The 54955-nt window shown below is 72.4% G+C and carries 58 protein-coding genes, 1 tRNA gene and 1 riboswitch (2 of these 60 cut by a window edge); of the genes, 42 read left to right on the top strand and 17 right to left on the bottom strand.

Annotated elements, in window-relative coordinates; all coding sequences use genetic code 11:
- Both J2X49_RS00805 and J2X49_RS00800 read right to left on the bottom strand, forming a co-directional pair.
- Positions 1 to 336: the 5' portion of a sigma-70 family RNA polymerase sigma factor gene (locus J2X49_RS00805; RefSeq protein ID WP_225792802.1), read on the bottom strand. The gene continues 192 nt to the left of window position 1, outside the view; only the first 336 of its 528 coding nucleotides appear in the window; its start codon is at positions 334 to 336; its stop codon lies off the left edge, out of view.
- 51 nt (positions 337 to 387) lie between these two features.
- Complete coding sequence (locus J2X49_RS00800; protein ID WP_310121331.1) at positions 388 to 1035, bottom strand: FMN-binding negative transcriptional regulator; 648 nt, start codon at positions 1033 to 1035, stop codon at positions 388 to 390.
- Positions 1036 to 1290: 255 nt separating this feature from the next.
- Here J2X49_RS00800 and J2X49_RS00795 point away from each other — a divergent pair, with 255 nt between their 5' ends.
- Positions 1291 to 2220, top strand: a complete 930-nt coding sequence (locus tag J2X49_RS00795; protein WP_310121328.1) for a hypothetical protein — start codon at positions 1291 to 1293, stop codon at positions 2218 to 2220.
- Between the two features lie 117 nt (positions 2221 to 2337).
- Here J2X49_RS00795 and J2X49_RS00790 read toward each other — a convergent pair whose 3' ends face one another.
- The gene (locus J2X49_RS00790; protein WP_310121325.1) at positions 2338 to 4227 is read right to left on the bottom strand and encodes a phosphoenolpyruvate carboxykinase (GTP); all 1890 of its coding nucleotides are present in this window, start codon (positions 4225 to 4227) and stop codon (positions 2338 to 2340) included.
- Between the two features lie 170 nt (positions 4228 to 4397).
- Between J2X49_RS00790 and J2X49_RS00785 the strand changes: the two genes are divergently transcribed.
- Positions 4398 to 5831 (top strand): helix-turn-helix domain-containing protein, encoded by a 1434-nt coding sequence (locus J2X49_RS00785; protein WP_146357209.1) that lies wholly within the window; start codon positions 4398 to 4400, stop codon positions 5829 to 5831.
- Positions 5832 to 5907: 76 nt separating this feature from the next.
- Complete coding sequence (locus tag J2X49_RS00780) at positions 5908 to 6540, top strand: low molecular weight phosphatase family protein (protein WP_128189002.1); 633 nt, start codon at positions 5908 to 5910, stop codon at positions 6538 to 6540.
- A 35-nt stretch (positions 6541 to 6575) separates the two neighbouring features.
- On the opposite strand, the gene J2X49_RS00775 is transcribed toward J2X49_RS00780, so the two are convergent.
- The 7 genes from J2X49_RS00775 to J2X49_RS00745 form a co-directional block, all read right to left on the bottom strand.
- Positions 6576 to 7412: an SGNH/GDSL hydrolase family protein gene (locus tag J2X49_RS00775; RefSeq protein WP_310121316.1), complete on the bottom strand. Its 837-nt coding sequence runs from the start codon at positions 7410 to 7412 to the stop codon at positions 6576 to 6578.
- Positions 7413 to 7583: 171 nt separating this feature from the next.
- Entirely contained in the window at positions 7584 to 7898 is a 315-nt protein-coding gene (locus J2X49_RS00770) for a heavy-metal-associated domain-containing protein (protein ID WP_146357215.1), read from the bottom strand.
- Positions 7899 to 7930: 32 nt separating this feature from the next.
- Positions 7931 to 8227, bottom strand: coding sequence for a metal-sensitive transcriptional regulator (locus J2X49_RS00765; RefSeq protein WP_310121311.1), 297 nt, complete (start codon positions 8225 to 8227; stop codon positions 7931 to 7933).
- Positions 8228 to 8269: 42 nt separating this feature from the next.
- Entirely contained in the window at positions 8270 to 8860 is a 591-nt protein-coding gene (locus J2X49_RS00760; RefSeq protein ID WP_128188996.1) for a TetR/AcrR family transcriptional regulator, read from the bottom strand.
- An 84-nt stretch (positions 8861 to 8944) separates the two neighbouring features.
- Positions 8945 to 9020, bottom strand: a tRNA-Arg gene (locus tag J2X49_RS00755).
- Positions 9021 to 9062: 42 nt separating this feature from the next.
- Positions 9063 to 9701, bottom strand: a complete 639-nt coding sequence (locus tag J2X49_RS00750; RefSeq protein WP_310121308.1) for a prepilin peptidase — start codon at positions 9699 to 9701, stop codon at positions 9063 to 9065.
- Positions 9702 to 9742: 41 nt separating this feature from the next.
- A complete protein-coding gene (locus J2X49_RS00745) occupies positions 9743 to 10366 on the bottom strand; it encodes a TetR/AcrR family transcriptional regulator (protein WP_310121306.1) in 624 nt (207 codons plus the stop codon).
- Positions 10367 to 10737: 371 nt separating this feature from the next.
- Here J2X49_RS00745 and J2X49_RS00740 point away from each other — a divergent pair, with 371 nt between their 5' ends.
- From J2X49_RS00740 to J2X49_RS00700, 9 genes are all read left to right on the top strand, one after another.
- Positions 10738 to 10932: a Flp family type IVb pilin gene (locus J2X49_RS00740; RefSeq protein WP_310121304.1), complete on the top strand. Its 195-nt coding sequence runs from the start codon at positions 10738 to 10740 to the stop codon at positions 10930 to 10932.
- Between the two features lie 77 nt (positions 10933 to 11009).
- Positions 11010 to 11393, top strand: a complete 384-nt coding sequence (locus J2X49_RS00735) for a pilus assembly protein (RefSeq protein ID WP_310121302.1) — start codon at positions 11010 to 11012, stop codon at positions 11391 to 11393.
- Positions 11381 to 12466, top strand: coding sequence for a pilus assembly protein TadG-related protein (locus J2X49_RS00730; protein WP_310121299.1), 1086 nt, complete (start codon positions 11381 to 11383; stop codon positions 12464 to 12466). The genes J2X49_RS00735 and J2X49_RS00730 overlap by 13 nt, the downstream gene beginning before the upstream one ends.
- A gap of 3 nt (positions 12467 to 12469) precedes the next feature.
- Positions 12470 to 13213, top strand: coding sequence for a Flp pilus assembly protein CpaB (cpaB, locus tag J2X49_RS00725; protein ID WP_310121297.1), 744 nt, complete (start codon positions 12470 to 12472; stop codon positions 13211 to 13213).
- A complete protein-coding gene (locus tag J2X49_RS00720; protein ID WP_310121294.1) occupies positions 13210 to 14379 on the top strand; it encodes a P-loop NTPase in 1170 nt (389 codons plus the stop codon). The genes cpaB and J2X49_RS00720 overlap by 4 nt, the downstream gene beginning before the upstream one ends.
- Positions 14376 to 15827, top strand: coding sequence for a CpaF family protein (locus J2X49_RS00715; RefSeq protein WP_146357235.1), 1452 nt, complete (start codon positions 14376 to 14378; stop codon positions 15825 to 15827). Before J2X49_RS00720 ends, J2X49_RS00715 begins: the two co-directional genes overlap by 4 nt.
- Positions 15824 to 16750 (top strand): type II secretion system F family protein, encoded by a 927-nt coding sequence (locus tag J2X49_RS00710; protein ID WP_310121290.1) that lies wholly within the window; start codon positions 15824 to 15826, stop codon positions 16748 to 16750. The genes J2X49_RS00715 and J2X49_RS00710 overlap by 4 nt, the downstream gene beginning before the upstream one ends.
- The gene (locus J2X49_RS00705; protein WP_310121286.1) at positions 16750 to 17634 is read left to right on the top strand and encodes a type II secretion system F family protein; all 885 of its coding nucleotides are present in this window, start codon (positions 16750 to 16752) and stop codon (positions 17632 to 17634) included. The genes J2X49_RS00710 and J2X49_RS00705 overlap by 1 nt, the downstream gene beginning before the upstream one ends.
- A 32-nt stretch (positions 17635 to 17666) precedes the next feature.
- Entirely contained in the window at positions 17667 to 18458 is a 792-nt protein-coding gene (locus J2X49_RS00700) for a transglutaminase family protein (RefSeq protein ID WP_310121284.1), read from the top strand.
- 99 nt (positions 18459 to 18557) lie between these two features.
- Here J2X49_RS00700 and J2X49_RS00695 read toward each other — a convergent pair whose 3' ends face one another.
- Entirely contained in the window at positions 18558 to 19169 is a 612-nt protein-coding gene (locus tag J2X49_RS00695; RefSeq protein WP_310121281.1) for a hypothetical protein, read from the bottom strand.
- A 62-nt stretch (positions 19170 to 19231) separates the two neighbouring features.
- Here J2X49_RS00695 and argS point away from each other — a divergent pair, with 62 nt between their 5' ends.
- The gene (gene argS / locus J2X49_RS00690; RefSeq protein ID WP_310121279.1) at positions 19232 to 20890 is read left to right on the top strand and encodes an arginine--tRNA ligase; all 1659 of its coding nucleotides are present in this window, start codon (positions 19232 to 19234) and stop codon (positions 20888 to 20890) included.
- A 216-nt stretch (positions 20891 to 21106) separates the two neighbouring features.
- On the opposite strand, the gene J2X49_RS00685 is transcribed toward argS, so the two are convergent.
- Positions 21107 to 21781: a DNA-3-methyladenine glycosylase gene (locus tag J2X49_RS00685; RefSeq protein WP_310121276.1), complete on the bottom strand. Its 675-nt coding sequence runs from the start codon at positions 21779 to 21781 to the stop codon at positions 21107 to 21109.
- 255 nt (positions 21782 to 22036) lie between these two features.
- Here J2X49_RS00685 and lysA point away from each other — a divergent pair, with 255 nt between their 5' ends.
- From lysA to J2X49_RS00625, 12 genes are all read left to right on the top strand, one after another.
- Positions 22037 to 23452 (top strand): diaminopimelate decarboxylase, encoded by a 1416-nt coding sequence (gene lysA / locus J2X49_RS00680; protein ID WP_310121273.1) that lies wholly within the window; start codon positions 22037 to 22039, stop codon positions 23450 to 23452.
- The gene (locus tag J2X49_RS00675) at positions 23449 to 24741 is read left to right on the top strand and encodes a homoserine dehydrogenase (protein ID WP_128188982.1); all 1293 of its coding nucleotides are present in this window, start codon (positions 23449 to 23451) and stop codon (positions 24739 to 24741) included. Before lysA ends, J2X49_RS00675 begins: the two co-directional genes overlap by 4 nt.
- A gap of 11 nt (positions 24742 to 24752) precedes the next feature.
- Positions 24753 to 25838 (top strand): threonine synthase, encoded by a 1086-nt coding sequence (thrC, locus tag J2X49_RS00670; RefSeq protein ID WP_310121267.1) that lies wholly within the window; start codon positions 24753 to 24755, stop codon positions 25836 to 25838.
- Positions 25835 to 26809 (top strand): homoserine kinase, encoded by a 975-nt coding sequence (gene thrB / locus J2X49_RS00665; RefSeq protein ID WP_310121265.1) that lies wholly within the window; start codon positions 25835 to 25837, stop codon positions 26807 to 26809. Before thrC ends, thrB begins: the two co-directional genes overlap by 4 nt.
- Before the next feature lie 140 nt (positions 26810 to 26949).
- Entirely contained in the window at positions 26950 to 29094 is a 2145-nt protein-coding gene (gene rho / locus J2X49_RS00660) for a transcription termination factor Rho (protein ID WP_310121263.1), read from the top strand.
- Between the two features lies 1 nt (position 29095).
- Positions 29096 to 30175 carry a peptide chain release factor 1 gene (gene prfA, locus J2X49_RS00655; RefSeq protein ID WP_310121260.1) on the top strand — a complete coding sequence of 360 codons (1080 nt, stop codon included), beginning with the start codon at positions 29096 to 29098 and terminating at the stop codon, positions 30173 to 30175.
- Between the two features lie 7 nt (positions 30176 to 30182).
- On the top strand, positions 30183 to 31469 hold the full coding sequence (locus J2X49_RS00650; protein ID WP_310121257.1) for an MFS transporter: 1287 nt from the start codon (positions 30183 to 30185) through the stop codon (positions 31467 to 31469).
- 117 nt (positions 31470 to 31586) lie between these two features.
- Positions 31587 to 32705, top strand: a complete 1119-nt coding sequence (locus tag J2X49_RS00645) for a ScyD/ScyE family protein (protein ID WP_310121255.1) — start codon at positions 31587 to 31589, stop codon at positions 32703 to 32705.
- Positions 32706 to 32759: 54 nt separating this feature from the next.
- Positions 32760 to 33221, top strand: coding sequence for an ATP-binding protein (locus J2X49_RS00640; protein WP_310121254.1), 462 nt, complete (start codon positions 32760 to 32762; stop codon positions 33219 to 33221).
- Positions 33222 to 33292: 71 nt separating this feature from the next.
- Complete coding sequence (locus J2X49_RS00635; RefSeq protein ID WP_310121251.1) at positions 33293 to 33664, top strand: hypothetical protein; 372 nt, start codon at positions 33293 to 33295, stop codon at positions 33662 to 33664.
- Between the two features lie 6 nt (positions 33665 to 33670).
- A riboswitch (guanidine-III (ykkC-III) riboswitch) is annotated at positions 33671 to 33734 on the top strand.
- Between the two features lie 11 nt (positions 33735 to 33745).
- Positions 33746 to 34060 carry an SMR family transporter gene (locus J2X49_RS00630; RefSeq protein ID WP_310121249.1) on the top strand — a complete coding sequence of 105 codons (315 nt, stop codon included), beginning with the start codon at positions 33746 to 33748 and terminating at the stop codon, positions 34058 to 34060.
- Between the two features lies 1 nt (position 34061).
- On the top strand, positions 34062 to 34442 hold the full coding sequence (locus tag J2X49_RS00625) for a multidrug efflux SMR transporter (protein ID WP_310121247.1): 381 nt from the start codon (positions 34062 to 34064) through the stop codon (positions 34440 to 34442).
- 33 nt (positions 34443 to 34475) lie between these two features.
- Here J2X49_RS00625 and epsC read toward each other — a convergent pair whose 3' ends face one another.
- Together epsC and cysK are read right to left on the bottom strand one after the other, a co-directional pair.
- Positions 34476 to 35030, bottom strand: a complete 555-nt coding sequence (epsC, locus tag J2X49_RS00620) for a serine O-acetyltransferase EpsC (RefSeq protein WP_310121245.1) — start codon at positions 35028 to 35030, stop codon at positions 34476 to 34478.
- Positions 35031 to 35041: 11 nt separating this feature from the next.
- Positions 35042 to 35971: a cysteine synthase A gene (gene cysK / locus J2X49_RS00615; protein ID WP_310121242.1), complete on the bottom strand. Its 930-nt coding sequence runs from the start codon at positions 35969 to 35971 to the stop codon at positions 35042 to 35044.
- A gap of 124 nt (positions 35972 to 36095) precedes the next feature.
- Between cysK and prmC the strand changes: the two genes are divergently transcribed.
- From prmC to J2X49_RS00530, 17 genes are all read left to right on the top strand, one after another.
- Positions 36096 to 36956, top strand: a complete 861-nt coding sequence (prmC, locus tag J2X49_RS00610; RefSeq protein WP_310121240.1) for a peptide chain release factor N(5)-glutamine methyltransferase — start codon at positions 36096 to 36098, stop codon at positions 36954 to 36956.
- Between the two features lie 41 nt (positions 36957 to 36997).
- Complete coding sequence (locus J2X49_RS00605; protein WP_310121237.1) at positions 36998 to 37669, top strand: L-threonylcarbamoyladenylate synthase; 672 nt, start codon at positions 36998 to 37000, stop codon at positions 37667 to 37669.
- 4 nt (positions 37670 to 37673) lie between these two features.
- On the top strand, positions 37674 to 38876 hold the full coding sequence (locus tag J2X49_RS00600; protein WP_310121234.1) for an MraY family glycosyltransferase: 1203 nt from the start codon (positions 37674 to 37676) through the stop codon (positions 38874 to 38876).
- Positions 38873 to 39334 (top strand): hypothetical protein, encoded by a 462-nt coding sequence (locus tag J2X49_RS00595; protein WP_310121231.1) that lies wholly within the window; start codon positions 38873 to 38875, stop codon positions 39332 to 39334. The genes J2X49_RS00600 and J2X49_RS00595 overlap by 4 nt, the downstream gene beginning before the upstream one ends.
- A 162-nt stretch (positions 39335 to 39496) precedes the next feature.
- The gene (gene atpB / locus J2X49_RS00590; RefSeq protein WP_396130679.1) at positions 39497 to 40324 is read left to right on the top strand and encodes a F0F1 ATP synthase subunit A; all 828 of its coding nucleotides are present in this window, start codon (positions 39497 to 39499) and stop codon (positions 40322 to 40324) included.
- Positions 40325 to 40360: 36 nt separating this feature from the next.
- Positions 40361 to 40597, top strand: a complete 237-nt coding sequence (gene atpE / locus J2X49_RS00585) for an ATP synthase F0 subunit C (RefSeq protein ID WP_281439987.1) — start codon at positions 40361 to 40363, stop codon at positions 40595 to 40597.
- 7 nt (positions 40598 to 40604) lie between these two features.
- Entirely contained in the window at positions 40605 to 41150 is a 546-nt protein-coding gene (locus J2X49_RS00580; protein ID WP_310121229.1) for a F0F1 ATP synthase subunit B, read from the top strand.
- Positions 41150 to 41932, top strand: a complete 783-nt coding sequence (locus tag J2X49_RS00575) for a F0F1 ATP synthase subunit delta (protein ID WP_310121225.1) — start codon at positions 41150 to 41152, stop codon at positions 41930 to 41932. The genes J2X49_RS00580 and J2X49_RS00575 overlap by 1 nt, the downstream gene beginning before the upstream one ends.
- 26 nt (positions 41933 to 41958) lie before the next feature.
- Positions 41959 to 43593 carry a F0F1 ATP synthase subunit alpha gene (gene atpA / locus J2X49_RS00570; RefSeq protein ID WP_246990669.1) on the top strand — a complete coding sequence of 545 codons (1635 nt, stop codon included), beginning with the start codon at positions 41959 to 41961 and terminating at the stop codon, positions 43591 to 43593.
- 23 nt (positions 43594 to 43616) lie between these two features.
- Positions 43617 to 44501 (top strand): F0F1 ATP synthase subunit gamma, encoded by an 885-nt coding sequence (locus J2X49_RS00565; protein ID WP_128190154.1) that lies wholly within the window; start codon positions 43617 to 43619, stop codon positions 44499 to 44501.
- Between the two features lie 18 nt (positions 44502 to 44519).
- Positions 44520 to 45983, top strand: coding sequence for a F0F1 ATP synthase subunit beta (gene atpD / locus J2X49_RS00560; protein WP_128190155.1), 1464 nt, complete (start codon positions 44520 to 44522; stop codon positions 45981 to 45983).
- Positions 45983 to 46240 (top strand): F0F1 ATP synthase subunit epsilon, encoded by a 258-nt coding sequence (locus J2X49_RS00555; protein WP_128190156.1) that lies wholly within the window; start codon positions 45983 to 45985, stop codon positions 46238 to 46240. The genes atpD and J2X49_RS00555 overlap by 1 nt, the downstream gene beginning before the upstream one ends.
- Positions 46237 to 46956: a peroxide stress protein YaaA gene (locus tag J2X49_RS00550; RefSeq protein ID WP_310121220.1), complete on the top strand. Its 720-nt coding sequence runs from the start codon at positions 46237 to 46239 to the stop codon at positions 46954 to 46956. Before J2X49_RS00555 ends, J2X49_RS00550 begins: the two co-directional genes overlap by 4 nt.
- 51 nt (positions 46957 to 47007) lie before the next feature.
- A complete protein-coding gene (locus tag J2X49_RS00545; protein ID WP_310121217.1) occupies positions 47008 to 48696 on the top strand; it encodes a RecQ family ATP-dependent DNA helicase in 1689 nt (562 codons plus the stop codon).
- 361 nt (positions 48697 to 49057) lie between these two features.
- Positions 49058 to 50623 carry a DUF222 domain-containing protein gene (locus J2X49_RS00540; RefSeq protein WP_310121214.1) on the top strand — a complete coding sequence of 522 codons (1566 nt, stop codon included), beginning with the start codon at positions 49058 to 49060 and terminating at the stop codon, positions 50621 to 50623.
- A 2-nt stretch (positions 50624 to 50625) separates the two neighbouring features.
- Complete coding sequence (locus J2X49_RS00535; protein ID WP_310121212.1) at positions 50626 to 50961, top strand: TfoX/Sxy family protein; 336 nt, start codon at positions 50626 to 50628, stop codon at positions 50959 to 50961.
- Between the two features lie 60 nt (positions 50962 to 51021).
- Positions 51022 to 51975 carry an aldo/keto reductase gene (locus J2X49_RS00530; protein ID WP_128190726.1) on the top strand — a complete coding sequence of 318 codons (954 nt, stop codon included), beginning with the start codon at positions 51022 to 51024 and terminating at the stop codon, positions 51973 to 51975.
- A 2-nt stretch (positions 51976 to 51977) separates the two neighbouring features.
- Here the strand turns inward: J2X49_RS00530 and J2X49_RS00525 are convergent, their stop codons facing one another.
- The 3 genes from J2X49_RS00525 to J2X49_RS00515 all read right to left on the bottom strand — a co-directional run.
- On the bottom strand, positions 51978 to 53018 hold the full coding sequence (locus J2X49_RS00525; protein WP_310121206.1) for an LCP family protein: 1041 nt from the start codon (positions 53016 to 53018) through the stop codon (positions 51978 to 51980).
- 66 nt (positions 53019 to 53084) lie between these two features.
- Positions 53085 to 54104, bottom strand: coding sequence for an LCP family protein (locus J2X49_RS00520; protein WP_310121204.1), 1020 nt, complete (start codon positions 54102 to 54104; stop codon positions 53085 to 53087).
- A gap of 47 nt (positions 54105 to 54151) precedes the next feature.
- Positions 54152 to 54955, bottom strand: the 3' end of a protein-coding gene (locus J2X49_RS00515) for a gamma-glutamyltransferase (protein WP_310121202.1). The gene runs 921 nt beyond the window's last position; the window shows 804 of its 1725 coding nt (coding positions 922-1725); the start codon falls outside the window, past its right edge — the gene reads right to left on this strand; the stop codon is at positions 54152 to 54154.

Raw genomic sequence — 54955 nt, 5'->3', positions numbered from 1 at the left:
CCGCTGCAGCCGGTGCGCCATGTCGAGCCGCTCTCCGGTGAGCGTCGAGCCCGAGTCGACCCGCTCGCGATCGACGACGAGCGGCGCGATCCGCCGCCACCGCTGGCCGCGCCGGGCGCGGTCGAGGAACCGGTTCGCGATCGCGCGCCGCACGTAGGCCTCGGCCTGCTCGACCTCGAAGCCGTTGCGCAGCCGGCCGAAGGTCGCCGTCAGGGCGTCCTGCACCATGTCGCGGGCCTCCTCCTCGTCACCGGTCAGGAGCATCGCGTAGCGCACGAGCGCCTCGCCGCGCTGGGCGACGAGCTCGGCGACGACCAGCTCCCAGCCGGCTGCCACGCGAGTCTCCCTCTGCTCTCTAGGACGAACGACGGCCGTCGACGGTTGGGGTCAGGCCTCGCGCGCCGGCGCGGCGTCGCGGTCGGCCACGCGCATGCGCTCGGCGAGGGCGGGGTGGGATGCGTCGAGGTGCGCGAGCACGGAGGCCCGGGTGTCGGCCGACTTGTTCTGGCTCATCTTCGACTTCGCGTCGAAGGAGCGCACGCGCAGCCGCAGCCCGACCGTCCCCATCGCCATGCCGCGATTGCCGTCGTCGTCGATGTCGAGCGCGACGCCGCCCTCGGGCGCGTACCGCGACTCGAAGTGCGCGACGAGCTTCCGGAGCGTGCGCATGTTCGCGTCCGCGTCGAGGACCTCCACGTCGCACGTCATGCTCGCCATCTCGAAGTTCCAGGTGGGGATCTGTCCCGCGTCGGCCCCGACGTACCACGACGGCGAGATGTACCCGTGCTCGCCCTGCGCGACCACGAGCATCCGGTGCTCGCCGGGCTCGAGCAGCCCGTGCAGGCGCGCGTCGGCGCGGCCGAGGTGCGTCACGAGCACGAGCCCGTCGCCCTCGTGCTCGTCGTCGAGCAGCACGGGGGAGGGGGATGCGACGGGTCCGGACGCGGGATGCGACACCAGCAGCATCCACGGCGCGCGCGCGACGAGGTCGCGCACCTCGGCCTCGCCGATGCGGTAGAGCGGATTCGGCTGCATGCGCCCCATCCTCCACCACCCATGCCCGCGTGCGCCGTCGCGCCGCGCCCGCCCTCTCTCCGCCCCTCCTCCGCCCATCCGCAGATATAGGGCCAACGGCTCGAATGCCGCCCCGATGAGCGCCACTGTCCCTGTATCTGCGCACGGTCTGCGCCGACGCAGGCATGCGCATCCGCCCGCGCCGCCGCGCGCGGCCGTCCACAGGTGCCGCCGCCCTCTGCTCGCGCTGCGCGGAGCGCGCGGCACCCTGCGCGGATGCGCCCCTCGACCCCGCTCCCCGAGCCGTTCGATCTCGGCGCGTTCCGCGTCGGCGACGCGCTCGCCGAGGGGCTCGGCCGCGGTCGGCTCCGCGGTGCCGATCTCGAGCAGCCGTTCCGCGGGGTGCGCTCGCGACCGATCACCGACGTCGCGGCGCTCGCGAGCGCGTACGCGACGATCATGCCTCCGCATCAGGTCTTCGGCGGCATCACCGCCGCCCGGCTCTGGGGCCTCCCCATCGCCGAGCGGTGGTCGCGCGGCGAGCCGCTCGTCGTCGCCCGACCGCACCGCACCGCGCCCAGCGTCGTGCCCGGCACGCGACACCTCGCGTTCGATCCGACGCGGCTGCGCACCACCGAGCTCGACGGGCTGCGGCTCCTGGGCCCGCTCGCGACCGCGCTGACGCTCGCGCGCGAGCTGTCGCACGAGGCGCTCGTGCAGGTCGCCGATGCGCTGCTCACGCCGTCGCGCTCCTTCCCGGGCCTGCGACTGGAGCGGAAGCCCGAGCGCGGCTATGCCACCCCACAGGAGCTCGACGACTTCATCGCTCGATGTGCGGGGCTGGCCGGGGTCGCGGCGCTGCGCGCTGCCGCGGCGGATGCGCGGGTCGGCGTCGACTCGAGGTTCGAGACGATCACGCGGCTCCTGATCGTCGAGGCGGGGCTGCCCGAGCCGGTCGTGCACCCGCCTGTCGTCGTCGACGGAGAGGAGTGGCACCCGGACCTCGGCTATCCGGAGCTGCGGATCGCGATCGAGTTCGAGGGCGACGGCCACCGCGACGAGCGGCAGTGGCACGTCGACATCGATCGCTACGCGCGCTTCGAGGCAGCCGGATGGACGACCGTGCGGGTCACGCGCAAGCACATGGCACGCCGTGGCGCGCACTTCGTGGAGCGCGTGCGCGCAGCGCGCGCCCGACGCGAGTGACGCATCCGCCCCCTCCGTGCTTCTCGGCCATCACAGATGTAGGGCCAGTGGCTCCGACCCTCGCGGGGTGGGAGCCACTGGCCCTACATCTGCAGCGGGCGGCGCGGCCCGCGCGGCTCAGACCGCGACGGGCTGCTGCTGCTGCGCGTGCTGCGCCTGCTGCACGTGCTCGAGGCGCCACCGCACGTGGTTCAGCTGGCGCACGAGGCCCGTGGGCAGCGCGCGGCCGAACTGGCCGAAGAAGGCCTCGACGTCGACGAGCTCCGACAGCCACGCCTTCGGGTCGATCTCGAAGAGCTCGTCCATCACGGCCTCGTCGATGTCGAGCCCGTCGAGGTTCAGCGCGCCCTCGGCGGGCAGCACGCCCACGGCGGTGTCGACGCCCGGCGCGGTGCCGGCCACGCGGCCCGCGATCCACTCGAGCACCCGCGCGTTCTCGCCGAAGCCCGGCCACAGGAATCCGCCGTCCTCGTCGCGACGGAACCAGTTGACCGAGAAGATCTTGGGCGCGTGGCGGCCGAGGCGGTGCCCCATGTCGATCCAGTGCGTGAAGTAGTCGCCCATGTTGTAGCCGCAGAAGGGCAGCATCGCGAACGGGTCGCGGCGGATCTCGCCCACCGGGCCCTCGGCGGCGGCCGTCTGCTGGCTCGAGACCGTCGCGCCGACGTAGACGCCGTGCTCCCAGTCGCGCGCCTGCAGCACGAGCGGCACCTGCGTGGGGCGGCGGCCGCCGAAGATGATCGCGTCGAGGGGCACGCCCGCGGGCGCGTCCCAATCGGGCGCGATCGACGGCGCCTGCTCGGCGCGCACGGTGAAGCGGGCGTTCGGGTGCGCCGCCGGGCCGTTGGCCGGGTCGTAGGGGCGGCCCTGCCAGTCGATGAGGCCCTCGGGGACCTCCTTCGTCATCCCCTCCCACCACACGTCGCCGTCGGGCGTCATCGCCACGTTGGTGAAGATCGTGTCGTGGTCCATCATCGCCATCGCGGTCGCGTTGGTGGCCTCGCTCGTGCCGGGGGCGACGCCGAAGAAGCCGTTCTCGGGGTTGATGGCCCACAGCCGCCCGTCGGGGCCAGGACGCATCCAGACGATGTCGTCGCCGAGCGTCTCGACGGTCCAACCGGGGATCGTCGGCTGCAGCATCGCGAGGTTGGTCTTGCCGCACGCGGAGGGGAAGGCGCCGGCCAGGTGGATCTGGCGGCCGTCGTCGTGCTTCATGCGCAGCAGCAGCATGTGCTCGGCGAGCCAGCCCTCGTCGCGCGCCTGCACCGACGCGATGCGCAGCGCGAAGCACTTCTTCGCGAGCAGCGCGTTGCCGCCGTAGGCCGAGCCGAACGACCAGATCTCGCGCGTCTCCGGGAAGTGCGAGATGTAGCGGGTCGGGTTGCACGGCCACGGCACGTCCTGCTGGCCGTCGGCGAGCGGCGCGCCGATCGAGTGCACCGCGGGCACCCAGTCGCTCGTGCCATGCATCGCCTCGAGCGCCGCCGTGCCGACGCGCGTCATGTAGTGCATGGATGCGACGACGTACGGCGAGTCGGTGATCTCGATGCCGAGCTTCGAGATGGGGCCGCCGACCGGGCCCATCGAGAACGGGATGACGTACATGGTGCGGCCGCGCATGGCGCCGTCGAAGAGGCCGCCGAGCACCTGCCGCATCGAGGTCGGGTCGCGCCAGTTGTTCGTGGGGCCGGCGTCCTCGGCATCGTCGGCGCAGATGAAGGTGCGGTCCTCCATGCGGGCGACGTCGTCGGGGTTCGAGCGGGCGAGGTAGCTGCCAGGCCGCTTCGGCACCGGCACGATCGTGCCCGCCTCGAGCATGGTGTCGATGAGGCGCTGCAGCTCCTCCTGCGAGCCGTCGCACCAGACGATGTCGCGGGGCTCGGTGAGCTCGGCGACGCTCGCGACCCACGAGACGACGCCCGGGTCGGCGCCCTCGGGCGCGCCGACGCGCTTGGGCTTCACGGGCTTGGCGGATGCGCGGGTCGGGGCGGCGGGGAGGATCGTCATGGTTCGAGTCTCACCCGCGCCCGACCGCCGAGGGCGAGCGAGAGCCAGAAGGAACCGCGCATTCTTCCTTTCGACGAAACTTGCGCCCCGAAGCGCCCCTCGCGGAGGCGATCGCGGCCGCGCGCGGCGCACATGGTGAAGATTCGCCAGAAGTTTCGTACACTGGTCGCATGGTCGACGCAGCAGTCCTTGGGCACCGCATCCGGCACTTCCGCACCGCCGCCGAGCTCACGCTCGACGCGCTGGGGGAGCGCATCGGGCTCGCGGGCAGCCAGCTCTCCCTCATCGAGAACGGGCACCGGGAGCCGAAGCTCAGCCACCTGCAGGCGATCGCCGAGGTGCTGCAGGTGCCCACCGCACAGCTGCTCGACCCCGAGCCGCCGAGCGAGCGCTCGCGGCTCGAGCTCGACCTGCAGCGGCTGCAGGAGGGCGCGAGCTACAAGCGGCTCGGCCTGCCGACCGTGCGCCCGACGCGCTCGATGGGCGACGACCAGCTGCGCGCGCTCGTCGGCCTGCACCGCGAGCTCGACCGCCGCGCCCGCGAGGCGATCGCCACCCCCGAGCAGGCACGGCGCGACGCGACCGCGCTGCGGCTGCGCATGCGCGAGCAGGCCAACTCGCTGCCGCACATCGACGAGCTCGCCGACGAGCAGCTGCGGGCCGTCGGCTACGAGGGCGGCAGCCTCACGCACCGCACGGTGAGCGAGATGGCGGCCCGCCTCGGCTTCGAGCTCGTCTACGTCACCGACCTGCCGCACTCGACGCGCTCGGTCACCGATCTCGAGAACGGCCGCATCTACCTGCCGCCGGCCTCGATCCCGGGTGGCCACGGGCTCCGCTCGATGGCGCTGCAGGCGCTCGCCCACCGGCTGCTCGGGCACCACGAGCCGCGCGACTACAGCGAGTTCCTGCAGCAGCGGCTCGAGATCAACTACTTCGCGGCCGCGACCCTCATGCCGCGCTCGCGCGCGATCGAGTACCTGCGCAAGGCGAAGAAGGAGCGGAACCTCGCGGTCGAGGACTTCCGCGACGCGTTCGGCGTCACGCACGAGACGGCGGCGATGCGCTTCACGAACCTCGCCACCACGCACCTCGACCTGCGCGTGCACTTCCTGCGCGTGGCCGAGGACGGCGCGCTCTCGCGCGTCTACGAGAACGACGGGATGCCCATCCCGGTCGACGCATCCGGCCACGCCGAGGGCCAGGTCGTGTGCCGCAAGTTCGCCGCCCGCAGCGCCTTCGAGCGCACGTCGCGGACGACGGAGTTCTACCAGTACACCGACACGCCCGCGGGCACCTTCTGGTGCTCGACGCAGATCGGCGCGGGCACCGACGGCGAGTTCTCGATCTCGTTCGGCGTGCGCTTCGACGACGCGAAGTACTTCCGCGGCGCCCAGACGGCGTTCCGCCAGACCTCGACCTGCCCCGACGAGCGGTGCTGCGCCCGCCCCGACGACGCGCTGCAGCGTCGCTGGCGCAACAACGCGTGGGCGTCGGCGCGCATGCACCAGCACACGCTCGCGCCGCTGCCGTCGGGCACCTACCCGGGCGTCGACGACGCGGAGCTCTACGAGTTCCTGGAGCGGCACGCACCGGTGCTCTGACCCGCGCCCCAGGCTCTTGGCACGGCATCCTGCCCGGCCGTAGCCTGGAGGCGCCACGTCGACCGGAGGAGCCGACATGACCCGCGAGCAGCACGGACTCGATTCGCCCGACGAGACGCTGCGCCGCGGCGCGGCCCACCTCGCGAAGCTCCATCCCGAGCTCGAGCCGACGCTCATCGAGCGCATCGTCTTCGAGTCGCACGCCACCCTCGCTCGCGGGGCGCGCGTGCGCACCCACCTGCCGGCGCTCGCGCTGAAGTTCGCTGCCGACCGCCTCAAGGCGCTCGAGGCGGGCGAGGGGCGGCGCGAGGCCGGCGCGCCGCTGCGCGTGCTCGTCGAGTCGATCCGCAACGACGGCATCTCGCAGATGGCCGCCGCCTACCTCAACGCGCTGAGCGACGGGCGCGTCGAGGCGCTCTCGGCTGCCCTCAACCCTGCCGACGAGGTGCTGCGCACGGTCGTCGGGGTGATGGAGGAGGATGGCGTGCCGCTCACCGAGAGCTACCCGAAGCCCGTCACCGACGACGTCGCGCGCGCGGCCGACGTCATCATCACGATGCTCATCGACCACCCGTTCGAGCTGCAGCCCGAGCAGCAGGTGCTCTCGTGGGACTTCGACGACCCGGCCGGGCTCTCGACCGACGAGGTGCGGCGCATCCGCGACCGCGTGCGGCGGCAGGTGCAGCAGTACCTCGACGCGCTGGACTGAGCGCGCCGCCCAGGGCGGGCGACGCGCTCGTGCGGCTACAGCGCCGCGACGATCGCCGCAGCGTACGCCCGCTGGCCCGGCCAGTTGAGGTGGAGGCTGCGATCGGACGTGCGCTGACCGTTGACGAGGCCGCTGACCCAGGGGCCGCTGGTGTCGCAGAGACCGTGCCCGTCGAACGCTGCGCCGATGTCGATGTAGGTGCCGCCGGCGGCCATCGCCCCTGCGCGGATCGCGAGGTTGATCTGCTCCACCCCGAGGTTGGCGAGCGCGGCCTGCGCCGGGCTCACGTCGATCGGCGTGCCCTGGAAGGAGCCGATCGAGCACGACGTCGCGAGGTCGCCGAAGAGCAACGGGTAGCCGCCGACCGCGATGCGCCCGTCGAAGCCTGGGACGGCCCGCACCGTCGCGACGATCGTGCCGATGCTCGTCGGCAGCGACTGCCCGAGGAGCATCGCCCGATCGAACGCCGTCTGGCATGCCGGCACGGTGCCCGAGCTGCTGCAGGCCAGCAGCACCGACTGCCATCCGACGTCGTTCATGCCGACGGTGATGGTCACGAGCTCCGTCGCGGCGCCGAGCCTGCCGGCGGCGATCGCCGTGCGCGCCTGCGTGAGCGCGTCGGCGCTGGTGGCACCGGCACAGGCGTGCGACGCGACGCCGCCGTAGGTCGGCGCGAGCACGATCGGGTAGGCCTTGATCGAGCGGAGGCAGTCCATCTGCACCGCCGGGAGCAGGCCCGTGCCTGCAGCCTCGGAGTCGCCGAGCGCCACGTATGCGTAGCCGCCGGGCGGAGGCGGCTCGGCTGCTGAGGCTGGCGCGGCTCCGAGCAGTGCGGTTGCGCCGAGCGCGACCGCGGCGGCGACTGCGAGCATGCGACGTTGCATGATGTCCTCTTTCGATCCGGCGATGGGAGATCGATTCCGTAACATCGTCGCGGAACGGTCTGCGGCTGATGCTAGACCCGCCGCCACGTCGCGGATAGCCCCCCATGTGATGCGAGAGCGCCGGCCCCGCAGGGCCGGCGCTCCCGGAGCGGATCGGGCTCAGACCAGCGAGTAGCCGGCCTCCGAGACCGCGGCGCGCACGTCCTCGACGCGCAGCGGGCTGTCGGATGCGACGGTGACGGTCGAGCGGCCGCCGGGCACGAGTGCCACGTCGACGCCCTCGACGCCGGCGAGGCCCGAGATCTCCTCGGTCACCGACGAGACGCAGTGGCCGCAGGTCATGCCCTCGACCTCGAAGGTCTGCGACGTCGCGGCCGACTGGGCCGACGCATCCGTCGTCGAGCAGGCGCCGCCGCCGCAGCAGCCGCCGGCCTGGGGCTCGGGGGTGGAGGTGATCTCGATGTCCTGCAGCATGGTGTCCTTCCGGTGGTGGATGCTTCGGGGTATCAGGAGCGCACGAGGCGCGCGATGGCGGCGCTCGCCTCGGCGAGCTTCGCCTCGGCGACCGGGCCGCCCGTGGAGGAGGCCTCGGCGACACAGTGCGCGAGGTGATCCTCGAGCAGCTGCAGCGCCACGGTCTCGAGCGCCTTCGTGGCGGCAGAGACCTGCGTGAGGATGTCGATGCAGTACTTGTCCTCGTCGACCATGCGGGCGACGCCGCGCACCTGGCCCTCGGCGCGACGGAGCCGCTTGAGGAGGGCGTCCTTGTCGGCCGTGTAGCCGTGGGTGGCGTGCGTGCTCATGATGGGACGATGATACCCCGGAGGGGTATCTCCCGGCAAGGGCTACGCGACGGCGCTGACGTGCTCGGGCGTGGCCCAGCTGCGCCAGATGGCCGCGAGCTGCGCGTCGAAGAGCGCGTCGGCCTGGTCAGCCGGGTAGAGGCCGAGCAGCTCGAGCGTGATGAAGCCGTGCACGCCGGCGAAGATGGTGCCGGTCGCGACGACCGGGTCGCCGTGCAGCACACCCGCCTCGGTGGCCTCCGTGACCGCGCGCAGCAGCGGCTCGGTCGTGCTGTCGCGCGCCTCGCCGACCGCGGGCGAGTCGGCGCTGCGGCCGAAGACGACCTGGAACATCGCGGCGTGCTCCTTGGCCCAGGCGCGGATCGCGTGGGCGAGGCCGGAGATGTGCTGCGCGGGGTCGTCGACCCGGGCGGCCTCCTGCGCGTCGACGAACGAGCGCGCGGCGCGGAGCGTGATCGCCTCGAGCAGCTCGCCGCGCGAGCCGAAGAGCGAGTAGACGGCCGACGTCGAGGTGCCGACGGAGGCGACCAGCGGGCGCAGCGAGAAGTCGGGCCCGTCCACCGCCATCAGGTCGGTGGCGGCCTCGAGCAGGCGCTGGCGCAGGTGCTCGTCGTGGAGTCGAGGTCGTCCCATGGCGGTAAGCGTACGCTGTTTCCGAGCGCCGTTTCGCGATCGACACGAGATTGCGATGCTCGCACACGTGCGATCCGGGAAGTTTGGTGCCCCCAGCAGGATTCGAACCTGCGGCCTTCTGCTCCGGAGGCAGACGCTCTATCCCCTGAGCTATGGGGGCCGGGCTGCCGAGGCAGCGTCGTCCAATCTACCACTGCGAGGGCTACGCCCCGACCGCCGCCCAGCCCAGGCCCGCCGCCGCCCCGAGGATCATCCAGGGGCCGAAGGCGAGGTCGGCGCGCAGCGACGTGCGGCGCAGCGCCAGCATCACCAGCGCCACGAGCGCGAAGACCAGGAACCCGCCCAGGATGCCCAGCAGCACCGCCTGCCAGCCGAACCACCCGAGCGTCAGCCCCAGCACGACCGAGAGCTTCACGTCGCCGAGGCCGAGGCTCGACGGGGCGAACCACGCGAGCGCGAAGTAGCCGACGCCGACGACGAGCATCGCCAGGAGCGCCGTGCCGAGCCGCCCCCAGTCGCCCGTGATCGCCGCGGCGACCACGAGCATCCCGAGCACGGCTCCCGTGGTCGGCCAGACGATCGCATCCGGGAGGCGGAAGACGGCGAGGTCGACCGCGATGAGCAGGCCGCAGCCCACGGCGAGGGCGCCGAGCGCGACCGCGACCGCCCAGTGGTCGGCCACGGCGGCGCCCGCGGCGCCGAGCAGCGCGGCGAGCGACGCGGGCACGGCGGGCCGCAGCCAGCGCGACCCGCTCTCGGCGATCCGGCGTGCGCGCGGCGTCAGCAGCCAGGCCGCGACGGCGCACAGCGCTGCCGCGATCGCGATCGCAAGGGGTGGCATCGAAGCGGTTGCTCTGGGTGACGCAAGGTTCTCCGGCGCCCTCAGGCGTCGGGGCTCAAGCCGGCCTCAAGGTCGTGAAACGCCTGCTCGACGAGGTCGGCGATCTTCGACGCCCCTCCGTCGGTGTTCACCCAGACGCGGATCGCGGTCTTGATGGCCGCGGCCGCGACGCCCGCGATGAGGCGGGGGAAGGCGGATGTCTCGGGGTCGACGCCGCTGCGCGCGGCGACCGCAAGGCGCACGGCGTCCTCGAACTCGTCGTACTGCGCCATGCGGTGGGGGAGCAGGGCCGGGAAGCGCTCGACGAGATCCTCCTTGGCCTTCAGCATCTTCAGCTGCTCCTTCGACCAGCCGCTGATCGAGGCGGTGAGCACCTCGCTCAGCGAGTGCAGCGGCGCCTCGTCGGCGGGCCGCTCCTCGAGGCCGGCGAGCATGTCGATCGGCGAGATGTCGCCGGCCGCCACGAGCGCCGCTTCCTTGGAGGGGAAGTAGTTCGACACTGTGCGCGGGGAGACGAAGGCGCGCTCGGCGATCTGGTCGATCGTGACGTCGTCGAGCCCCTTCTCCGAGACGAGCGCGAAGGCTGCGTCGGCGATGGTGCGACGGGTGAAGAGCTTCTTGCGCTCGCGCAGGCCGGGCTCAGGAGTGGGGGCGGATTCAGGCATGGGCGGCAACCGTAACAGCGTCGGCAATGAAGCGCGTCGGTGCGCCCGATGCGCTGGCTTCGCGCTTGATCGGGGCGGGGAGCTGCATGGCTCCTCCTGTCGTGCGTGGGGACCTCGTCCCGGTGGGCGAGCCGGCTCGTGCGGGGCTCTGTGGTGCAAGTCTGAGGCGTAACGACGTTACCGTCAAATCAACATGCCGTTTCGGGATTAATGCTGAGGTTGCAACTTCCAGGCTGAGGGAATCTTGAGACTCTGCAATGTTGCGCGATCCGCAACCCTTGTGTCACGATCTTCCTCGTTGGTTCACCTGGACTGACATCCCGAACAGCACCGGAACCCCAGCCCCGGGCCTGTCAAGTAAGGAACCCTCCATGTACGCATTCCTGAGCGCTGTCAGCGCTTTCGTCTCCGACCGCTTCGACAAGCAGGACCGCGGCGCGACCGCCGTCGAGTACGGCCTCATCGTCGCCGGCATCGCAGTCGCGATTGTCCTCATCGTCTTCACGCTGGGTGACGAGATCGCAGTCATGTTTGGCGACGTCCAGACTGCCATCGTTAACCGCTAGGACCTTCGAGAAGGCGCGGCGTCCAACGTGTTGGGCGCCGCGCAATCGTTTAGCAGCAGCTCTCGTAGGGAGGCGCCATGCCTGGAATAAGAGATAGAGGAGCGGCGGCAGTTGAGTTCGCACTTGTCCTGCCACTGCTCGCTCTGTTGACGTTCGGCATCATCGGCTTCGGCTACACCTTCCACGTCCAGACAACGATCGACAACGCGGCACGAGACGGCGTCAGGATCTTCGCCTTGACCGACGGCTCTACCGCGCCGGCCGACGCGCGCGCAGCTACACGAGCTGCAGCGGCACCGACGCTTGCACTGACAGACGCTCAGATCGCGGTCGGCCCGGCCGGCTGTCCCGCCGGCGAGACCGCTCGGGTCACCGTCACTTTGACGGACTTCGAGCCGCTCGGTGGCTTCTTCGGAACTCTGACTCTTACCGGAACCGGGAGCATGCGATGCAACGGTTGACATTCCTTCGCGAGGACCGCGGCGCCGTCGCCGTGTGGGTTGCGATCATGCTGATTCCCTTCATGGGATTCGCTGCGCTCGCCATCGACATCGGCGCGGCACACGCGGATCGGCAGCGACTCCAGATCGGCGCCGATGCAGCCGCTCTGGCGGTGGCCCAAGACTGCGCAGTGGGCGCCTGCGGCGACCCTGACGCCACTGCACAAGCGCTCGCTACGGCCAACGACCCGTTCGGCGGCCCCGCCACTGGCGAGGTGACCGATCAGTCGGATCTTGCCGGCGGCTATGTACACGTCGAGACGACCTCGCACCGCGACTACTGGTTCGCGCCGGCGATCACGCCCGCGCTGGCCGACGTCGAGCCGTGGGCCGAGTCGGCTGCCACCTGGGGGCCGCCGAGCGGCGGCCGCTCCTCGATCCCATTCGCGTTCGCGGCATGCGAGATGGCAGGCTTCGGCGTCCTGCAGCTCGGCGCCAATGGAGACCCCGTGGGGTTGAATGACGCGGCCGTGGGACAGCGATTCCGGCTCGAGCAATCGAAGGTGACGAATCCGACGACGTGCCCGCAGAAGCCGCAGAGCGGGAACTGGGCGCCGGGAGGGTTCGGATGGCTAGCACCTGACCTCGCTGCCAGCGAAGAGCCGTGCAGCGTGCAGACGGAGATCGGTCAACCGGTCGACTCCGCCAACGGCAACTCCCAGGGCAGTCACGACAGCGATTGCTACGTAGCTCTGCGCCGCGCCATCGACCTCGCTGATGCCGACCCGACCGCGGCCGCGCTGCTCCCGGTATTCCGATCGAACACGGCCGAATCGATCAACGATCCGAAGACGTACCTCGTCGTCGGTTACGTCGCTGTCACGCTCGAGGGGTACCACTTCCAGGGAAACCGGTGCTACGGCGAGACGGAGACCGGCGGAAGCGCCTGCGCTGCGTCTGCTGGTGGCAACGGCGGCTGGATCGTGATCGAGCCCCAGCGGTACATCGCGAGCGAAGCCGACTTCGAGACCAGTCCGAGCGCGCCCGACCTGGGCTCGGCCGTCGTCACCCTCACTCTCCCAAGAGAGGACTGAACGATGATCCGCAGACTGATCGTCGCGCTCGTCGCACTGCTGATAGCCGCCGTCGGGGGAGTGCTCACATACCTCTACGCTGCCGGAGCCGACTCCCGAGCGATGGCTCGGATGACCCCGACTCAGGTGCTTGTCGTGGCCGAACCCATCGAAGCCGGCACCGCGGCGGACGCGATCGCTCGATCGGTCGTGGTCTCCGAGATCCCGCAGGGAGTCGTGGTCCCCGGAGCGGTCACCGACCTGGCCGATGTCACGGGCTTGATCGCCAGCACCGACCTTCTGCCCGGGGAACAGCTACTCGCCTCTCGATTCGTGGAACCCGAGACCTTGGACGGCGAGTTCGAAGTTCCTCTTGACATGCATCAGCTCTCCATCCAGCTGGATCGGCAACGAGTCATCGGGGGTGAACTGCGCCCGGGCCAGACTGTCGCGGTGTTCGTCTCGGGCACGGTGACAGGAACTGGTCCAGACGGCGCGGACGCGGAGGCCGACATGACGCGACTGCTGCTCCACAAAGTCCTTGTTACCGCGGTGCACGGTGGCTCATCCATCACGACTGACGAGAGTGGCGAAGAGGTCGAGGAGGCAGCCGCGGACACCCTGATCGTCACTCTCGCGCTTTCCGCTGCCGACTCTGAGCTCGTGGTGTTCAGCCAGGAGTTCGGATCGGTCTGGCTGTCGCTCGAGGGCGCGGAGGTGCCCGAGGGCGGCACGCGCGTCGTCACGCCTGAGGAGGTCTTCGGATGAGCAATGTGCTCCTGTCATCGGACTCTAACGAGTTGCATGAGCGGGTTCTCGAAGCGTCTGACGGGGCCTGCGTGGCGCTAGCTGTCGGCGACGTGCTGGAGTCGGCGCCTGCGGATCTGATCGCGCGTGCGGGACAGTCGTCGCTGCCTGACGTAGTCGTGCTCGACGCCACCGACAACCCGGAGCACGCACTGGGCCTTGCTGCCAGGTTCGATCTGGAGCTGCCGGGCACCGGTGTCGTGCTCATCGGCGACCCCGACGCGCTCGCAATCGCGGCGCTGCGTGTGGGTGCTCGAGACGTGCTCCCGCCTGACGTTGATGCCGACCTGCTTCGGTCGACGCTGGAGCGCGTCCACGCGGCTGTGCGGGTGCGTCGCGGTGCCGCAGGGAACAGTGCGCCGCACACGATCGCGGCCGTTCCCGCCAAGGTGATCACTGTGCTGTCTCCCAAGGGGGGCGCAGGGAAGACTACGATCGCGACGAACCTCGCCGTCGGACTCGCGAGGACGGCGCCCGGCTCCACGGTGCTCGTCGATCTCGACGTGCAGTTCGGTGACGTCGCGACTGCGCTCGGTCTCGAGCCGGAGTTCACGCTCGAAGACGTCGTCCACGGTGCAGCGCTACGGGATCCGATCGCGCTCAAGACGCATCTCTCGCTCCACGACTCGGGGCTCTCGGTGGTCTGCGCTCCGGAAAGCCCAGTCGCTGCGGACTCCGTGACGCCGGACCAGGTGGGCGCCCTGCTCAGCATGCTGGCGATGCAGTTCCGCTATGTCGTGGTGGACACCGCAGCTGGACTGGAGCCGCGCACACTCGCGGCCCTCGATCAGACCACCGATCCGGTGCTGCTCACGACGTTCGACGTCACCGGTGCTCGTGGCCTGCGCAAGGAAGTCGATACCCTGCGTGAGCTGGGTATGCTGAACAACGCACGGCAGGTGCTGTTGAACTTCGCAGACTCCAAGTCCGGCCTGTCCGTCTCGGATGTCGAAGCGACGATTCGCACTCGAGTAGACATCACGGTGCCCTTCTCGAGAGCCGTCACCTCATCGCTCAACACCGGGACCCCCTTGGTCCTGCAGCGGCCGCGGGATCCCGTGGCGCGGCAACTGGGCCAGCTGATAGCGCACTTCTCAGGGATTCGCGCCTCCGGGAGCCGACGGTGAGCTCGCTCAGCGAGCGGCTGGCCGCCCAGAAGCCACAGCCCGCGACGCAGGTTGCGTCAGCCGGAACACGGCGGGCGGCCCGGGTCGCGTCGCCGCTGCCTGCAGAACCCGCTACGGAAGCGCCGGCGGACGCTGAGCCGACGGAGCCTCTTGTTCAGGCCGACGGTGAGAGCGATGGTCTCGCCCGAGTGAAGCAGCGCGCGGCGGTCGCTCTGTACGCGCGGATCGGCACGCGCCTCAACGACCCCAATCTCTCCGAGGAGCAGCTGCATCAGCTTGTACGGGACGAGCTGCATCGCGTGGTCGAGGCTGAACAGGCGCCTCTGACCGGCGAAGAGCGCCAGCGCCTGATCACCGAGGTTCGAGCCGACGTGCTCGGACTCGGACCTCTCCAGAAGCTGCTCGACGACGTCGCGGTGACCGAGATCATGGTGAACGGCCCGGATTACGTGTACGTCGAGCGCGACGGGAAGATCACGCGGGCCCCTGTCCGGTTCACCTCGGAGCAGCACCTGCGCCAGATCATCGAGCGTATCGTTACCAGGATCGGTCGCCGGATCGACGAGTCGTCGCCAATGGTCGACGCCCGGCTCGAGGACGGATCGCGCGTCAACGCGATCATCCCACCGCTGGCGTTCACCGGTTCGACTCTCACGATCCGCAAGTTCGCCAAGGACCCCTTTAAGGTCGCGGATCTCATCCGGTTCGGGACGTTGACCTCTCCGATGGCGCGACTGCTCGAAGCGTGCGTGCACGGAAAGCTCAACATCATCGTCTCGGGCGGTACCGGAACAGGAAAGACGACGCTGCTCAACGTGCTCTCGTCGTTCATCCCCGACCGCGAACGCATCATCACCATCGAGGATGCGGTGGAGCTGCAGCTGCAGCAGGATCACATCGTTCGTCTCGAGTCCCGCCCGCAGAACAGTGAGGGAAAGGGCGAGATCACGATCCGTGATCTCGTGCGCAACTCGCTCCGCATGAGACCCGATCGGATCGTCGTCGGCGAGGTTCGCGGCGGCGAGACGCTCGACATGCTGCAAGCCATGAACACGGGTCATGACGGCTCGCTGTCCACCGTCCACGCGAACAGCCCCCGCGACGCCATCTCGCGACTGGAGACACTGGTCCTCATGGCAGGGATGGATCTGCCACTCCGAGCGATCCGCGAGCAGATCGCTTCTGCTGTCGACCTGATCGTGCAGCTCGATCGACTCCGTGACGGCACTCGCCGAGTCGTCGCGGTCACGGAGGTGGTCGGCATGGAGGGGCAGGTGGTGACGCTCCAAGACGTCTTTGCCTTCGACTTCGCCGCGGGCACCGACGAGTCCGGCCGATTCCTGGGCGTACCGCGCCCGACGGGCGTACGCCCGAAGTTCTCGGAGCGTCTCCAGGACCTCGGGATCCGGCTTCCCGCGGACGCCTTCGAAGATCGCGCCCTGCGATGAGTCCGGCAGTCGTCGCGTTCGTCGTCGCCCTCGGTATGGCTGTCGCGGCATTCGTCGTCGCCGATCCGGGCCGCGTGCGGCTGCCCCGCAGCCGGCGCCGACCGTTCGAGCGTCATGATGACGGTGTGCTCGCGGAAGCGGCTGAGGCAGCGACGACGCTCATGGGCCGTCTGATCGGTCGACGCGGACACACGCTCGCGATGGTGCTCGACCTCGCGGGAGTGAAGAGTCGACCGCAGGACTTCGCCTTCTTGACGGCTGTCTGCGGCGTTGTCGCCGGGGCGCTCGTGCTCCTGATCGGGGGCGGTTGGCTCGCGCTCGTGGTCGTTGCGTCGGCGCCATTGGTGGCCGCGCTGGTGCTGCGCTTTCGCACCGAGCGTCGACGGAAGCAGTTCGGCCAGCAGCTCGACGGAACGCTGCAGCTCATGGCGTCGAACCTCCGGGCTGGCTACAGCACGATGCAGGCGCTCGCCTCGGTCACGCGCGACTCAGAGGAGCCCACGGCGACGGAGTTCGCGCGCGCGGTGAATGAGGCGCGCGTGGGCCGTCCCGTGGTGACCTCGCTTGAGGTCGTCGCAGACCGCATGAAGAGCGAAGATTTCGGGTGGGCCGTGCAGGCCATCGCAATCAACCGCGAGGTCGGTGGCAGCCTTGCCGAGGTGCTCGATGGCGTCGCAGCGACCATCCGTGAGCGCGGGCAGATCCGCCGCCACGTCGAGGGGCTGAGCGCTGAGGGGAAGCTTTCCGCGATGATCCTCATGTTCTTGCCGTTCGGAGTCGGGGCCCTGATGCTCCTGACGAATCCGGGATACCTTGCGCCCTTGCTGACCTCGCCGATCGGCATCGGCATGATGGTGGTGGGTGTCGTGCTGCTCATCATCGGTGGCCTCTGGATGAAGAAGACGGTCGAGGTGAAGTTCTGATGTCAGCCGAAGCGCTGCTACCAGCGCTGCTCGTCGCGACTGCGCTGGCCGCGCTTGCCTGGACGCTCGCGGTCTCTGTCAGCCCCACCCGCGCTCGTAGCCTTGCGAACCTGCGGCGAGGTGACAGCTCGGGCGCTGAGATGGCCTCAGCGCGCTCGGAGACCCTCTTGCAGCTCGCCCGGCGCCTCACGCCCCGTGCGCTCGTTGATCTGCTCGACCGCCAGCACGCGCGAGCGGGCCGACCGTCGGATTGGACCGTCGACCGCCTGCTGCTCGTGAAGCTCGGGCTAGTGCCTGCCGTGACAATCGTCGTCGTGTTGCTGATCGCGTCGCGCGCCGACAGACCGCTCGTGCTGCTCGCCGCTGGAGTGGGACTGGTCGGCTACTTCCTTCCCGATCTCTTGCTGTACAACCGGGGGTTGACGCGCGATCAGCAGATGGAACTGGAGCTGGCCGACACCCTGGATCAGATGACCATCGCCGTCGAGGCCGGCCTGGCCTTCGACGCTGCGATGTCGCGAGCGGCAAGCAACGGCAAGGGCGTGCTCGCACAGGAGCTGACTCGCACGTTGCAGGACATGAGGATGGGCAAGCCTCGAAGAGACGCTTTCGCGGACCTTGCGAGCCGGACCCGAGTGAGCGATCTGCGTCAGTTCGTGCGCGCGATCATGCAGGCGGACGCTAACGGCATCTCCGTCGGCGATGTGCTCCGGACGCAGGCGGCCGAGATGCGTCTGAAGCGACGACAGCGCGCGGAGATGAAGGCGCAGCAGGTGCCGGTGAAGGTCCTGATGCCGCTGATCCTGTGCATCATGCCCGTGCTCTTCATCGTCATCATCGGCCCCGCGATCCTTAGTATCATCGACACCTTCAGCAGTATGTGACGCCGATGGCGCTGTGGGAGGATCGCAGGCAAATGCGCACCGCCCACGCCACCTTCTCCATGTCCCTCGTGGGCGAGACCGACGTCAACCTGCTCGTCCTGCCTGCCGAGGCCTACGCATCCGATGACGTCATCTCGGTGAGCGTCGACGGCGCTCCGCTCGAGTGGCAGATCGCGGCCGCCGCGCACGACACGCGGCAGCTGCTGTTCATGGCGCCCGCGGGTCGGCTCGACGTCGACGTGCGCACGAGCCTCGAGGGCCTCACCCGGCCGCTCGACGACGGCGACCCGGCGCGCTACCTCGAGGACTCCCGCTACGTCGAGGCCAGTGCGCTCCGCGGCTTCGTCGACGAGCGGTTCGGCCGCGTCGCGGGCTTCGACGCGATCGCGGCGATGCGCCGGTGGATCGCGCGCGGCTTCACCTACTCGCCCGCGCTCTCGGGCATCGACGACACCGCGGTCACGTCGCTCGAGAAGAGCGGCGGCATGTGCCGCGACTACGCGCACGTCATGATCGGCCTCGCGCGCGCCGCGGGCATCCCCGCCCGCTACGTCGGCGTCTACGCGCCCGGGCTGCAGCCGCCCGACTTCCACGCGGTCGCCGAGGTGCACCTCGACGGCGAGTGGTGGGTCGTCGACGCGACCGGCCTCGCGCCGAGGCAGAGCCTCATCCGCATCGCGACCGGGGCGGATGCGCTCGAGACGGCCTGGGCGACGACCATGCGCAGCCCCGTGGTGCTGCAGTCGGTGATGGTGCGGGCGAGCGATGATGCGCTCGAGGAGGGCGCGGTCGACGACGTGGGCGCGCGGGTGCGGATCGCGTAGACGGGCGGGTGGTCTCGGCTCGACCGGCGGGGAGCTGGTGGTCTCGACTCGACGGCCTGCGGCCGTCGGCTCGACCAGCGGGGCCCAGCGGTCGCGGTGCTACTGCAGGTTCCCCGCGACGTCGTCGATGACCGGCTGCGCGTCCTGCGCGGCGCCGAAGTACTGCGAGGCGGCGGCGATCGCGAGGTCGCCCTCGATCGAGGTGGCGACGCCGAGGTCGCCGAAGCTCTGGAACTCGACCGCCGTGAAGCCGTCGGCCTGCTGCAGCACGCCGATCACGAGCCGGTCGGGGCCCGTGACGTGCTGGTACGCGCAGACGGTGCCGCCCGCGTCGGCGATGTCGCCGATCGCGCCTGGCAGCGTGCCCTCCTCGGCGGTGGCGGCGAAGTTGGGGTTGAACTCGTAGAGCTGCTCTGCGCTCAGCACGTCGGTGCACGGCAGCTCGCCCGCGATGGGCGGCGTGGTCGGCAGGTCGCTGCCCGTCGGCGCCGGCGTCGGCGTGGGCGTGGGCACGACCTCCGAGGCGGTCGGCGTGGGTGTCGGCTCGGCCGACTCGGTCGCCGTCTCCGAGGCGCCCGGCGTCTCGCTCGGCGCGAAGACGCCCGGCTCGCACCCCGTGAGCGCCAGCGCCGTCGCGGCCGCCACGACGACGGCGGGCAGGAGACGGCGGATGCGCGGGGCGGCCGGGGCCGACGGGCTCAGGGCAGACATGGCCCCAGGCTAGGGGTCGCCGCCGACCGGGCGCGGGCGGCGCGCGGACTACGATCGAGGCCATGCAGCCTTCTGAGATCTCCGCCATCGTGCACGCCGCCGTCCGCTCCGCGGTCGCGCGACGAGCGGCCGAGGTGGAGGTCGGCGCGGGCGACATCGTGCTCGAGCGGCCCCGCAACCGCGACCACGGCGACTGGGCGACGAACGCCGCGATGCGCTTCGCGAAGAAGGCCGGCGTCGCCCCGCGCGAGCTCGCCGAGGAGGTCGCCGCCGAGCTGGCCGCGGTCGACGGCATCGAGCGCGCCGACGTCGCCGGTCCCGGCTTCATCAACCTGACGCTCGCGGCCGGCGCGGCGGGCGAGCTGGCCCGCACGATCGTGGAGGCGGGCGACGCGTACGGTTCCGGCGAGACCCTCGCGGGCGTGCGCATCAACCTCGAGTTCGTCTCGGCCAACCCGACCGGGCCCATCCACATGGGCGGCACCCGCTGGGCCGCCGTCGGCGACAGCCTGGGCCGGGTGCTCGAGAAGCAGGGCGCGCTCGTCACCCGCGAGTACTACTTCAACGACCACGGCGCGCAGATCGACCGCTTCGCGAAGAGCCTCGTCGCGGCCTTCCGCGGCGAGCCGACCCCCGAGGACGGCTACGGCGGCGCCTACATCGCCGAGATCGCCAAGCGCGTCGACGACTCGTACGACGGCGACCTGCTCGACCTCGACGACCAGACGCTGCAGGAGACGTTCCGCGAGCGCGGCGTCGCGCTCATGTTCGCCGAGATCAAGCGCGACCTGCACGAGTTCGGCGTCGACTTCGACGTCTACTTCCACGAGCACCAGGTGCAGTCCGACGGCTCGGTGCAGCGCGCGATCGACGTGCTGCGCGAGCGCGGCCACGTCTTCGAGGAGGACGGCGCGCTCTGGCTGCGCACCACCGACTTCGGCGACGACAAGGATCGCGTGATCGTGCGCTCCAACGGCGCCCCCGCCTACTTCTCCGGCGACCTCGGCTACTACCAGAACAAGCGCGAGCGCGGCTTCGAGCAGAACATCATCATGCTCGGCGCCGACCACCACGGCTACGTCGGCCGAATGATGGCGATGTGCGCCGCCTTCGGCGACACCCCGCACCAGCACCTCGAGATCCTCATCGGGCAGATGGTCAACCTCATGCGCGAGGGCGTGCCGGTGCGCATGTCGAAGCGCGCGGGCACGATCGTGACGATGGAGGACCTCGTCGACGCGGTGGGCGTCGACGCGGCCCGCTACGCGCTCGTGCGCTCGAGCGCCGACACGCCCCTCGACATCGACCTCGAGCTGCTCACGCAGCGCACGAACGACAACCCCGTCTACTACGTGCAGTACGCGCACGCCCGCATGTCGGCGGTCGCGCGGAACGCCGTCGCGGCCGGCGTCGACCGCAGCGAGTTCGACCCGTCGCTGCTGACGCACGAGTCGGAGTCGGCGCTGCTCGGCGCCCTCGCCGACTTCCCGCGCGTGCTCGCGCAGGCCGCCGAGCTGCGCGAGCCGCACCGCGTCGCGCGCTTCGCCGAGGAGCTCGCGGGGCTGTACCACCGCTGGTACGACGCGTGCCGCGTCGCGCCGCAGGGCGACGAGGAGGTCACGGCGCTGCACCGCACGCGCCTGTGGCTGAACGACGCGACCGGTCAGGTGCTGCGCACGGCGCTGTCGACGGTGGGCGTGGGCGCGCCGGAGCGGATGTAGCGGAGCCGGCCGCCGCCGGTCGAGCCGCGCGGCGGCCGGAGGCCGCTGCGCGAGTCGAGACCAGGTGTCGCAGCGTGCGCCGGAGTGGTCTCGACTCGGGCCGCGCGCGGCGCGCACGGACCGGCTCGACCAGCGGAGTGGCGGCGACGGAGTGGTCTCGACTCGGTCCGCGCGCTGCGCGCACGGACCGGCTCGACCAGCGGAGCGGCGGCGGCGTCAGGCGCGACGCGTGCGCGGCGCCGCCGCGCGGTAGGCCGAGACGCTCGGCTCGCCCGGGATCCAGAAGCGCCAGGGGAAGGCGGATGCGTCGCCGCCGGGACCGCTGACGCCCACGCGCGGACCGGTGCGGAAGGCGGGCGGGGCGTCGGCGGGGGTGAACGACCAGGCGGCGGTCATCCCAGCGCGGGCCTCCGGCCCTGCTCGACGCGCGGGGGAGTCGTCGGCGAACGCCGCACCGTCGTCGGCGAGCGTCGCACCGAGCGCCTGGGCGACGTTGCCCGGGCCGCGCGCGAGCTCGCCCCCGATGCGCGTCGCCCGGCGCACGTGCCGCCGCTCGACCGCGAGCCCGGCGCCCTCGACGACCTCGCCGGCGCGCACGAGCACGCCCCAGCCGGAGCCCTCGGGTCCCGCGACGATGTTCACCGCGTGGTGCATGCCGTAGGTGAAGTAGCAGTACACGTGTCCGCCGGGGCCGAACATCGTGGCGTTCCTGGCCGTCTTCCCCCGGAACGTGTGGGCGCCCGGGTCGTCGCTGCCGCGGTAGGCCTCGACCTCGGTGAGGCGCAGCGCGACGGCACCCGACGCATCCGCCCGCCGCAGCACGCCGCCGAGCAGCAGCGGCGCGAGCTCGACGGGGTCGCGCTCGAACCAGGCGGGGTCGGGGGAGGGCACGCCAGCACGCTACCCGCCGGTCACCGGTCGAGGATGCGTCGCTGAACGAGCACGGCGCGTCCTCGGCTCGTGGGCGCAACCACGATCCGTCCTCGAACCGTGCCACCCGGCGCGCGCCGCACGAGGCGCCCGCGTCACGCGGCGTCACGCCCGCGCCGGAGCGCGCACGCGCGTTCCGTAGGATGGAGGGCAGCGCCACAAGCGCAGACGCCGCCTGCTCGTCAGGCCCACAGCAACCACCCGGACGGAGTCCCCGTGCCGCATCCGCTCGCCCCGCAGCTGCCCGACGCAGCCGACGCCGATGCCCTCGTCGAGGGGGTGTGGCCCGCCTCCGCCGAGCGCGTCGACGGCGCCCTGCGCGTCGGCGGCGCCGACGTGCGCGCGATCGCGGCCGAGCACGGCACCCCGTTCCTGCTCGTCGACGAGGCCGTCGTGCGCGACCGGGCCCGGCGCATCCGCCTCGCCTTCGAGGCCGCGTTCGGCGACGCGGGCGTCGACGTCTACTACGCCGGCAAGGCGCTGCTCACCGCCGACGTGGCGCGGTGGATGCGCGAGGAGGGCCTCGTGCTCGACGTGGCCACCGGCGGCGAGCTCGCCGTCGCGCTGCGCGCAGGCGTCGAGCCGGCCGCCATCGGGTTCCACGGCAACAACAAGAGCGAGGCCGAGATCGCGGCCGGCGTCGAGGCGGGCGTCGGCACCTTCGTGCTCGACTCGCCGATCGAGGCCGACCGCGTCGCCGCGGCCGCGGAGCGCGCGGGCCGCGTGCAGCGCGTGCGGCTGCGCATCTCGGTGGGCGTGCACGCCTCGACGCACGAGTTCCTCGCCACGAGCCACGAGGACCAGAAGTTCGGCGTGCCGCTCGACGAGGCGCCGGCGCTCGTCGCGCGCATCCGCGAGCTGCCGAGCCTCGAGCTCGTCGGCCTCCACACGCACATCGGCTCGCAGATCTTTGACGCCGACGGCTTCGCCGAGTCGGCCCGCCGCATGCTCGCCCTGCACGCGAGCCTCGGCGCCGACGGCCAGCTGCCCGAGCTCAACCTCGGCGGCGGCTTCGGCATCGCCTACACCGCGGCCGACAGCCCCGAGCCGATCGAGGCGATCGCCGCCGGGCTCGCCGACGCGGTGCGCACCGCCGCCGACGAGCTCGGCATCCCGGTCCCGCGCATCGCGATCGAGCCGGGCCGCTGGATCGTCGGCCCGGCGGGCATCACCGTCTACACCGTCGGCACCGTGAAGCCCGTGCGCCTCGGCGAGGGCACGCGCACGTACGTCTCGGTCGACGGAGGCATGGGCGACAACCCGCGCCCCGCGCTCTACGGCGCGCAGTACTCGGCCCGGATCGCCTCCCGCTCGAGCGACGCCGAGCCCGCGCTCGTGCGGGTCGCCGGACGCCACTGCGAGTCGGGCGACATCGTCGTCGACGCCGAGTGGCTGCCCGGCGACGTCGCCCCCGGCGACCTGCTCGCCGTCGCCGCGACCGGCGCCTACTGCCACTCGCTCGCCTCCAACTACAACCTCGCGCCGCGCCCGCCCGTGCTCGCCGTGCGCGACGGGGAGGTGCACGCGCTCGTGCGGCGCGAGTCGATCGACGACCTGCTCGCCCGCGACGCCGGCCTCGAGCGCCCCGCTGGACGCCACGCATCCGCCACCACCGACGACGGAGCCGCATGAACTCGTACCGCAGCCTCCGCATCGCGCTGCTCGGCGCCGGGAGCGTCGGCGCGCAGGTCGCGCGCATCCTGCTCGAGCACGGCGACGAGCTCGCCGCCCGCGTCGGCGCGCCGCTCGAGCTCGTCGGCATCGGCGTGCGCGACGTCGACGCGAAGCGCGACGTCGAGCTGCCGCGCGAGCTGCTCACGACCGACCTCGCGACGCTCGTCGCGGGCGCCGACGTCGTCGTCGAGCTGCTCGGCGGCATCGAGCCGGCGCGCACCCTGCTGCTCGACGCGCTCGCGGCCGGCGCCGACGTCGTCACCGCCAACAAGGCCCTCGTCGCCGCGCACGGCCCCGAGCTCTTCCAGGCGGCCGAGACCGTCGGCGCGCAGGTCGCGTACGAGGCGGCCGTCGGCGGCGCCATCCCCATCATCCGGCCGCTCGAGCAGTCGCTCGCCGGCGACCGCGTGCTGCGCGTGATGGGCATCGTCAACGGCACCACCAACTTCATCCTCGACCGCATGCACACCGAGGGCTCCACGCTCGAGGACGCGCTCGCGACCGCGACGGCGCTCGGCTACGCCGAGGCCGACCCGACCGCCGACATCGAGGGCTACGACGCCGCCTCGAAGGCGACGATCCTCGCCTCCCTCGCCTTCCACACCGAGGTGCCCGCCGCGTGCGTGCACCGCGAGGGCATCACCGGGGTGACGGATGCGATGGTGCAGCAGGCGGAGCGCACGGGCCGGGTGCTCAAGCTCGTCGCCATCTGCGAGCGCCTCGAGGGCGACGCGGGCGACCGCGTCTCGGCCCGCGTGCATCCCGTCTCGCTGCCGTCGACGCATCCGCTCGCCGCCGTGCACGAGGCGAAGAACGCGATCTTCGTCACCGCCGAGGCCGCCGGCGACCTCATGTTCTACGGCGCGGGCGCCGGCGGTCCCGAGACGGCGTCGGCGGTGCTCGGCGACCTCGTCTCGATCGCGCGCCGGCACGTGCTCGGCGGCCCGGGCGGCCCGGCGTCGACGCACGCCGACCTGGCGATCGCGCCCTTCGACGAGGTGCTCGCGCGGCACGAGCTCGGGCTCACCGTCGCCGACCGGCCGGGCGTGCTCGCCGCGGTCGCGGGCCTCTTCGCCGAGCACGACGTCTCGGTCGAGTCGGTGCGGCAGGATCCGGGCGACGGCTCGGCGTCGCTCGTGCTCGGCACCCACACCGCGACCGAGGGCCGCATCGCGGCCGTGCTCGAGGCGCTCGCGGCGCACACCGACGTGGAGCGGATCGACAGCGTGATCCGGCTCATCGACTAGGAGGCATCAAGATGGCGAAGCAGGGTTCACGCAACCAGTGGCGAGGCGTGCTGCACGAGTGGGCCGACGTGCTCGGCGTGACGGATGCGTCGACGGTCGTCACGCTCGGCGAGGGCGGCACGCCGCTCATCGAGTCGAAGGCGCTGTCGGCCATGACCGACGCGCGCGTGCTCGTGAAGTTCGAGGGGCTGAACCCGACCGGCTCGTTCAAGGACCGCGGCATGACCGTCGCCGTCTCCCGCGCCGTCGAGCGCGGCGCGAAGGCGATCGCCTGCGCGTCGACCGGCAACACCTCGGCCGCCGCGGCGGCCTACGCGGCGGCGGCCGGCATCCAGGCGATCGTGCTGGTGCCCGAGGGCAGGATCTCGATGGGCAAGCTCGCGCAGTCGGTCGTGCACGGCGCGCGCATCGTGCAGATCCGCGGCAACTTCGACGACTGCCTCGAGATCTCGAAGGAGCTCGCCGACAGCTACCCGGTGCACCTGGTGAACTCGGTGAACGACGACCGCATCGAGGGCCAGAAGACCGCGGCGCTCGAGATCGTCGACGTGCTCGGCGACGCCCCTGACATCCACTGCATCCCGGTCGGCAACGCCGGCAACATCACGAGCTACTGGCGCGGCTACTCGCTCGCCGAGACGACGGGCATGGCCACGAAGCGGCCCCGGATGCTCGGGTTCCAGGCGGCGGGCGCGGCCCCCATCGTGCGCGGCGAGGTCGTGCGCGAGCCCGACACGGTCGCCACGGCCATCCGGATCGGCAACCCCGCCTCGTGGCAGCAGGCGATCGACGCGCGCGACGAGTCGGGCGGCTTCATCGGCGCGATCGACGACGCGGCGATCCTGCGCGCGCAGCGGCTGCTCGCTTCGTCCACCGGCGTCTTCGTCGAGCCCGCCTCTGCGATCTCGGTCGCGGGCCTGCTCGAGCGGCACTCGGCCGGCGAGATCCCGGCCGGCTCGACCATCGCGCTCACGGTCACCGGCCACGGCCTGAAGGACGCCGCCTACGGGCTGCGGCTCGACGACGGCTCCGAGGCCCGGCCGGAGTCGGCCGACGCCGACACCGCGCAGGTCGCCCAGATGCTGGGCCTGGCATGACGGCGGCCGAGCCGGGGGCCCGGGTGCCGCTCGGCCGCAGCGTGCGCGTGCGCGTGCCGGCGACGAGCGCCAACCTCGGCCCGGGCTTCGACACGCTCGGCCTCGCGCTCAACGTGCACGACGAGCTCGAGGTGACCGCGACCGAGGCCGGCGTGCGCGTCGACGTGACGGGCGTCGGCGCCGAGGGCGAGCACGGCGTGCCCACCGACGAGACGAACCTCGTCGCGCGCTCGCTGCTGCACGTGCTCGACCGCGTCGGCGTCGAGGCGCCGGGGCTGCGCATCACCGCGACCAACGCCATCCCGCACGGCCGCGGCATGGGCTCCTCCGGCGCAGCGATCGTCTCCGGCGTGCTCGCCGCGAAGGGCCTCCTCGAGGGCGTCGTCGACGTCACCGACGAGGACGTGCTGCGCTGGGCCACCGAGCTCGAGGGCCACCCCGACAACGTCGCGCCCGCCATCTTCGGCGGCCTCACCATCGCGTGGGTCGACGAGACCGGCCCCCGGCACAAGCAGCTCGCCGTGCACCGCGGCGTCTCGCTGCTCGTCGCCGTGCCCGAGGCGACGATGTCGACGTCGCTCGCGCGCAGCCTGCAGCCCGACGCGGTGCCGCACGCCGACGCCGTCTTCAACCTCTCGCGCTCGGCGCTGCTCGTCGCGGCGCTCACGCAGAGCCCCGAGCTGCTCTTCGACGCGACCGAGGACCGCCTCCACCAGACCTACCGCGCGAGCGCGATGCCCGAGACGAGCGCGCTCGTGCGCGAGCTGCGCGCCGCGGGCCACGCGGCCGCCGTGTCGGGCGCGGGGCCCTCGGTGCTCGTGCTCGCGAGCGACCCGGCGGCCCGCCTCGAGGCGGCCAGGATCGTCGAGGAGCGGCCCGGCGGCGCGGCCGGCGGGTGGCACGCGCGCCTGCTCGCCGTCGACATCCGCGGTGGTACAGTGGAGCCCATCCCCAGCAGCGCCGTGGCCTAGCCCGGCGGGGGAGCATCTGACTCCTCTCTCCGCAATCTGATGCGCCCGACGACCGCTCCACGGCCGTGAGCGCAGCGGGAGACATGGTCCCACGCCCGCGAGCATCGCGCGCGGGCCGACATTGAAGGAGCGCTCGCGCAATGACCAGCGAGACCATCGACAGCATCCCCGCGACCGACGACGGCGCGACCGCCCCCGCCGCAGAGGCCCCCAAGCGCCGCTCGCGCCGCGCGACCTCCACGTCGGTCGCCGCCAAGGCCGAGGCCGCCGCCGAGGCGCCGGCCGAGCAGCCCGCGCCGCAGGCGACCGCAGAGGCCCCCGCCGAGCAGGCGACGGCCGACGCGCCCGCCGAGCAGGCGACCGCCGCCGCTCCCAAGCGCCGCGCCTCGACCCGCCGCACGAAGGCGCAGCAGGCCGAGGACGCCGCCGTCGAGCAGCCGCAGGCCGAGCCCGCCGAGGCCCAGCCGGCCCAGGTGGCCCAGCCCGCCGCCGACGAGGCGCCCGCCGCCGCGGAGGGCGACGACGCCCCCGCCAAGGCCGAGCGCCCCGCGCGCACCCGCGCGAGCCGCTCGCGCTCGAAGGCGAAGGACGCCGGCGCCGACGAGACGACGGCTGCGCCCGAGGGCGCCGCCGATCAGCCCGCCGCCGAGTCCGCCGAGCGCGGCTCGGCCGACGACGCGGGCCGTGCCGGCGAGTCCCGTGCCGACGAGCCCCGGGCCGACGAGTCCCGTGCAGACGACGCGCGCCAGGCCGACCGCCAGCGCGCCGACGAGCGCCAGGCCGACGACGCATCCGGCACCGACGCCGAGGGCGACGACCAGCAGCAGCGCGAGGGCACCTCGCGCCGCCGCCGCAGCCGCGGCAAGGGCGGCCAGAACGGCCAGCAGGCTGACGAGCAGCAGCAGGACGACGAGGACGGCTCGCGCCGCCGTCGCGGCCGCGGCCAGAACGACCGCCAGAACGACCGCCAGAACGACCGCGAGCAGGGCGGCCGCGCGCAGGGCGACCGCGACCGCGACCAGGGCGGCCAGCGCGCGCAGCAGCAGGCCGACGCCGACGGCTCGCGCCGCGGGCGCGGCCGCGAGCGCACCCGCGGGCGCAGCGGCCAGGACGCCGAGCTCGAGATCCACGAGGACGACGTGCTGCTGCCCGTCGCCGGCATCGTCGACCTGCTCGACAACTACGCGTTCGTGCGCACCTCCGGCTACCTGCCCGGCCAGAACGACGTCTACGTCTCGCTCGCCCAGGTCAAGAAGCACGGGCTGCGCAAGGGCGACGCCGTCGTCGGCGCCATCAAGCAGCCTCGCGAGGGCGAGCAGCAGTCGGGCCGCCAGAAGTTCAACGCGCTCGTGCGCGTCGACTCGGTGAACGGCCAGACAGTCGAGGAGTCGCTGAACCGCGTCGAGTTCTCGAAGCTCACGCCGCTCTACCCCCAGGAGCGCCTGCGCCTGGAGACGACGCCCAACAAGCTCTCGACGCGCGTGATCGACCTCGTCGCGCCGATCGGCAAGGGCCAGCGCGGCCTCATCGTCTCGCCGCCCAAGGCCGGCAAGACCCTCGTGATGCAGGCCATCGCCAACGCGATCGCCGAGAACAACCCCGAGGTGCACCTGATGATCGTGCTCGTCGACGAGCGCCCCGAGGAGGTCACCGACTTCCAGCGCACCGTCAAGGGCGAGGTCATCGCGTCGACCTTCGACCGGCCCGCCGAGGACCACACGATCGTCGCCGAGCTCGCGATCGAGCGCGCCAAGCGCCTCGTCGAGCTCGGGCACGACGTCGTCGTGCTGCTCGACGGCATCACCCGCCTCGGCCGCGCCTACAACCTGTCGGCGCCGGCCTCCGGCCGCATCCTCTCCGGCGGCGTCGACTCGAGCGCGCTCTACCCGCCGAAGAAGTTCTTCGGCGCCGCGCGCAACATCGAGCACGGCGGCTCGCTCACCATCCTCGCGACCGCGCTCGTCGAGACGGGCTCGAAGATGGACGAGGTGATCTTCGAGGAGTTCAAGGGCACCGGCAACATGGAGCTCCGCCTCTCGCGCCAGATGGCCGACAAGCGCATCTTCCCCGCCGTCGACGTCAACGCATCCGGCACCCGCCGCGAGGAGATGCTCATGGGCGTCGAGGAGACGAAGGTCATGTGGAAGCTCCGCAGGGCGCTCGCCGGCCTCGAGACGCAGCAGGCGCTCGAGCTCGTGCTCAAGCAGCTCAAGGAGACGCAGTCGAACGTCGAGTTCCTGATGAAGGTCTCGAAGTCGGTGCCCGGCCAGCACGACAAGGACTGACGTGTTCGAGTCGGTCTCGGGGCTCATCGCCGAGCACGCCGACCTCGAGCTGCAGCTCGCCGACCCGGCGCTGCACGCCGATGCGGGCCGTGCGCGCCGGGTGAACCGGCGCTACGCGGAGCTCAGCCAGATCAAGGCGGCGCACGAGCGCTGGGTGCAGTCGACCGACGACCTCGCCGCCGCGCGCGAGCTCGCCCGCGAGGACGAGGCGTTCGCCGAGGAGGTGCCCTCGCTCGAGGAGGCGGCGCACCAGGCCGAGGAGCGGCTGCGGCGCCTGCTGATCCCGCGCGACCCCGACGACGGGCGCGACGTGATCATGGAGGTCAAGGGCGGCGAGGGCGGCGAGGAGTCGGCGCTGTTCGCGGCCGACCTCGTGCGCATGTACACGCACTACGCCACCAGCCGCGGCTGGAAGGTCGAGATGCTCGAGTCGACGCCCTCCGACATGGGCGGCTTCAAGGACGTGCAGATCGCCGTGAAGGGCTCGTCGAGCGACCCGTCCGAGGGCGTCTGGGCGTCGCTCAAGTACGAGGGCGGCGTGCACCGCGTGCAGCGGGTGCCCGCGACCGAGACGCAGGGGCGCATCCACACCTCCACCACCGGCGTGCTCGTCTTCCCCGAGGTCGATGAGCCCGAGGAGGTGCAGATCGACCAGAACGACCTGAAGATCGACGTCTTCCGCTCGTCCGGCCCCGGCGGCCAGTCGGTCAACACCACCGACTCCGCCGTGCGCATCACGCACCTGCCCACCGGCATCACCGTCTCGATGCAGAACGAGAAGAGCCAGCTGCAGAACCGCGAGGCGGGCATGCGCGTGCTGCGCGCCCGGCTGCTCGCGCGGCAGCAGGAGGAGCTGGACGCGGCGGCGTCGGATGCGCGCAGGTCGCAGATCCGCGGCATGGACCGGTCGGAGCGCATCCGCACCTACAACTTCCCCGAGAACCGCATCGCCGACCACCGCACGGGCTTCAAGGCCTACAACCTCGACACCGTGCTCGACGGCGCGCTGCAGCCGGTGATCGACTCGTGCATCCAGGCCGACGAGGAGGCGCGGCTCGCGGCTCTCGGCGGCGACGCCTGAGCCCCGCGTGAGCGCGGGACCGGGGCGGATGCGTCCCGGTCGTGCGCGCGCCGACGCGCCGCCCGCCGCCCGCGAGCGGATGGGCGGCGCCTTCTGGCGCTTCTGGAGCGTCGAGGTCGCGACCGAGACCGGCATCGGGCTCGCGGTGATCGCGCTGCAGACGATGGTCGTGCTCGACCTCGGTGGCGGAGCGACCGAGGTCGGCTGGCTGTCGTCTGCGCGGTTCCTGCCCTACGTCGTGCTCGGGCTGCTCGTCGGCGCGCTCGTCGAGGGGATGCGCCGGCGCACGGTGATGCTGGTGAGCGACGTCGTGCGCGCGCTCGTGCTCGGCGGCCTCGCGGCGGTGTGGCTCGCGGGCGGCGGCGCGCTGTGGGTGCTGCTGCTGGCGGCGGTGCTGCTCGGCGCGGCGAGCCTCGTGAACGACGCCGCGTCGCAGGCGTTCGTGCCGCGGCTCGTCGACCGCGCCCGGCTGCTGCCGGCGCACCAGCGGCTCGACGCCGGCTCGAACGCGGCGCAGTCGGCGGGCCCGGCCGTCTCGGGCGCGGTGATCGCGTGGCTCGGCGCTCCGGTGTCGCTGCTGGCCGCCGCGGCCGCGCACCTCGTGTCGGCCGGGGTGCTCGCGACGCTCCCGGTCGACGAGCCCGCGCCGCGGCGGTCCGCCGGCCTCGGGCGCGCGATCGTCGGCGGGCTGCGCTTCGTGCACCGGCATCCGCGGCTCGGGCCCTTCGCGCGCTGGACGCACGCCTGGTTCCTCTGCAACGGCGCCGCGATGACGCTGCTCGTGCCCCTCGTGCTGCTCGAGCTCGACGCGGGACCGGCGGGCCTCGGGCTCGCGCTCGGCGTGCTGGGCGGCGCGACGCTCGTGGGCACGGCCCTCGCGGGCGTCGTCGCGGGGCGCCTCGGCATGGCGCGCACGGTGATCCTCGAGCACGCGACGATGCCGATCGGGTGGGGCATGGTCGCGGCTGCGGCGCTGCTGCCGCTGCCATCGGCGCCGCTCGCGGTCGGGCTCGTGCTCGCCGGGCTGGCGGTGACGGGCGTCGCCATGGGGCTCGCGAACCCGAGCGAGATGGCGCTCCGCCAGCGCGCGACGCCCGACCGGATGCAGTCGCGGATGAACGCGACGATGCGCACCGTCAACCGCGCCATGATCGTCGTCGCGGCGCCGCTCGGCGGGCTGCTGGGCGACGCGATCGGCATCGGTCCCGCGCTCATCGCGGTCTGCGCCGGCTTCGCGCTGACCGCGATCGGCATGGCGGCGTCGCCGCTCGCTCGCGGCCGCACCGCCGCGTAGCCGTCGGGCGCGGAAGGGACGCGGAAGACGGGGGCTTGTCCGCGCACCCGGCGTGCGGGATCTTTGGCGGCAGCGGCGCGGGCACCCGCCTGGCCGCACCTCGCGAAGGAGCGTCCCATGTCTCGCAGATCCCGGACGACAGCGACCGCGGCCACCGCCGCCCTCGTGCTCGGCCTGGCGGCCCTCGGCGGCCTGCCGGCGAGCGCCGCCCCGCCCGGCGAGCCCGTCACCGTGGCGACCGGGCTCAACAACCCCCGCCAGCTGTCGATCGGCCCCGGCCACACCCTGTACGTCGCCGAGGCGGGCAGTGCGGCCGCGTGCGAGGCGATCCCGGGCGTCGATCCCGCCTACGCGCTCTGCGGCATGACGGGGTCGGTGACCGAGGTCAGCCGCTCCGGCCAGCGTCGCGTCGTCACCGACCTGCCCGCCCTCGGCTTCAACGGCGAGGTGCTGGGCGCATCCGACGTCCAGGTGCGCGGCACGAGCATCGCGGTGCTCATCGGCGGCATGGCCGGCGCGGCGACGGCGCGCGACGGCCTCGCCGACGCGTTCGCCGACTTCGGCACGCTGCAGACGGGGTCGCTGCGCTCGGCGCCGCTCACCGCGGACGACCTCGCCCTCGTGGCGGACATCAACGCCTTCGAGGTCGCGAGCAACCCCGACGGCAACGACCCGCCCGACAGCAACGCCGTGGGCTTCGCCCCGCTCGGCGCGAAGCACTGGGCGGTCACCGACGCCGGCGGCAACACGCTGCTGACCGCCGGCGACGACGGCGTGAGCACGGTCGCGGTGTTCCCGAACGGCGACCCCGTGCCCAACCCGTTCGGTCCCGGGATGATCCCGCCGCAAGCGGTGCCCACGGATGTCGCGGTCGGGCCCGACGGCGCGTACTACGTGTCGCAGCTGACCGGCTTCCCCTTCCCGACAGGCGCCTCGACCATCTGGCGCGTCACGCCCGACGGGCAGGTGTCCGCCTACGCGACCGGGCTGACGATGGTGACGAGCCTCGCCTGGCGCGATGGCGTGCTCTACGCCGTGCAGCTCGACGACGGCAGCTTCTTCGACGGGCACGTCGGATCGCTGCGCGAGGTGACGCCGGGAGGCTCGATGCACGACGCGGTCGTCGACGGGCTGTCGGCGCCGTACGGCCTGGCGATCCGCGGCACCTCCGCCTTCGTCACCGTCGACTCGGTGTCGTCGGGCGGGGGCTCGGTGCTGCAGGTCGACCTGCGCTGAGCATCGATCGGGGGTCGCACGGCGCGTCTCGGGCGCGGGCGTAGGCTCGCGCCCATGGCCCAGGTGACGCTGCTGTGCGGCCCCTCGTGCGCGGGCAAGTCGACGCTCGCGCGCGAGCTCGAGGCCTCCGGCGCGCTCGTGCTGTCGTACGACCGCGAGGCCTGGGCGCGCGGCGTGCGCGACGGGCGGCCGTCGCAGGCGCTCATGGCGCGGATCGACGCCGACTTCCTCGAGCTGCTCGAGCGGGTGCTGCCCACCGGCCGCCCCGTGGTGCTCGACGCGTCGCTGTCGACGCGCGCGGTGCGCGATCGGTGGCGGATGCGGCTGGGCGCGATGGCGGTGGAGTGCGAGCTCGTGGTCGTGCGCGCGCCGCTGCCGACGCTGCTCGACCGGGCGCACGGTCGCGAGCCCGGGCCGGAGTCCGTGGTGCTCGACGACGCGGCGCTCACCGCCTACGTCGCGGGGTTCGAGTGGCCGGGGGAGCGCGAGGCGCACCGCCTGGTCGAGACCGGCTGACGCTGCCGGGCCCCGCGCATCCGCAACCCTCGGCCCCGTGCGTGCGGCCGCCCGCGTGCCAGGATGAGCGCATGGGACCGGTGCTCGCGATGTCGCTCGGCTCGCTCGCGCTCGCGCTCGCGGCGATCGCGATCGGCGTGGTCGTGCACCTCGCCGGGCTCGGGCGCATCGCGCCGGCCGGCCCGATCGGCCTGCCCGGCGGGCGGCTGCGGGCGGATGCGACGGCCTACGCGCGCTCGCACCGCGCGGCCACGCCGCTCACGTGGCTCGCGACCTCGGTCGCGGCGGTCGCGGCGCTCGGGTCGCTCGTCGCGGGCCTCCAGGCGGGGGTCGAGGAGTGGGCCGTGCTCGCCGTGCTCGCCGCGATCGTGCTCGTCGTCGGGCTCGCGCTCGCCACCTGGCGGGCGCACGCCTCGCTGCCCGACGCGGATGGCGCCGGGTAGCCTGGTGACGAGCCCGAGGGCGGGCTCGCGGACGAGGGAGCCGTACCCGCACAGCGACAAGACGGCCGGTGGGGACTCGTCATGTCGTGGGTGATCCTGATCGCGTCCGGCCTCCTCGAGGCCGTCTGGGCTGCCGCGATGCAGTCGTCGCAGGGCTTCCGGCGCTGGCGGCCGACCGTGCTCTTCGCCGTCGCCATGCTCGCCTCGATGGGCGGCCTCGCCTGGGCGATGCTCGAGATCCCGACCGGGACCGCGTACGCGGTCTGGGTAGGGGTCGGCGCCGTCGCGACGGTCGTGCTGCAGGTCGCGCGCGGCGCCGAGCGGCTCACGCTCGTGCGCGCGCTGCTGCTCGTGCTGCTCGTCGGCTGCCTCGTCGGCCTGAAGCTGGTGAGCTGAGGTGCGGCCCCGCACCGCCTGGGCCGTGCTGCTCGGCAGCGCCGTGCTCGAGGCCGTCTGGGCGACGGCGATGGGGGAGTCGGAGGGCTTCAGCCGACCGCTCCCGACCCTGGTGTTCGCCGTCGCCGCGGTCGCGAGCTTCATCGGCCTCGAGCGGGCCGTGCGGACCCTCCCGCTCGCCACCGGCTACGCCGTCTGGACGGGCGTCGGCGGAGCCCTCACCGTGCTCTGGGCGATCGCGACGGGAGCGCAGCCATGGAGCCCCCTGACGCTCCTCTTCCTCGTCGGGATCCTGGTCGCGGTGGCGGGCCTCGCGCTCACCGAGCGCCCGCATGTCGCACCCTCGCAGCCTGGCCGCCCCGCCGCATCCGACCCCGCCTGACGCGGGGGCGAGCGGCGCCGGGGCCGCCGCGGCTCAGATCGAGTACTCGATCTGCGGCAGCTCGGCGGGGGAGGTGCGCGCCACCGGCTTCGCTGGCACGCCCACGAGCGTCGTCCCCGATGGCGCGTCGTGCAGCACGACCGCGTTCGCGCCGACCCTGACGTCGTCGCCGAGCGCGATCGGCCCGAGGACCTTGGCGCCGGCGCCCACGAGCACGCGGTGCCCGAGCGTCGGGTGCCGCTTCACGGCCGCGTTCGCCGTGCCGCCGAGCGTCACGCCGTGGTAGAGCATCACGTCGTCACCGACCTCGGCGGTCTCGCCGATCACGACGCCCATGCCGTGGTCGATGAAGAACCGCCGCCCGAGCCGCGCGCCCGGGTGGATCTCGACGCCCGTCATGAAGCGCGCGAACTGGCTGCCCGCGCGCGCGATCGAGCGCGCGCCGGCGTGCCAGAGCCGGTGGTTGACGCGGTGGGCCCACACGGCGTGGAGGGTCGAGTAGGTGAGCGCGATCGACAGCGCGCCGCGGGCGGCAGGGTCGTGCCGCCGCGCGTTCTCGATGTCCTCCCGGACGTTGAGCAGGCCCATCCGTCCTCCGCTCAGGCCAGGTCGGCGTAGATCGGCATCGACAGGTAGCGCTCGCCGGTGTCGCAGACGATCGCGACGATCGTCTTGCCCGCCGACTCGGGACGGCGCGCGATCTCGAGCGCGGCCCAGACGATCGCGCCCGAGGAGATGCCCGCGAAGATGCCCTCCTTCGCGGCGAGCTCGCGGCCGACGCGCACGGCGTCGTCGAGCTCGACGTCGACGACCTCGTCGTAGATGCCGGTGTCGAGGATCTCGGGCACGAAGTTCGCGCCGAGGCCCTGGATCTTGTGCGGTCCGGCCTGGCCCTTCGTCAGCAGCGGCGAGTCGGCCGGCTCGACGGCGACGACGCGGATCTCGGGGTTCAGCTCCTTGAGGCGGCCGCCGGCGCCGGTGATGGTGCCCCCGGTGCCGATGCCCGCGATGAAGATGTCGACCTCGCCGTCGGTGTCGGCCCAGACCTCCTCGGCGGTGGTCTCGCGGTGCACGCGGATGTTCGCCTCGTTCTCGAACTGCCGGGCGAGGACGGCGCCGGGCGTCTCGGCGACGATCTGGCGGGCGCGCTCGACGGCGCCGCGCATGCCGTCGGGGCCGGGGGTGAGCACGAGCTCGGCGCCGTAGGCCTTGAGGATCGCGCGGCGCTCGACCGACATCGTCTCGGGCATCGAGAGGATCACGCGGTAGCCGCGGGCGGCGCCGACCATCGCGAGGGCGATGCCGGTGTTGCCGCTCGTGCCCTCGACGATCGTGCCGCCGGGCTTCAGGGAGCCGTCGGCCTCGGCGGCGTCGATGATCGCGCGGCCGATGCGGTCCTTGACGGATGCGCCGGGGTTGAAGGACTCGAGCTTCACCAGCACGGTCGCGTCGGTGTCGTCGAGCCGCTGGAGGCGCACGAGGGGCGTGCCGCCGATCGTGGCGGTGATGTCGTCGAAGATGCGCGCCATGCGGATTCCTTTCATCGGGTGGAAGCAGTGCTTCTCACCATACGGGACAGCACCCGAGCAAGCGCTCCGCGGCGGCTCCGCATTCCCGCAGGGCGCGGGCCCCTCGCGGCACTACCGTGGTGCCGTGACGGAACCGACGGTCGGCGATGCGGTGCGGCAGGCGCGCACGCGCCTCTCGGCCGCGGGCATCGAGGGCCCGGACGCCGAGCTGCTCGCCGCGTGGGCCGCAGGCAGCGGGCTCGGCGAGATCCGCGTCGACATGGCGATGGGCCGCTCGTTCGCGGCGGATGCGCTGGCCCGCTTCGCGCACGCGGTCGCGCGCAGGGAGGCGCGCGAGCCGCTGCAGCGCATCACGGGCCTCGCACCGTTCCGGCACGTCGACCTGCGGGTCGGGCCAGGCGTCTTCACCCCGCGGCCCGAGACCGAGCTGCTCGTCGACGTCGTGCTCGAGCACGTGCGCGGTACGGCCTCGCCGCTCGTGCTCGACGTGGGCACCGGCACGGGCGCCGTCGCGATCGCGCTCGCGCGCGAGGCCGGAGCCCGGGTCGTCGCCGTCGAGCAGAGCCCCGCCGCCTACGTCTGGGCCCGCCGCAACATCGCCGAGCTCGCGCCCGGCACCGTGCTGCTCCACGCCGACGCGCGCGACGTCGCGGCGCTCGCGGCCGTCGGGGTGCAGCCCGGCTCCCTCGACGCCCTCGTGTCGAACCCGCCCTACGTGCCGGCCGCATCCGTGCCCGCCGACCACGAGGTGCGGGCCTTCGACCCCCACGGCGCGCTCTACTCGGGCGCCGACGGGCTCGACCTCATCCGCGACCTCGCGCCGCTCGCGGCCGACCTCGTCGCCCCCGGCGGCATCGTCGCGGTCGAGCACGCCGAGCACCAGTCGGCCGCCGTGCGCGGCATGCTCGAGGACGCCGGGTTCACGGATGCGCGCACGCGGGTCGACCTGACGGGTCGCGACCGCGTCACCTCCGCCGTCCGCTGACGGCCCCGGCGGGCGCTCCCGGGCGGCACTACGATTGCGGGGTGGCCGCCACGATCTACGACTGCTCCGACCCCGCATCCCTGCTCGACGGGGTGCGCGCGGCGCGGACGGCGATCGCGGCCGGCCAGTGCATCGTGATGCCGACCGACACGGTCTACGGCATCGCCGCCGACGCGTTCTCGCACAGCGCCGTCGCGGGCCTGCTCGCGGCGAAGGGCAGGGACCGCGGCTTCCCGCCGCCCGTGCTCGTCGCCGACCGGCACATGGCCACCGCGCTCGCCGAGTCGGTGCCCGCGGCGATCGAGCCGCTGCTCGACGCGCACTGGCCTGGCCCCCTCACCGTCATCCTGCGCGCGCAGCCCTCGCTCACCTGGGACCTCGGCGACACCGGGGGCACCGTCGCGATCCGGGTGCCCGACCACCCGATCGCGATCGGCCTGCTGCGCGAGACGGGGCCGCTCGCGGTCTCGAGCGCCAACCTCCACGGCATGCCGGCGCCGACCGAGGCGGCAGCCGCGGCCGAGATGCTCGGCGACCGCGTCGCCGCGGTGCTCGACGCGGGCGCCGTGGGCGGCAGCGCGGCGCCGGGGGAGCAGAACGGCTCGACGATCCTCGACTGCTCCGCCGAGGGCGTCGTGCGCATCGTGCGCCAGGGCGTGCTGCCGCGGGAGACCGTCGCGGCCGCGCTCGGCGAGCTGCTCGCCCCGGAGTGACGCCGTGATCTTCCTGCTCATCACCGCGGTCGCGGCGGTCGTGACCTTCTTCGCGACCCGCGTGGTGCTGGCAGTGGCGCTCAAGCACGGCATCCACCCGCCGGTGCGCGACCGCGACGTGCACTCGCGGCCGACGCCGCGCCTCGGCGGGGTGGCGATGTGCATCGGCGTGCTCGGCGCGTTCGGCGTCGCCGCCCTCATCCCCGAGCTCTCGGGCGTCTTCGCCGAGCCCGCCCGCATCTGGACGCTGCTGGCCGGCGCGGTCGCGATCTGCGGCATCGGCGTGCTCGACGACCTCGTCGACCTCGACTGGATGCTGAAGCTCGGCGCGCAGATCCTCGTCGCCACCGGCGTCGCGCTCTTCGGCGTGCAGATCGTGAGCCTGCCGATCGCCGGCATCACGGTGCCGTCGGCGACCACCGCGATCATGTTGACGGTGCTCATCATCGTGCTCGTCATGAACGCGCTGAACTTCATCGACGGGCTCGACGGCCTCGTCGCGGGCACCACGATCATCGGCTCGACGGCGTTCTTCGGCTACATCTTCATCATCAGCCAGAACCTCGGGCAGCAGAACGCCTACTTCTCGCTCGCGAGCCTCATCACGTCGATCATCGTCGGCGTCTGCCTCGGCTTCCTGCCGGTGAACTGGCATCCCGCGCGCATGTTCATGGGCGACGGCGGCGCGCTCATGCTGGGCCTCCTCACCGCCGCGAGCGCCATCGCCGTCACCGGGCAGATCGACATCGGCACGATGGGCGGGCGCAGCCAGATCCTGCCCGCGTTCATCCCGGTGCTGCTGCCGCTCGCGATCCTGCTGCTGCCGCTGACGGACTTCGTGCTCGCGGTCGTGCGGCGCCTCCTCAACGGCTCGAGCCCGTTCACGGCCGACCGCAAGCACCTCCACCACCGGCTGCTCGACATGGGGCACTCGCACCTCGGCGCGGTGCTCATCTTCTACGGCTGGACCGGGGTCGTCTCGGTCGGCTGCCTCGTCTTCCTGATGCAGCCGTGGTGGGTGGCCGTCGCTATCATGGGCGTCGGGTTCATCGTGTGCGCCCTGCTGACGGCGGCGCCCGTCAGCCGCAGGGTGTGGCGCACGTTCCTGCGCGTGCTGCGCGAGCGCCGTGCAGCTCGCAGGGGACTCGAGCCGACCACGATCGACGCCCGCGTCGAGACCAGCATCGACCAGGGGGAATCCCGGTGACCACCAACCAGATCATGCAGCGCATCCTGCTGTGGGGCGGCATCCTCGCCGCCGCCGTGGCCGTCGTGGGCGGGATCGTCGGCTGGCTGCTCGCCGCCGGCGCCGGGGTCGCCTCGGCGCTCGTGGGCACCGCCCTCGCGATCGTCTTCTGCATGCTCACGGCCGCGAGCATCCTGCTCGCCTTCAAGGTCTCGAAGGGCGCCATGATCTCGGGCGCGTTCTTCGGCATCGTGCTGGGCGGCTGGCTCGTGAAGTTCGTGCTGTTCATCGTGCTCGTGTTCGTGCTCGGCGACCAGGACTGGCTGCACCGCGGCGTCGCCTTCGGCGCCCTCGTGGCGGCGGTCATCGGCTCGCTCGTCATCGACTGCGTCGTCATCATGACGAGCCGGCAGCCGACGATCGACAGCGACGCCGACGACGAGACCCAGGGCCGCCCGGCCCGCGGCGCGCAGGCCTGAGCGACGACCGGCGGGGCGCCGAGCCGCGCCGCGTTCTGGTAGTGTCGTTCCTGCTCCCCCCACTGCTCCGCTCACCATCGAGCGCGTCCGCGCGAGGGGGCGCACCGACGTCGAGACGGCGCCAGGCGCCATGAGGTTGAGGAAGAGACGCTGAACGCCCCTTTGTCGCTGCTGGCCTCTGCTGGAACCGAGCCCGAGCCGTTCCACCCGCCGTCGATCGCGGAGTTCTTCCCGCAGATCTTCCTGTTCGACGAGCCCACGATCGCGTGGCTCGGCGCAGAGGACCCGATCTTCGGCATCAACCGGATCATGCTCATCCGCCTCATCTCGGCGACGGCGATCATCCTCATCTTCGTGCTCGGCACGCGGCGGATGCGCCTGGTCCCGACGCGGGGGCAGAGCCTGGTCGAGATGGGCCTCGGCTTCGTCCGCGACGGCATCGCCTACGACCTGCTCGGCGAGAAGGACGGACGCCGCTTCCTCCCGCTCATCACCACCATCTTCTTCATGGTGCTGTCGATGAACGTGACCGGCATCATCCCCTTCTTCAACATCGCGGGCACCTCGGTGATCGGCGTGCCGCTGCTGCTGGCGCTCATCGCCTACGTCGCGTTCATCTACGCCGGCGTCAAGAAGCACCCGGGCGCCTTCTTCAAGAACGCGCTGTTCCCGCCCGGCGTGCCGTGGCCGCTCTACATCATCGTGACGCCGATCGAGTTCGTCTCGACCTTCGTGCTGCGCCCCATCACGCTGACGCTGCGACTCATGATGAACATGGTCGTCGGCCACCTGCTGCTCGTGCTGTTCTTCTCGGCCACGCACTTCTTCTTCTTCTCCGCCGGCGGCCTCTACACGCTGTTCGGCGCAGGCACCCTCGCCCTCGGCTTCGCGTTCACGCTCTTCGAGCTGCTGGTCGCGGTGCTGCAGGCCTACGTCTTCGCCCTCCTGACCACCGTCTACATCCAGCTCGCGCTGGCTGAAGAGCACTGACCCTCCGGGCAACCGGAACCGCAGAAAGGAAACACCGTGGACAACGCCACGACCGTTCTCGCCGAGATCAACGGCAACATCGCGACCGTCGGCTACGGCCTCGCGGCCATCGGCCCCGCCATCGGCGTGGGCATCGTCGTCGGCAAGACGATCGAGTCGGTCGCGCGCCAGCCGGAGCTGCAGGGCCGCCTGACGGTCCTCATGTACATCGGCATCGCGTTCACCGAGGCGCTCGCCTTCGTCGGCATCGCCACGTACTTCTTCATGGTCTGAGGCACTGATGCTCGCATCAGACCTCTTCCTGGCGGAGGAGGAGGGGGAGCAGAACATCCTCCTCCCCGCCTTCTACGACATCCTCTGGTCGGCGGTCATCTTCACCGTCCTCCTGCTGGTCTTCTGGAAGGTCGTCCTCCCGCGCATGCAGGCGCTGCTCGACGAGCGCGCCGCTGCCATCGAGGGCGGCATCAAGAAGGCCGAGGAGGCGCAGGCCGAGGCCGCTGCGGCGCTCGAGTCGTACAACACGCAGCTCGCCGCCGCGCGCGCTGAGGCCAGCCAGATCAAGGATCGTGCTCGCGCAGACGCCGCCAAGATCGAGGCCGACCTGAAGGCTCGTGCGAACGACGAGGCCGAGCGCATCACCGCGCAGGCGCACCAGCGCATCGAGGCCGAGCGCCAGGCAGCCTTCTCCTCCCTGAAGACCGAGGTCGGCACGCTCGCCCTCGACCTGTCGGAGAAGGTCGTCGGCGAGTCGATGGACGACAGCCGCTCGGCTGCGATCGTCGACCGCTTCCTGGCCGACCTCGAGCGCGACGGGGCGAACCGCTAGTGGGCAGCGCGACCAGCCAGGCGCGAGCCGGCATCGAGGGCGCCGTCAGCGCGCAGCCGCAGGCTGGGCTCGACGACGCGCGCGACCTGTTCCGGGCGTCGCGCGCCGTCGAGCGGAGCCCCCAGGTGCTCTCGTCGCTGGCCGACCCCGCCTCGACGCCCGACGCTCGCGCGGCTCTCGCAGCGCGCGTGCTCGGGCAGCTCGGCGCACCGGCGGTCGCGATCGTCGCGCACCTCGCGCGCCAGCGCTGGTCCGCTCCCGCCGACCTGCTCGCGGGCATCGACGACGCGGCCATCCGCATCGCCGTGCGCTCGTCGCACGCCGACGTCGCCGGCGAGATCGCCTCGTTCGAGCGCACCGTCGCCTCCGACGCGCACCTCGAGCTCGCGCTCGGCGGGCTGCTCGGCTCGGCCGACGCCAAGGCGGCGCTCGTCGAGCGGCTGCTCGGGGGCCGGGCGAGCGAGGCGACCGCCTCGATCCTCGACCACCTCGTGCGCGCGCCTCGCGGCCGTCGCATCGGCCAGCGGCTGCGCAGCACGGCGAAGCAGGTGGCCGAGGCCACCGGCAGCTCGCTCGCGACCGTCACGACGGCCCGCGAGATCCCCGCGGCGCAGCTCGACCGACTCCGCGTCGGCCTCGAGCGGCAGTACGGCCGCGCGCTGCAGCTCCAGCAGATCGTCGACCCGGCCGTCCTCGGCGGCCTGCGCGTCGCGATCGGCGACGACGTCATCGACGGCACCGTCCGTTCCAAGTTCACCGACCTGCGCCTGAAGCTCGGCTAGGTCGACAGCCCACCAGAGGAAGACACATGTCAGAGCTCACCATCAGCCCCGACGAGATCAAGGGCGCACTCGCCGACTTCGTCTCGTCCTACGAGGCGTCCGCCTCGACGACGGCCGAGGTCGGCACCGTCATCGACGCCGCCGACGGCATCGCGCACGTCGAGGGCCTCCCCGGCGTCATGGCCAACGAGCTCGTCCGCTTCGCGGACGGCACGCTGGGCCTCGCCCAGAACCTCGACGAGTCCGAGATCGGCGTCGTGGTGCTCGGTGAGTTCGCCGGCATCGAGGCCGGCATGGAGGTCACCCGCACCGGCGAGGTGCTCTCGGTCCCCGTGGGCGAGGGCTACCTGGGCCGCGTCGTCGACCCGCTCGGCAACCCGATCGACGGCCTCGGCCAGATCGCCTCGAGCGGCCGCCGCGCCCTCGAGCTGCAGGCGCCCGGCGTCATGCAGCGCAAGTCGGTGCACGAGCCGCTCCAGACCGGCATCAAGGCGATCGACGCGATGATCCCGGTCGGCCGCGGCCAGCGCCAGCTGATCATCGGCGACCGCCAGACCGGCAAGACGGCGATCGCGATCGACACGATCATCAACCAGAAGTCCAACTGGGACTCGGGCGATGTCAACAAGCAGGTGCGCTGCATCTACGTCGCCGTCGGCCAGAAGGGCTCGACCATCGCCTCGGTGAAGGGCGCCCTCGAGGAGGCCGGCGCGATGGAGTACACCACCATCGTCGCCTCGCCCGCGTCCGACCCGGCCGGCTTCAAGTACCTCGCCCCCTACGCCGGCTCGGCCATCGGTCAGCACTGGATGTACGAGGGCAAGCACGTCCTGATCATCTTCGACGACCTGTCGAAGCAGGCCGAGGCCTACCGCGCCGTGTCGCTGCTGCTCCGCCGCCCGCCGGGCCGCGAGGCATACCCGGGCGACGTGTTCTACCTGCACTCCCGCCTGCTCGAGCGCTGCGCGAAGCTCTCCGACGAGCTCGGCGCGGGCTCGATGACCGGCCTGCCGATCATCGAGACGAAGGCCAACGACGTCTCGGCGTACATCCCGACCAACGTGATCTCGATCACCGACGGCCAGATCTTCCTCCAGTCCGACCTGTTCAACGCCAACCAGCGCCCCGCGGTCGACGTCGGCATCTCGGTCTCGCGAGTCGGCGGCGACGCCCAGGTCAAGTCGATCAAGAAGGTCTCCGGCACGCTCAAGCTCGAGCTCGCCCAGTACCGCTCGCTCGAGGCGTTCGCGATGTTCGCCTCCGACCTCGACGCGGCCTCGCGCCGTCAGCTCGAGCGCGGCGCGCGCCTGACCGAGCTGCTGAAGCAGCCGCAGTACTCGCCGTACCCCGTCGAGGAGCAGGTCGTCTCGATCTGGGCCGGCACGAACGGCAAGCTCGACACGGTGCCCGTGAACCAGGTGCTGCAGTTCGAGTCCGAGCTGCTCGAGCACCTGCGAAGCAACAGCTCGGTGCTCGGCACGCTCCGCGAGACCAACGTGCTCGACGACGCGACGCTCGCGACGCTCGAGTCCGAGGTCGACGAGTTCGTGAAGAACTGGCAGGGCAAGCCGGAGTCGAGCATCACCGACCCGGGCACGGAGTCCGACAACCCCATGGTCGAGGACGTCAACCAGGAGCAGATCGTCAAGGGCCGTCGCTGACGCGAGCTCGCTGAGGAGGCGGAATGGGAGCCCAGCTCCGGGTCTACACGCAGAAGATCAAGTCTGCGCAGACGACCAAGAAGATCACGAAGGCGATGGAGCTCATCGCTGCATCGCGCATCCAGAAGGCGCTCGCACGCGTGCACGCGTCGACGCCGTACGCCAGGGCGCTGACGCGCGCCGTGAGCGCGGTCGCCACGTACTCCAACGAGGCGCACCCGCTCACGGTCGAGCGTCCGCAGCTCAAGCGCGCGGCGATCGTCGTGCTGACGAGCGACCGCGGCCTGGCCGGCGCGTTCAACTCGCAGATCATCCGCGAGGCGAGCGAGCTCCGGGCGAAGCTGGAGTCCGAGGGCAAGGAGGTCGACCACTACCTGGTCGGCAACAAGGCCGTCGGCTACTTCAAGTTCCGCAAGCGCGCGTCCATCCAGGCGTGGACGGGGCAGTCGGAGACGCCGAGCCCCGAGCTCGCGCAGGAGATCGCCGAGGCGGTGCTCGAGGCGTACGTCTCCGAGCAGGTCGATGAGATCCACATCGTCTACAACCGCTTCGTCAGCATGATGACGCAGGAGCCCACCTCGGTGCGGCTGCTGCCGCTGGAGGTCGTCGAGGCCGAGAGTGCCGAGAGCGCGGAGCACTTCCCGCTGTACGAGTTCGAGCCCGAGCCCGCACAGGTGCTCGACGCGCTCCTGCCGGTGTACGTCGAGAGCCGCATCTTCAACGCCCTGCTGCAGTCGGCCGCCGCGAAGCAGGCGGCGACGCAGAAGGCCATGAAGTCGGCCTCCGACAACGCCGACAAGCTCATCACCGACTACACCCGCCTGCGCAACAACGCGCGCCAGGCCGAGATCACGACGCAGATCTCCGAGATCGTGGGCGGCGCGGACGCCCTCGCCTCGGCGAAGTAGCCACGAAAGGCAAGCACCATGACCATCACTGACACCCCCGAGGTCTCGCAGCGGCAGGCCGGCGTCGGCCGCGTGGCCCGCGTGACCGGTCCCGTCGTCGACATCGAGTTCCCGCACGACGCGATCCCGCCCGTCTACAACGCGCTCAAGACGACCGTCGACTTCGGTGACGGCACCGAGCCGCAGGAGATCACGCTCGAGGTCGCGCAGCACCTCGGCGACGACCTCGTGCGCGCCATCGCGCTGAAGCCGACCGACGGCCTCGTCCGCGGCCAGGAGGTGCGCGACACCGGCGACCCGATCATGGTCCCCGTCGGCGACGTCACCAAGGGCAAGGTCTTCAACGTCATCGGCGAGGCGCTCAACCTCGGCGAGGGCGAGACGATCGAGGTCACCGAGCGCTGGTCGATCCACCGCAAGGCCCCCGCGTTCGACCAGCTCGAGTCGAAGACGCAGCTGTTCGAGACCGGCATCAAGGTCATCGACCTGCTGACCCCGTACGTGCAGGGCGGCAAGATCGGCCTGTTCGGCGGCGCCGGCGTCGGCAAGACCGTCCTCATCCAGGAGATGATCCAGCGCGTCGCGCAGGACCACGGCGGCGTCTCGGTGTTCGCCGGTGTCGGCGAGCGCACCCGTGAGGGCAACGACCTGATCCACGAGATGGAGGAGGCGGGCGTCTTCGACAAGACCGCCCTCGTCTTCGGCCAGATGGACGAGCCGCCGGGCACGCGTCTGCGCGTGGCCCTGTCGGCGCTGACGATGGCGGAGTACTTCCGCGACGTGCAGAAGCAGGACGTGCTGCTGTTCATCGACAACATCTTCCGCTTCACGCAGGCGGGCTCGGAGGTCTCGACGCTGCTCGGCCGCATGCCCAGCGCCGTCGGCTACCAGCCGAACCTCGCCGACGAGATGGGCATCCTGCAGGAGCGCATCACCTCGACGCGCGGCCACTCGATCACCTCGCTGCAGGCGATCTACGTGCCGGCCGACGACTACACCGACCCGGCCCCGGCCACGACGTTCGCGCACCTCGACGCGACGACCGAGCTGAGCCGCGAGATCGCGTCGAAGGGCCTCTACCCGGCCGTCGACCCGCTCACGTCGACCAGCCGCATCCTCGACCCCCGCTACCTGGGCGAGGACCACTACCGCGTCGCGACGACCGTCAAGCAGATCCTCCAGAAGAACAAGGAGCTGCAGGAGATCATCGCCATCCTCGGTGTCGACGAGCTCTCCGAGGAGGACAAGATCGTCGTGTCGCGTGCACGCCGCATCCAGCAGTTCCTCTCGCAGAACACCTACATGGCCAAGAAGTTCACGGGCGTCGAGGGCTCGACCGTGCCGCTCAAGGAGACCGTCGAGTCGTTCGACGCGATCGCCAAGGGCGAGTTCGACCACGTGGCCGAGCAGGCGTTCTTCAACGTCGGCGCGATCTCGGACGTCGAGGCCAAGTGGGCGCAGATCCAGAAGGAGAACGGCTGATGGCTCTGACCGTCAGCATCGTGTCGGCCGCCTCGGAGGTGTGGTCGGGTGAGGCCTCGCAGGTCATCGCCCGCACCACCGAGGGCGAGATCGGCATCCTGACGGGCCACGAGCCGGTGCTGGCCGTGCTCGCCGAGGGTCAGGTGCGCGTCACCGACTCGACCGGCACGGTGCACAGCGTCGAGGCCGAGGACGGCTTCCTGTCGGTCGACCACGACCGCGTCGAGATCGTCGCCAGGAACGCCAAGCTCGCGTGATCGTCCTGCTGCCGCCCAGCGAGACGAAGGCGGCAGGCGGGACGGCGGAGCCGCTGTCGACGGCCAGCCTGGGATTCCCCGGGCTGGCCGTCGCCCGTTCCCGGGCCCTCGCGGCCCTCGACCGCCTCGTCGCCGCCGGCCAGGGCGTCTCGACGCCCGCGAAGGCGCGCGCCGCCGCCGACAACGCCGCTGTGCGCGATGCGCCGACGATGCCGGCGATCGAGCGCTACACGGGCGTGCTCTACGACGCCCTCGACGCCGCATCCCTCGACGCCGATGCGCGCGACTGGGTCGACACCCACGTCGTGATCCAGTCGGCCCTGCTCGGCTTCGTGCGCGCATCCGACCGCATCCCCGCCTACAAGGTGTCGGAGCACACGCGCCTGCCGGGGGAGCGGATGCGCGACCTGTGGTCGGGAGCGGGCGACGCGATCGAGGGCTTCGCGCTCGACCTGCGCTCGAAGGCGTACGCGGCCTTGGCGCCGGTCGCCGGCGCCGTGCCCGTCGAGATCGTCTCGCCGGAGGGCAGGGCGCTCAACCACTGGAACAAGGCAGGGAAGGGCGCGCTCGTGCGCTCGCTCGCGGAGGCGACCGTGGAGGCGCCGTCGGTGGATGCGCTCGTGGCGTGGGCGGCGTCGGCCGGCGTGCCGCTCACGCGCGCCGAGGGCGGCCTGCGGCTCGTCGTCCAGGATCCGCGGCTCGTCGCCGCGCGCTGACGCGGGCCCGCGGTGCAGACCGTGATCAGCCGGCCGACCTAGCATCGCTGCATGCCTGTCCGCACCACCCGCGACGATGCCCGCCCCGACGCGGAGGAGGCGGTCGACGACCGGATCCTGGAGGCGGCGCGCGGCTACGGCTGGCCGAGCCTCCGGCCCGGGCAGGCCGAGGCCGTGCAGGCGCTGCTCGACGGCCAAGACGTGCTCGCCGTCATGCCGACCGGGCACGGCAAGTCGGCGATCTACCAGCTCGCCGCGAAGCTGCTCGATGGGCTCACGGTGGTCGTCTCACCGCTCATCGCCCTGCAGCACGACCAGGTCGAGCAGCTCGAGGGCCTCGGGGCCGACCCGGCGGTCGCCGTCAACTCGTCGCAGCGCGTCGGCGAGCACCGCGAGGCGTGGGAGGAGCTCGAGGCCGGCGAGGCCGAGTTCGTCTTCCTGGCCCCCGAGCAGCTCGCCCGCGACGAGGTGCTCGAGCGGCTCCGCGAGCTGCGGCCGTCGCTGCTCGTCGTCGACGAGGCGCACTGCGTGTCGGCGTGGGGCCACGACTTCCGTCCCGAGTACCTGCGGCTCGGGCACGTCGTCGAGGTGCTCGGGCATCCGACGACCGTCGCGCTGACGGCGACCGCCGCGCCGCCCGTGCGGGAGGAGATCGTCGAGCGGCTGCGCATGCGCGATCCGCGGCAGGTGGTGCGCGGGTTCGACCGCCCCAACATCTTCCTCGAGGTGCAGCGGCACAGCGACGACGACGAGCGGCGCGAGGCGCTCGTCGCGCGAGCGGTCGCCGAGGCGAAGCCGGGACTCGTGTACGTCGCGACGCGCAAGGACGCGGAGCGCTACGCGGCCGACCTGGTCGCGGCCGGCGTGCGTGCCGAGGCGTACCACGCCGGCATGGCGCGCGCCGAGCGCGAGCGGGTGCACGCCGCGTTCAGCGACGGCAGCGCCGAGGTCGTCGCCGCGACGTCGGCGTTCGGGATGGGCATCGACAAGCCCGACGTGCGGTTCGTGCTCCACGCCGCGCCGCCCGACTCGCTCGACGCCTACTACCAGGAGATCGGGCGCAGCGGCCGCGACGGCGAGCCGGCGCTCGCGGCGCTGCTGCACCGGCAGGAGGACTTCGGGCTGCACCGCTTCCGCACCGGCGGGACCGCCGACGAGGAGATGCTCTCGGCCGTTGCCTCGCGCGTGCGGCGAGCGAAGCAGCCCGTCCCGCCGGCGCGCCTGCGCGAGCGGCTCGAGGTCGGGGCGAGCCGGCTCACCGCGGCGGTGAACCTGCTCGAGCAGGTCGGCGCCGTCGAGACGACCGACGAGGGGGAGCTCGTCTGGAGCGCGGGGGCCGTGCGGCCAGCGGTCGAGGAGGCGGCGCAGATCGCCGACGCGCGGCGGCGCGTGGACCGGTCGCGGGTCGAGATGATGCGCGGCTACGTCGAGACCGGCGGATGTCGCCGTCGCTACCTGCTCGGCTACTTCGGCGAGGAGCTGCCGGAGCTGTGCGGCGCGTGCGACACGTGCCGCTCGGGCTCGGCGGCGCGGGTCGAGAAGGCGCGCGCGGCCGCCGACGAGGCCACCGGGGGAGCGGACGACTGGCACGTCGGCCAGCGCGTGAGGCATGAGGCGTGGGGCGAGGGCGCGATCGTGAGCGACGACGGCGACCGCATCACCGTGCTCTTCGACGAGGAGGGCTACAAGACGCTCGCGGTCGAGGTGCTCGCCCGCACCGGGGCGCTGCAGCCCCTCTGACCCCTTCCGCCGCTCCCGCTCCGCTGGTCGAGCCGAGGGGCCGCTGCCTCCTCCCCGCTGGTCGAGCAGCGCGGCCGCCGCCTCCTCCCCGCTGGTCGAGCCGCGGCGCCGCCGCTCCCCACCCCGCTGGTCGAGCCGCGGCGCCGCCGCAGGCGGCTCCGCGAGTCGAGACCACTCCGCAGCGTGCCCGCCCGCCTGCTCCCCTCCCCTTGGTCGAGGAGCGCGCGGGCGCAGCCCGCTCGCGTCACGAGACCACGTGCGGCCGGGCGTGAGTGGTCTCGAGACGGCCGGCTCCGCCGCCCTCCTCGACCAGCGGAGGGGGGGCGGATGCCATGTCAGTGCCCCGTGGTTCCATGCCTGCATGGACGGCGACTGGGGCCTCGACGCGGAGGACTACATCGCGTCGATCCGCGCCGGCGCGATCGACCCGTACGGCCGCACCGCGGCCGAGCTCGAGGACGAGCTCGCCGCGTTCGACCGCGACTGGGGCGAGCGGCTCGCGGCGCTCACGCCCGACGAGCTCGAGGCGGTCATCGAGGGCCGCATGCAGGTCCCGCCGCTGCCCGGCCCGGCCGAGTCCGAGCGCGCCGCCTGGCTGCGCCGCGAGGAGCAGTTCGCGGGCCGCATGAAGGCGCTGCAGGCGCAGCGGGCGCGACTCGAGGCGCAGGAGCGGGAGCTGCTCGCCGCGCGCTTCCAGCGCGTCCGCGACGACGGCGGCGAGGTCGTGACGGCGCTCAAGGAGGCCGCGTCGATCCTCGCCGCCGAGCTGCGCCAGTCCGACCGCGGCATCGAGCAGCGGATGGCCACCGCGTGGCAGATCGTCACCGAGCTGCCCGCCGCGCACGAGGCGCACAAGTCCGGCCGCATCTCCGCCGGCCACCTCCGGGTGATCGAGCAGGCGACGCACCCGTTGCGGATCGACGTGGACGCCGACCCGGCCGAGCGCGCCCGCGTCGAGCGGGAGCTCGTCGCGATCGCCGAGACGACCACGCCCGCCCGGCTGCGGTCCCGGTCGAAGCGGATCGTCGACCGGGTGCTCACGCAGCCGCTGCAGCAGCGGCACCGGGTGGCGATGGAGCGGCGCGACGTGTGGATGGTCGACGCCGGCGACGGGATGGTCGACATCGGCGCCCGCGTCCCCGCGGTCGTCGGCGCCGGCATCTTCGACCGGCTCACGCAAGCCGCCCGCGGCAAGCCCAAGGACGACCCGCGCACCTGGGACCAGTTCCGCGCCGACGCGTTCTGCGAGCTGCTCCTCACCGGCCAGACGCCCGACGACCTGCACGCGACCAACGCACTGACGGCGACCGTCGCGATCACCGTGCCCGCGACCGAGCTGCTGCGCGACACCGACGACGCGGACGAGCCGCAGCTGCGGTTCCCGGCGCTGCTCGACGGGACGATTCTCGTCGACCCGGCCACGGTGCGCGCGCTCGCCGCCGACACCGCCACGTGGGAACGGCTCTTCACCCACCCCGTCACCGGGCTGCCCGTCACCGTCGACACCTACACGCCCAACCGCGCCCAGCGCCGCTGGCTCCGCGCGCGCGACGGCCGCTGCCGCTGGCCCGGCTGCGCGAACCCCGTCGCCCGCGCCGACCTCGACCACACGATCGACCACGCTGCGGGCGGGCCGACGAGCATCGTGAACTTGGCGCACCTCTGCCGAAGGCACCACACCATGAAGCACGCGACACGATGGAGCGTCCGGCAGCTGCCCGACGGGGTGCTCGAGTGGACGACACCGCTCGGCAGGGTCATCCGCGACGAGCCAGAGCCGCAGGGGCCGCGCTTCGCCGAGACGGACGCGCCCTGGGGCGCGCTGCCGGACGACGGCGGACCGCCAGGCGAGCCCACACCCGAGTGGGCGCATCCGCCTGACCTCGTCCCGTCCTTGCCCTCGTCGGCGCCAGGCCGGAGCATCTGAGCATGCCGAACGCACCCGAGACGCTGGAGCGCATCCAGGACGCCTTCGACCCGCTGCCCGTGCGGCTGCGCGCGATGTTCGGCGAGCACGCCATCTACTGCGACGACCGGATCTTCGGCTTCATCTGCGACGACACGCTGCTGCTGAAGCTCGTCCCCGAGGCGGAGGAGCTCACCTCGGCGCTCCCGCGCGGCGAGGCATACCCCGGCTCGAAGCCCTACGGGATCGTCGACGACGATCGGCTGGGCGACGTCGAGTGGCTGCACGAGGTCGCGCAGACCATCGCGGCGACGCAGCCGCCGAAGCCCGCGCGAGGCCGTGGCGCGGGGCCGAGGTAGCGACCGGGGAGCGGCTGGCGCACACCGGCCTCGAGGCCGAGGCCGCCTAGGGTGGAGGGCATGACGCGCACACTGGGAAGCTCCGGCATCGAGGTCTCGACCATCGGCCTCGGCTGCAACAACTTCGGCCGCAAGGGCACCCGCACCGAGGACCAGGCCGGCACCGACGCCGTGATCCACGCGGCCATCGACCACGGCATCACGCTCTTCGACACCGCCGACATCTACGGCAACCCGGCCACCACCTCCGAGACCCTCATGGGTGTCGCCCTGCAGAAGGCCGGCAGCGCCGCGCGCGACAAGGTCGTGCTGGCGACGAAGTGGGGCCACAGCGGCCTCGCGATCGAGGGCACCGAGACGTGGGGCGCGAAGGGCGCTCGGCAGTACATCCGCAGCGCGGTCGAGGCATCGCTGCGCCGGCTCCAGGTCGAGCACATCGACCTCTACCAGATGCACACGCCCGACCCGTCGACGCCGATCGAGCAGACGGTCGCCGCGCTCGACGAGCTCGTCGCCGAGGGCAAGATCCGCGCCTACGGCCACTCCAACTTCTCGGCCGAGCAGATCGCAGCCGCCGCAGCCGTCGAGAGCCCGAACGGGTTCGTCTCGGCGCAGGACGAGTACTCGCTCGTCTCCCGCGGCGTCGAGCGCGAGGTGCTGCCGGCCGTGCGCGAGGCCGGCCTCGGCTTCCTGCCCTACTTCCCGCTCGCCAACGGGCTCCTGACGGGCAAGTACTCGCAGGGCTCCGGCCCCGACGACGCCCGCCTCACGCGCCTCAAGCCGCAGGTGCTCGAGGAGACCGACTGGAGCCGCATGGCCGAGTACGAGCGCATCGTCGCCCGCACCGGGTCGACGATGCTCGAGGTGACGTTCCAGTGGCTGCTCGCGCAGCCCGCGGTCACGAGCGTCATCGCCGGCGCCACGCGCCCCGAGCAGATCGCCCAGAACGCGGCGGCCGGCCGCGGCGAGCTCGACGCCGGCACCGTCGAGGAGATCTCCGAGCTCTTCGCCTGAGCCTAGGGTGCGTAGTCGTCGCCATGGGCGGCGACGTACGCGCGCACGTCGCCCGCGCGCAGCGCCTCGCCGAGTGCGGCGGTGCGCGGCTCGTCGACGATGTTCACGGATGCCCCGGCGCGGCCGGTGAACCCGGCCAGCGGGGCCATGAGGCTGAGGATGTCGTCGCGCTCGAGCTCCTGGCTGAGGGCCGCGAGCGCGACCATGTCGTCGACCTGCAGGTCGCCCGTGATGCGGACCGCCGAGGCGATGTGGACGAGCGCCGCCGTGAGCGCCGGCGGGTCGGCGGCCAGCTCGTCGAGGCGCTCGAGCAGCCCGATGATCGAGGCGCGCGCCCGCTCGGCGCGGTCGAGGTCGCCGTAGGGCAGGTCGATCCGCTGCCGCACGAAGTAGATGCCGTCGCCGTCGTCGAGCAGCAGGGGGTCGGCGGTGAAGTCGTAGTAGCGGCTCGCGCCCCCGTCGATCGCCCCGTCCACGAACCGGGCGACCGACGGGTTGCGGTTCTCGACCCAGAAGCCGTCGACCGCCTCGATGAGGCTGACGAAGCCCTCGTAGTTCGCCTGCACCACGTAGTCGATCTCGAGCCCGCCGAAGAGCTCCGACACCGTCGTCCGCATCAGCTCGGTGCCCCCGGCCGGGAACGCCGCGTTGATCTTCGCCTCGCCCACGCCCGGGATGCTCACCCACGAATCGCGCGTGACCGAGATCAGCGCGAGCGTCTGCCGGTCGGCGGAGAGCTGCGCGACGACGATCGTGTCGGGCCGGCCGCCCCAGCTGCCCGGCTCCTGCGCATCGGTGCCGAGCAGCAGGGCGGTGACCGGCCCCTCGGGGAGCGGATCGGCCGTCGCGGTCGCGGTCGGGGTCGGCGTCGGGGAGGGCTCGGAGGTGGGCGTCGGGGAGGCCGTCGGCGACTCCGTCGCGCGCGCGTCGGCGGTCGGCGCGGGGGAGGGCTCCGCGGGGCCGCAGCCCGTGGCGGCGACCACCGCGACGAGCGCGACCAGGCCGAGCCGGCGCATCCGCGCCCCTGCGCCGCGTGCTCGCATCGCCGCCCCCTGCCGAGTCCGCGCTCAGGCTAGCGGCGCCGCGGCAGGTTTGGGAACAGCGTTACATCAAGGGACGTACCCCGTGTCGTGCGCGTCGACGTAGGGCTGGATGTCGCCGGCGCGGAGCGCATCGCCGAGCGCGGCCGTCTGCGCGGTGTCGACGATGTTCACCGACTGCCCGCCCTGCGTGCCGAAGCCCGTGATCGGCGCCATGAGGCTCACCACGTCGTCCCGCTCGAGCTCCTGGCTCAGGCTCGCGAGCGCGATCATGTCCTCGATGCTCAGCTCGCCGGTGATCTTGAGCCGGCCGGCGAAGTGGCCGAAGAGCTCGGGGAGCGCAGCCGGGTCGGCGGTCGCGATCTCGTCGATGCGCTCGAGCATGCCGGCGACGGCGGCGCGCTGCCGCTCCGCGCGGTCGAGGTCGCCTGCGGGCAGGCCCTTGCGCTGGCGCACGTAGATGAGGCCGTCGGTGCCCGACAGGTGCACCGGGTCGGCGGTGAAGTCGACGATCCGGCCAGTGCTGTTGACCGTCACCTGGGTCGGGTGCTGGTTGGCCGCGTCGAAGCCGTCGAGCGCCCGGGTCAGCGCGATGAAGCCCTCGAAGTCGGCCTGCACGACGTAGTCGATCTCGAGCCCGCCGAAGAGCTGCGAGACGGTGTCGCGCATCATGGGCGTGCCGCCGATCGCGAACGCAGCGTTGATCTTGCCCGCGCCGGCACCGAGGATCTGCACCCACGAGTCGCGCGTGATCGACACGAGCGTCAGCGTGTCGCGGTCGGCCGAGATCTGGGCGACCATGATCGCGTCGGCGTTGCCGGTCATCGAGCCGGGCGTGCGCGAGTCGGTGCCGAGCAGCAGCGCGGTGACCGCGCCGTCGGGCAGCGGGTCGCCCGGCGCCGTGGGCGTCGGGCTCGGCGCGGCCGTCGGCGTCGGGGCGACCGCGCTCGGGCTCGGCGTCGCGGTCGGCGTCGGGAGCGGCTCCGACTGCGGCCCGCAGCCCGTGATCGCGAGCGTGGCGGCGAGCGCGACCGCCGCCCATCGCGCCGCCGCCGGCCCCGTGCGCGCTCGTCGGGTGCGTGCCTGCATCGTGTCGTCTCCTCGGGTCGTCGCGCTCCCGAGGCTAGCGGGCCGCCTCAGCGCAGCGCGGCGTAGCCCTGCTCGTCGCGTGCGTTCGACGCGGCGCGGATCGTGCCGTCGGGCTCGTGCGACGCGAACGAGAGCCGTCCGAGCGACCAGGCGCCCGCATCCGTGAGCACGTGCCCGCGGCGCGCGAGCTCGGCGAGCACGTCGTCGCCGAGCCGCGACTCGACGTGCAGCCCGCCCGGCTCCCACACCCGCGGCTCGAACGACGACACCAGGTGCGTCACGTGCCATGACGGGGCGTCGATGGCCGCCTGCGGGTCGAGCCCGAGCACCCGCATGCCGAGCAGCATCGTGAGCTGCCACTGGTCCTGCTGGTCGCCGCCCGGCGTGCCGAGCGCCGCGGTCGCGCCGTCGTCGTCGACCAGCATCGTCGGCGACAGGGTGGTGCGGGGGCGGATGCGCGGGGCGAGGCTCGTGGCGAGGCCGTCCTCGAGCCAGAGCATCTGGGCGCGCGTGCCGAGGCAGAAGCCGAGGTCGGCGATCGTCGGGCTCGACTGCAGCCAGCCGCCGGACGGCGTGGCCGAGATCACCATGCCGTCCTTGTCGACGACGTCGATGTGGCACGTGTCGCCGCGGGTGGGCTCGCCCGTGCCCGCCTCCTTCGGCGCCGCGCCCGCCGTGCCGACCACGGGCATCCGCGGCTCGCCGCGCAGCGCGCCGGGCCGCAGCTCGAGCGACGCCGCCTGCTCGATGAGGGCCCGCCGCTCGGCGAGGTAGGCGTCGTCGAGCAGGCCGGAGATGTCGGCGCCGTCGCCGAACCACGCGTCGCGGTCCGCGAGCGCCAGCTTCATCGC

Origin of the sequence: Agrococcus sp. BE272, from assembly GCF_031457935.1 — a bacterium.
GTDB classification, from domain to species: Bacteria; Actinomycetota; Actinomycetes; order Actinomycetales; family Microbacteriaceae; genus Agrococcus; species Agrococcus sediminis.
This window is presented reverse-complemented; position numbering and strand designations above follow the sequence as displayed.

Excerpts from the sequence above, each read along its gene's own strand:
- J2X49_RS00800 (WP_310121331.1), bottom strand. The coding sequence starts at position 1,035 with ATGCAGCCGAATCCGCTCTACCGCATCGGCGAGGCCGAGGTGCGCGAC.
- J2X49_RS00795 (WP_310121328.1), top strand. The coding sequence starts at position 1,291 with ATGCGCCCCTCGACCCCGCTCCCCGAGCCGTTCGATCTCGGCGCGTTC.
- J2X49_RS00790 (WP_310121325.1), bottom strand. The coding sequence starts at position 4,227 with ATGACGATCCTCCCCGCCGCCCCGACCCGCGCATCCGCCAAGCCCGTG.
- J2X49_RS00785 (WP_146357209.1), top strand. The coding sequence starts at position 4,398 with ATGGTCGACGCAGCAGTCCTTGGGCACCGCATCCGGCACTTCCGCACC.
- J2X49_RS00780 (WP_128189002.1), top strand. The coding sequence starts at position 5,908 with ATGACCCGCGAGCAGCACGGACTCGATTCGCCCGACGAGACGCTGCGC.
- J2X49_RS00775 (WP_310121316.1), bottom strand. The coding sequence starts at position 7,412 with ATGCTCGCAGTCGCCGCCGCGGTCGCGCTCGGCGCAACCGCACTGCTC.
- J2X49_RS00770 (WP_146357215.1), bottom strand. The coding sequence starts at position 7,898 with ATGCTGCAGGACATCGAGATCACCTCCACCCCCGAGCCCCAGGCCGGC.
- J2X49_RS00765 (WP_310121311.1), bottom strand. The coding sequence starts at position 8,227 with ATGAGCACGCACGCCACCCACGGCTACACGGCCGACAAGGACGCCCTC.
- J2X49_RS00760 (WP_128188996.1), bottom strand. The coding sequence starts at position 8,860 with ATGGGACGACCTCGACTCCACGACGAGCACCTGCGCCAGCGCCTGCTC.
- J2X49_RS00750 (WP_310121308.1), bottom strand. The coding sequence starts at position 9,701 with ATGCCACCCCTTGCGATCGCGATCGCGGCAGCGCTGTGCGCCGTCGCG.
- J2X49_RS00745 (WP_310121306.1), bottom strand. The coding sequence starts at position 10,366 with ATGCCTGAATCCGCCCCCACTCCTGAGCCCGGCCTGCGCGAGCGCAAG.
- J2X49_RS00740 (WP_310121304.1), top strand. The coding sequence starts at position 10,738 with ATGTACGCATTCCTGAGCGCTGTCAGCGCTTTCGTCTCCGACCGCTTC.
- J2X49_RS00735 (WP_310121302.1), top strand. The coding sequence starts at position 11,010 with ATGCCTGGAATAAGAGATAGAGGAGCGGCGGCAGTTGAGTTCGCACTT.
- J2X49_RS00730 (WP_310121299.1), top strand. The coding sequence starts at position 11,381 with ATGCAACGGTTGACATTCCTTCGCGAGGACCGCGGCGCCGTCGCCGTG.
- cpaB (WP_310121297.1), top strand. The coding sequence starts at position 12,470 with ATGATCCGCAGACTGATCGTCGCGCTCGTCGCACTGCTGATAGCCGCC.
- J2X49_RS00720 (WP_310121294.1), top strand. The coding sequence starts at position 13,210 with ATGAGCAATGTGCTCCTGTCATCGGACTCTAACGAGTTGCATGAGCGG.
- J2X49_RS00710 (WP_310121290.1), top strand. The coding sequence starts at position 15,824 with ATGAGTCCGGCAGTCGTCGCGTTCGTCGTCGCCCTCGGTATGGCTGTC.
- J2X49_RS00705 (WP_310121286.1), top strand. The coding sequence starts at position 16,750 with ATGTCAGCCGAAGCGCTGCTACCAGCGCTGCTCGTCGCGACTGCGCTG.
- J2X49_RS00700 (WP_310121284.1), top strand. The coding sequence starts at position 17,667 with ATGCGCACCGCCCACGCCACCTTCTCCATGTCCCTCGTGGGCGAGACC.
- J2X49_RS00695 (WP_310121281.1), bottom strand. The coding sequence starts at position 19,169 with ATGTCTGCCCTGAGCCCGTCGGCCCCGGCCGCCCCGCGCATCCGCCGT.
- argS (WP_310121279.1), top strand. The coding sequence starts at position 19,232 with ATGCAGCCTTCTGAGATCTCCGCCATCGTGCACGCCGCCGTCCGCTCC.
- J2X49_RS00675 (WP_128188982.1), top strand. The coding sequence starts at position 23,449 with ATGAACTCGTACCGCAGCCTCCGCATCGCGCTGCTCGGCGCCGGGAGC.
- thrC (WP_310121267.1), top strand. The coding sequence starts at position 24,753 with ATGGCGAAGCAGGGTTCACGCAACCAGTGGCGAGGCGTGCTGCACGAG.
- thrB (WP_310121265.1), top strand. The coding sequence starts at position 25,835 with ATGACGGCGGCCGAGCCGGGGGCCCGGGTGCCGCTCGGCCGCAGCGTG.
- rho (WP_310121263.1), top strand. The coding sequence starts at position 26,950 with ATGACCAGCGAGACCATCGACAGCATCCCCGCGACCGACGACGGCGCG.
- J2X49_RS00645 (WP_310121255.1), top strand. The coding sequence starts at position 31,587 with ATGTCTCGCAGATCCCGGACGACAGCGACCGCGGCCACCGCCGCCCTC.
- J2X49_RS00640 (WP_310121254.1), top strand. The coding sequence starts at position 32,760 with ATGGCCCAGGTGACGCTGCTGTGCGGCCCCTCGTGCGCGGGCAAGTCG.
- J2X49_RS00635 (WP_310121251.1), top strand. The coding sequence starts at position 33,293 with ATGGGACCGGTGCTCGCGATGTCGCTCGGCTCGCTCGCGCTCGCGCTC.
- J2X49_RS00630 (WP_310121249.1), top strand. The coding sequence starts at position 33,746 with ATGTCGTGGGTGATCCTGATCGCGTCCGGCCTCCTCGAGGCCGTCTGG.
- epsC (WP_310121245.1), bottom strand. The coding sequence starts at position 35,030 with ATGGGCCTGCTCAACGTCCGGGAGGACATCGAGAACGCGCGGCGGCAC.
- cysK (WP_310121242.1), bottom strand. The coding sequence starts at position 35,971 with ATGGCGCGCATCTTCGACGACATCACCGCCACGATCGGCGGCACGCCC.
- J2X49_RS00580 (WP_310121229.1), top strand. The coding sequence starts at position 40,605 with ATGCTCGCATCAGACCTCTTCCTGGCGGAGGAGGAGGGGGAGCAGAAC.
- atpA (WP_246990669.1), top strand. The coding sequence starts at position 41,959 with ATGTCAGAGCTCACCATCAGCCCCGACGAGATCAAGGGCGCACTCGCC.
- J2X49_RS00565 (WP_128190154.1), top strand. The coding sequence starts at position 43,617 with ATGGGAGCCCAGCTCCGGGTCTACACGCAGAAGATCAAGTCTGCGCAG.
- atpD (WP_128190155.1), top strand. The coding sequence starts at position 44,520 with ATGACCATCACTGACACCCCCGAGGTCTCGCAGCGGCAGGCCGGCGTC.
- J2X49_RS00555 (WP_128190156.1), top strand. The coding sequence starts at position 45,983 with ATGGCTCTGACCGTCAGCATCGTGTCGGCCGCCTCGGAGGTGTGGTCG.
- J2X49_RS00545 (WP_310121217.1), top strand. The coding sequence starts at position 47,008 with ATGCCTGTCCGCACCACCCGCGACGATGCCCGCCCCGACGCGGAGGAG.
- J2X49_RS00540 (WP_310121214.1), top strand. The coding sequence starts at position 49,058 with ATGGACGGCGACTGGGGCCTCGACGCGGAGGACTACATCGCGTCGATC.
- J2X49_RS00535 (WP_310121212.1), top strand. The coding sequence starts at position 50,626 with ATGCCGAACGCACCCGAGACGCTGGAGCGCATCCAGGACGCCTTCGAC.
- J2X49_RS00530 (WP_128190726.1), top strand. The coding sequence starts at position 51,022 with ATGACGCGCACACTGGGAAGCTCCGGCATCGAGGTCTCGACCATCGGC.
- J2X49_RS00525 (WP_310121206.1), bottom strand. The coding sequence starts at position 53,018 with ATGCGAGCACGCGGCGCAGGGGCGCGGATGCGCCGGCTCGGCCTGGTC.
- J2X49_RS00520 (WP_310121204.1), bottom strand. The coding sequence starts at position 54,104 with ATGCAGGCACGCACCCGACGAGCGCGCACGGGGCCGGCGGCGGCGCGA.